Here is a 53,205-nt window from a genome sequence, read left to right as displayed (position 1 = left end):
CCACTATAAAAGTATTACAGCGTTAACCTCGCTTGAAGTATCACATATACATCTACACTCGGTTGCCTTGTACTACTTTTAAATTGAATCGACTATACCTCTATCTAAGTTCATTAGAGCTTCTACTTTAGACTCTCACTGATTTTTTGTTGGTTTTCAAGCCAAAAACATGGTTCGCTCTTTTTCCCGGCGATTGGCCAAACCTTGAGAAAACACTAATCTGCCGTTTTTCTTAATTTTATTCCAAGGTCTAAAAGCATTAGCCGCTGCCAACTTGTTACCTGCTTTCAAATGTCTTGCAACACTTGAGCCCGCAAGGCCGCGCACACCAATGTTATAGGACAGTAAAATAAGCGCATCAAACATATTCTGAGTCATCTTGCCAGCCGCAATCTGCTCAGCAAACATTAGGTTTACAGCTGGCGCAAAATCCATATTAATCAGATTATTTTTAAGCTCAGCAGCTCGTGCTTCAGTGATAGGTTTATCAGTCGGACTTACTGAACGACGGTTCTCGTAGTACGTGCTACCGTAGCCAATTGTCCATACTTTGGCACTATCGAGATAAGGAGTACCTACAAATTCCTCGTACTCTTTCAAAGCTTCATTGCCTTTTGTAGAAAAATTCATAGCAAGAGCCGATGTGGCTTGAGTTTCCCAGCCATTCACTTTGCCCAACGCAACTTTTAGCTCGTTGGTAGACATGAGCGCAAGCATTTGGTGTGCGCCATCCACCATATCCTGACTGAGTTTTTTGTTTTCTTGATGGCTACGCATCCAATCAAAAAACTGTGTTTCGTTCATTTCATTCATTGTATTTCATCCTTCTTGGTTGTTAACTGAGATTCCAATTTATAAATAACGGTCCGCAATTGCTTTTTTTCTAACTCTAATCGTGCATTGCGACTGCTTATTGAGCGGATTAATCGGGTGTAATGTTTGAGCTCATGGGCGACTAATATAGATATAATCAGTAGAAGCACCCTTGCCCACATAGTTTGATATGACGCGACGAAAACAGCACTACCCCAGTCTGCCCACGTCAGCATCAGCCAAAACATGATTGATAAAGAGATGGCGGTTGATACAGCCATACGCCTGGTGCATGTTTTACTGCTAAGTAGTAAAAAGGCGCATGAAACCAATCCCAAAAAGGGCGCGACTAAATTTATCCAGCGCCAATCTAGCCAATGATAAATATTCACTTGTTACGTCCTCCGAAGAACACGGCTGCAAGTAGTTTCAAGCGCTCAAGAACCACGTCTTTAAAAAACTCCAACAACTCTATAATGAGTTCCTTGAGCAAGGTTTTGATTGACTGCCACAATTCAGCGCTACGTAAGAGCTCTCCAATGTTTCGGACAATAACCGTACCCAAAAATGACATACACAGTGCGGTTAGTAGTAGCAGTGGCATCGGCGGGTTTGCCGTAAATGATGGAAGTACGACAAACGCACCCACAACCCCGCACAAGAAACCTAATATTAAGTTAACGGCTAAGCGCGCTGGCGAGAGCGGCGGCGTGGCCATCAAGTCAATGAATAGCGATACAAGCGAACCGATCATCGCTAAAGTCATTGCAGCTGCAAAAAATAGCCAAATCGGTAGATCTAAATATAAAAATGAATGCGTTTGATTCAGCTGCTGTGCCAAACCACTTGCTGCGCTAGCCACTGCAATATAGTTAGCGCCACCGCCAATAATGCTAGTAGAAGCCACTCTGACCGCTTCAATTCTGTGGTTCATGCGTTCCTTCTCCTTTAACGACGTGCTCGAGCTTGAGATACTGCTATCACGCCATCAAGTCGATTAATTACGTTGGCCTTATATCTGTTTTCGTTTTCAAGCTGCTTTGATGCCAGATCGAAACTTGGTGACTTTTGATACATTTTTACAAAAGACAATCCCATTTTAAGCGCTTCAGGCAGGCTCATTTTGCCGTGTTCCATCATGACCATCGCGTCTCTTAGTAACGCATTCTGCAATTCTTGCGGCTGTCCCTGATAGATAGCTAAGGGCGAGAAATCGTGCTGGCTCTACAATGCCAGCCCCTCCTTGCTTGATAAGTGTCAAGCCTTCGTTGTCGCATCCCATCTCAACAAAATGCATCAATTGCAGAGATCCTTTGTTATAAGCATTCGCAAGTTCATTGAATGCTGAAGACGAAGTTGCAGACAATTTCTTAATCACTTCATATCGATCGTTTACAATCTTGGTTATTTCATTGTCAGTTGATGTGCTAAGTACCTGGTCCCACATTAAGTTTTCATCTGAGCCGCCGACTATGCTTGTTAAGTCGCCATACAGCTGGCAAGCCATTTGTCCGCATAGCCATTCAAAGACGTTTTCGCATAACCCTTCTAGGACGCAAGCATGCGCGCCGCGTAGATGTTGAATGTACATGTCACCAACTTGATAGTTTTCAGGTACATCTGATTGCAAGGTGTCAATAAAGTAATCTTGACTGACGCTATCGTCTTTGTAGCCGTGGTCTGACACTGCTTGATGATTTAATAGCAAGTAATAGCGCTCTTCCACGGTAAGACTGGCAGCAAGCATTGGTTCATCAGTGATATGGCCAATTAATGCACTTATGCGACGCTCGTTGTATTCCTGCGGGATTTGCGCAATATCGATTGCTTGACCGATATTCAAATCAAGTAGCGTTAATTCACAGTTAAGCAATTGGACTGATAAAGTTGTTTTCATGGTTAGCGCCTCATGTCTCTAATGTTTTGCTGATCCCATGCTGTTCGGGATAGGAATACTATTTGTGCTCTAACGGCAATACGGCTACCGTCTTTATTCATTGGTGCTGTGATTGGCGCTGATACGCTCTCAATTACCATTGGGTTGTAGGTCTTACCGCCATATTGGAGTTGTACTAAGGTTGGAATTACGGACGGGAACATGGCATCTGAAAAACCATCGGTTAATCCGGCCACTAACAATGATTCTGATGACAAACTGACAGCTGACGCCCAGCACTGTAATTGCTCTAACGCGTCTTCAACCTCAGCTTTAGCATCTGCCCAGGCTTGGAAAATGAGGCTGCCAGTAATTCTGATAGAGCTTGATGATGTGAAAATCTGCTGGCTATTGATTTTGGTAAAATTAGACTTGCCAGCCAGCCCTTGCAGGCTGGTTTGGGCATCGCTTAATATGTCGCCCACTCCTAAAAAATCAGAGACAATAGCGCCTCCTTCAGCAATTAAAGAGGCCACACCTTTTGGGTCACTACTGGCCGCAAAGAAACTATAAAAGGCGGCGTTTGCTTGCCCAGACTGAATCATGCCCATAAGATTGGGCATCCGGCCTTCAGGATTTGATGATTCAAAAGGCGTGGTGTACTGCGAATCGATAGCAAAGTCAGCTTCTTCAAAGAGTGAGGCAACGACTGGTTGGCTCGTATCAACGTCATACGTCTGCTTTCCTTGCCCGCCCTCTATGTTGCCTTCCTTAACCGCACTGATTTTGACAACAAGGTTTTTGTTTAAGCCATGGGTGCCCCAATCGCTACCCAATGTTTTACCATTGGGCCGTTTGGTTTTATTGTTGGCTGGCGTATCAGCCATTATTGGTCACCCTTAAGATTGGTTAGTGCCTGCAAACTGACGGCGATTAACTTGTCTTGGTAGATATCAATAACTGCAGTGATTCGACCTGTTAAAACCTCGTCTCCTTCAGCTTGATCTAGTAGGTTGGCAAGCTCATCGCTATCAATAGTCGTAGGGTCGAAGTCATTAGCATTAACGACTGTTTCCATTTCACTGATACGATCACCAAGTTCATTGGCTGCCGGCTTTTCTTCAGAGACGGGTACTGGCGCTTCTGTGGCTGGTTCTTCTTCTGCTACAACGGGAGGTAACTGATCAGCGTCAGTGTTAAAATATTTTGGATCAGCATCTAAATTGGATTCAATCGTAAAACTGATTCTGTCCATTTTGGTATTGCGGATACGCACCAGCACCGGTTGCTGATAAGTCTCAACTTGCTCGGCTGTGAATCCAAACTTGCCAGCGTTGTTGACAAGCCAGGCACGATAATTATCAGCGTCTCCATTGTCATATGCAGATTTGATGACTATAGCTCTACCATTGCCACTCTCGACAATAAGGTCGTCACCAATGATAGGCGCGCCATTACCGGCACGATCGGTATCGCCTAATTTCTCAGGTACCAGGTTCTTTGAATTGGCTTTTATTGATTCGACTGATTTTTCATCACTGCGATCGCGCGGCTGCAGCTCTTGCGGAAACTTGGGATTGGCCACACCTGAAGCATCATGTGAAGTGATAAGGTTTTTAGCTTCGACCAGTGCAAACTTACTACTAATTTTAGTGCCTTTAATGGTTGTTGACTCATTAGCACGGCCTTCAGTTACTTTGCTATTAGCGCCTGACTTATTAGTAGTCTCTGTTTCAAATTCATCATCAAAAAAGAGATTCAAAACCATTGTTTCTGTATTAATTCTGTCAAACTGATTGACTTCATTATCGTCTGCTTGATAAGATTCATCACAGAAGTCTTGGTATTGGCTAGATCCGGTGACCCCATCAAACGTTTCGTTTGTGGCAGTATCCCCTAGAGCTACCAAGGCTTCTTTTTTGTTTATGCCTATGTCATATAAAACCTTACCTTCGTTGTTCTTCTCAAGCACTACTCTTGCTGCCTTTAAGTCATCACCTACGATCACGTCAACATTCAGCACGTAATACCCTTCGATATTAGAGCCTTTATCTTTGTTTAAAGCAGTGTAGTGTCCATATTTTCCCTGTTTGATCATTGCAGGAATAGCGGCCACCAGCTTCAGCTTTTCACGAAATGTATGATTCGCTTTAGCGATATGCTTACCACCGCGGCGTCTCAATAAAACATCACTATCGATAGCAGGACAGAAGACAACCTTATCTTTTAGATTTTGATCAAAATAAGCCATGGCATTGTTTTTGGCAGTTTTGAAATCTACATCATCACCGACTTCTATTTCTTGACCTGTGATAACAATAGGCTCAAGGTCAGTAGATTCAGATTCAAATTCAGGCAAAGCATCCTCTGAATCAGTTATAACCTCTACTTCATTAGCATCAACCTCATTTGCAGTAGCATCGTCAACTTTAGGCGCTTTCATTGCCTCATCAATCTTCGCGTTTAACTCTGCAATGTCAGCATCAAGCTGTGCAATGGTTGCGTCTGTATCATTCAATTCGTTCTGAGCATCAAGCAATTCTTGCTCTTCTTTGATTTTTCGCTCCTGAGTGGCTTTAAAGCGTTTAGAATTTTTGGAGGCAACCAGCAAAATACGTTTGGCCAAGATCGGCAGCCTTACGTTGTCACCTTGCTTGGGTGATAGAACAGCAGTCACATCGCGCTTGTTCAGCATCCACTTCCAACTGATCATGATATCGCTAGGCAACAGCTTGGTTGGCGTGCTGTCAGGATTATGAAACCATATAGAAACTGTTTGACCATCAGATAAATCAAAAACGATAGCGATATTAGCAACGCCTTGACGTTTAAACGGTTTGGTCTGCGTGACATATTCAACTGTTAGGCCGTCTGTACTGCTTGCGCGTTTCATAGCATCAAAGAGACGATTTTTAAGCAAATCTAAGCGGGCCTTTGTTTCCATTAGCGCATCAAAGCTATTTTCATCCAATGGGGTTGCGCCGATGCTGGCAAGCTCGCCTGCCAAATCAAACTTACTGGTAAGCTCCTGACGGCTATCAGCACGTGTTAAATCCAACTGCAGGGAAGATAGTTTGCCACCGTGACTGATTAGCCCTGCGTCGTGATCCCATTGCACACCATCAAAACATACGCGTTTGGCCTCATGATTTAACTCTGAAGCTGTAATAAGTGGTAGGTAAGGTTTGTCTTGCGACTCATTGTTCATAAGCTTGCTTATGGAGTCGATGGACCAGGTATCATGTGTGCCGTTTGACATAGCATCAAATTGTGTCTCGCTGCCAGTCACCATAACGCAACTGGTGCCGCCTAGATGGTCAAGCTGTGCTCGAGCAATCGCTAACGCATGGTCATTATCAAGTGCGCCGCCAATCACCAAACTGTCAACATATTGACCGCTATCGAATACACTAAAAACATGCCAGCTATCATCATTACTACCAACGCTTACATCAAAACCTAAGCCATCGAAACCCGCACTGTCTGCAACAATTGCCATCACGTCACGATGTGAGCCTGAGATCATGCCAATTTCATATGGTGAGTATCTTGTGGTTTGAGTACCGTCAGACTTACGCGTAGGATGATGACTGCGAGCTTTATGAATTTTTTTGTATGTCATGTGGCCGTACCTATATGTTAATAATCAGATAGGCTTATTTTGACAAGGTTTGAGGTATCGGCTTTAGGGGTGTTCCATGATTAGAAAAAGCATAAAAAAACCCGCTAAATAATTAGCGGGTTTTCATGCCTATAAAAACTTATCTAAAGAAATTTTTTGCCTCTTTCTTCTATTATCGCAAGCTGCTCTGATGTGAATCCATTCCATTTTTGCTCATTGAAACTATCAAAAATGGTGCTATGACTGTCTTTTATCTCAAGAACTTTTAAGCTAACTCGTGCAAGTAGCGAAGATAATTCTTGAGTCATCAAATACACCTGTTCTGTCTTGGTAAACCCAACGTCCTGCCACATGCGATTGTTCATGACCATATCGTCATCCATTACTCTTGCTGGTTTCTGACGAGATAAAATCATTTCATAAGTAAATACTATAGCATCAGGGAGTAAGGACACTGGTATGTCGACAATCCCGTCAGGATAACCAAAGTGACTACCTACATATTTATAAGCATCGCTTATCAACATATTACCACTGGCCAACCGTTCACAAGCTTGACGCAATGAGGTACGCTGTTCACTGTCTGACTTGTGTAGCATTTTTTCGCAATCAATGAAGTAACGACGAACCTTTCGACCTTCATCGTTATTCTCAACCATAGCAAGTTCTTTTGCTGTGTCTAAGGTTAGATGATATTCAATGGTTGGACGACCACCTTTAGGTTTTTCCCCATTCTGGGAGAAACTTATAAAATCAAGATTTTCAGAGAATTTGTACTCTGAAATTCGACCTTGAATCCAAGTAGTAAAACGCCTACCTACCTTTAAAAATTTATGCAAATCACGAGCGTTGACCACAAGCTGGCTTACGCCATCTATAACCGCCTTGAAAATAATAATAAGGTTTTGATCATCAAAAACCTTGTTTTGTGAAACAGAAACCGTGTTTTCAGTTTCATATACTGTTAAACTATTCATACTAATTCCTCTTTACGATTGGGTTAGTAGCCTCATACATAACTTTCGAAGGGAGTGTATGGGGCTTTTTTGTATCTGTTCTAATGACACTATATTTAATGTCATTGACAACATATTAACGTGACACTATAATTGATGTCAACCGATATTTTAAATTGTAGGATTTAGTTATGACTTATTTATTAGAATCAGAATTGTTACAATCACAAGATACATGGAAACGCAGCCAAATAAGACTCACACCCACTCTACATAAAGCTGTGCTTGATTATATTTCTGAACACGAGCTATCCTCTTTAAATACTGCATTTCTTGCACTAATAAACCAAGGTCTTACGACATCTAAAGGAAATACCAAACACAAAATCATATTTACTGAGTGGCACCCAACTCACCTTGAACTAGAAAATAGCGATAGCTTCATCAGTCATAATGAGAAAGTTCGCATGGCTTGCGCAGAGTACATGAACGAATTCTTCGATAAATATCCTAGCCACAATTTAATAAAATTTGAATTTAAAAGCCGAATCCAAAAAATACATAAAAAGGATCAAGAGGTGCTTTTTGGTATACGTATTTGGTATAGATATCCTGTTGGTAATTGATCAATAAAAAACCCACTCGTTAGAATGGGTTTTTTATTCAAAAACTAAAATCAGTTAAAAAAATGAATTATGTTAGATTAATCTCAAAACATAACTACTTATCTCTTATTCATCTACATGACCCTCTACTTCAAAATCTTGAGTTATGGTCTTTACCGCGGTAACATGATGCAACAATATAGATTTGTCAATAAATCTTAGGTACTCATCTTTTTTTATTGAAATATTATTTTCAATGCCTGTTTCTACACTATAAGAATAGAAATTAAATTCTTTGTTTACATATTCTTTACAGCCAGTAATCTCTTTATTGTTGTACGAAAAGGAACTTACCTTAGAATACTCTGGAAATAAAGCAATATTCATACCTTCCATACCATTCTGCACTGAATTAAATGCAATTCCATATATGCCTTCACTAAAATATGTACGGAAATATTCAAATATTACTTGAGTTTCAAGATAAACAGAGTTTTTCCTTTGAGATGCAGGCTTAGAGAGTAAGAATACCAATCTTTGAATAAAGTAAGACTTATGGGATTTATCTACAAAGTCCTTATCAAAAGGACAAACACTCATCTGACTTACTTCTTTTAATTTACTTAAATCTAAAAGTCTTAGTGTGTCGGTAGCTCTAAACTCAGCAGACATAACTATGTCTCCTGTAGTGGCGCGTACTTCACTGAAGCAGGTTTCTCGACTATCTGAAGCATAAAATGCTGAAATTCCTGTAGGTGTCATTCGCTGCTCGCCTGCCAGCATAGTTGGCACTGCACCAAGCTGGCTAGCAGGATCACTATAAATTGCGGTTCTTTCTTCTACTGTATTTGCAATTCTTGCCCTAAATATAGGAGTGTTCGGATTTAGCTCATAAATCACAGTATCAATGATTTTTCCATCTTCATGTATTAATGCAAACAATGAGTCTAAGAACGTTTTTGCATTATGATTAAAGAACCTATGTTTATGATGTATTGATCTAATAAAAGTATCCCATTTAGCCTCATATTCATTACCATCATCTAATGTACCATCATCGTAAACAAATAAATCTTCATACTCACTACCTAAAGATTTTTCAATCTCGCAGTACAAATCATCTCTAAGCTGTTCCGATCCAAGCTCTAACCAATCTATCATATTAAAAATGTCTGAAGGATTTAATGTTTCGTCATGAGCAAAAAAATACATTCCTTGCTCATGTTCACTGCATTCAGAAAATGGAACGACAGCCTCTAAAAATCTTGAACTTAGTAAGGCAATTACATCATTTCTATCGATTACCTCTACTTTATTTTTATTACAATAGAAACATATTTTTTCTTCTGAAGAGTAAACACCTTCTTTTTTTATAGACTCTATGTTGACACAATCTGAACATACATAACTCATTAAGACCCCTGAAGCAATAAAGTAAGCAAAACTTCACTATATCACTGTCTGACTACCTCTCAAACATTAATGGGCGCACTTTTTGAAATGTGATTTGCTCTTTAACAATCTCGCTTCGACCAGCGCTATTGGGTTCAGCACTACCGCTCTTAACAGCGACCAGCCACGACCTAGTTATTGGTGGCGGCTTATCAGGGTGCTTATGATTGATCATAGCAACAGTTAACTTGAATGCATACTTGCGCGGCTCATTAACCGTCCCATCTTTATTAAAAGCTAGCTCATGACACGCTCTGTAAGATTTGAAAATATCGCCATTGCCAGTTTCAATAAACGTCATATCTGTATCGTCACCCGTTTTTACCGTCAAGTATCCAGCTGGTAGCGCGCCAGCATGATAATTTTCCGCTTCTGAACTACCAAAAGAGATATTTGCGTCAGTTACCAGGTAACCTAATGACGGATCTTTAAACCAAGGTATGTTTGGACCGTTATTAAAGATATCTTCAATTTTAACGATATACATGCACTGTAATAGCACATCATGCGCTTTGACCTTACCGTATATCTTTTTGAGCGATTGCAATGGTGACGTGAAAGAGACGCCAGTATTAGAGTCAGGCTGAGCAAAACTTGGCATTAAGTTATACCTCATCATCAAACTCCATTTCAGGCAGCTCATCATCAGCTTCTACCATCGGTTGCCCACCCATTCCATTAGGCATACCCATGCCTTCAGGTATTACTGGCTGGCTTGTGATAGATATAGCAATCTGTTCAGCTATACCTATATCGTAACCCATCTCATCCTCTAAAATTAGCTGTGACGTTTCTTTCCCAAGGCCAAGCTCTTTAATTATCTGAACCGCACTCATCTGAATTGTCGTCGTATTAGCACGGCTTTGCTTGTTGTTCAATGCTTGAGTGGCTGCCGCATTCTGATCGCTGTAGAAATCAAACTGCCATGGATAGTCCTGTGGTTCGAAATATTCGCCATATTTAATACCCCAATGAATGCTCATAACATGATTGTACGCATCGATATTGGCTTGTCTGATAAATGTTGAACGACGCATAATCTGTGCAGACGTTTGAAAGGATGCACCATCTCCTAACCCACCCGCCAACATGTCAGCCCAACCCATCAGCGCTAAGTCAATACCAAGACCACCCGCTAACCGGCGTAGGTTCAGCATCAATAGGCCTTCATTGAGTGGTGCATTACGCTGTGATAAATCCCCGACCGATTGTAGTATCTGCTTTTCACCCCACTGTGGTAGAACGTGGTGTTTAGTGCCATAAAGCGCTTCCCCACCCTTGAATGCCTCTTCAATCTGGTCGCGGTATTTGGTTAGCATCTTGGTTAAACCTGCTGTGTATTTCTTTTGCTGATCAGCTGGCATGCTTTCCATATTTAACGTCAGAAAAGTTTGTCTTACGCTGTCTGCGATCTGCTGATTGTTTAAACCAGCACGGCTAATTGTGACATCCTTCCATGGATCCTCGATCGGATATAAGAAGGAGCCACCAACCTCTGAGGGCAGTAGCGGACTATCGCTACGTAAGTCATGAGTCAACACTTTTGCGTCTTGCCATACCTGCAGCGGGATTTGTGGCACGTTTTCGATACGCGGCATTTTTACCCGTAGTATCTGCATTGGCGTAAGTTTGGCAATGGATCGCTCTAAATTTTCTTCTTCTAACGCATGAAAGCCGATTGTGCGTCCAGCTTGCTCAAACGGCATAATGAGTGGCGAGGCGGTATGCCTATTGTTCATAATATCTACCACACCAGCTCTCTTATCTGTATAGATACGGGAATAGCTGTCCCCGTAGCCTACGGCCTGACGTGCCATAGCAAAAGCGATTCTATTAATGATAGGCGCAATATAACGCGCCTCACGCTCAACCCTGTCACGCAATTCTTTTGCACGTCGGCCCTTTCCTCTTACCCGGTCATGAGACGTTAAAAAGATCATATCTCCTGTTGTTTCATGCCCGCCAAGCGCTGCGGTCACATGCAAACTTAACGCTTCTGCAACTTGTGGGTCTTTTTGCATGATCTCCCATAGTGCGTAAATCTGCTGGCGTGTACGCGGTTTTTTATCGGGACCATTTGGCGTGCCAAGCTCAAATTGATTAAGCGCATCGTAGTTACGGTTTACATCGTGTATCGATGCTGATGTATGCGTTTGTTTAAATTCGCGGTCGCTAATCAGCATATTGGCCATTGTGTGTAAAAAGTTCATTATTACCGCCTATTAATTATTTTGGTGCGCCAGTATTACCGCCGCCAGTCTCTACGCCAGGATGTAAATGATATCTAACCGATACGCTGCCAGCCTTGACGTCAATAGTTGAGTAAATACTGCCGTTAATAGTCTGATTGCCGTAAGAGATACTATCGCCATTGATGGTTTGGCCACCATTAACCGTTTGATTGCCCGTCATAAAGAAGTTGCCAACCTGATTGATATCGCCTCTAAAATTTGTCTCAGCATTGACGTTGACCGTGCCAGCTGTAATATCAACCACATCAGCCTCGATACTGACTTTACTGGCCTTAACATTTATAAAATCTTTTGCTGTGAGCGTTATGCTTGACCTTGCCAGCACCTCAATATTTTTTTGTCTGATACGTCTGATATCGACCACGGCACGGCCTTGGCCATGACGGCGGTAGAACGTAATAACGGGCATGGTGGTATCACCCTGCTCAAAAAATACCCACACATCAGCGCCATCAATCAATTCACGCTCAGTGTCCATATCATCATCACCAATCGGATACGCCAGCATCGCGGTAATACCATCCGCTACGCCATCTGTTAGACCAGCGATAGCCACTTGCGCGGTACGATTTACCTTGTCATAGCTAATCAAAGTAGCTGGATGCATATAAGGGGATACTAAGCTCATTTGGTATTCTCGATTTGGGCAAGCCATGCTTTGGTTGCCATGACAGATCTGCCACCTAACGCGCCTGACTCGTAATTATTTGCACTGGTCAACACGACTAGGCGCTGGTTATCGACCGTGATCAACTTGCCAGCTGCCAATCGATCATCCAACTGACGTGTGATTTGTGCTTTGGTGATTAAAATCCTGCGTAGATTTTGTAGTTCGCGCGTGTCAGCACGTGGGTAGTATTGAATAGAGCGTTCAGCATTGGCTGTGCCTAAGATCTCTGATCCATTGTCATCGATTGACAGGTAGTTAGTATTGCCATGTTTGATGGCGTTAGGGCTCTCAATCCATTGCACAGCACTTTTATCAAAAAGGATAGACTCGCCAAGCATCAGCTCGTTTAGTCTGACAACTGATACGCCGTCATCGTCAAAACGAATAACAGCAGCTTCTTTTTGTAATGCTAGGGCAATTGGCGTGGTTGGCAGTTGACCTTTTAAACAAATGAAGCTGGCAAGTTTGATATCACGTTTGATTCTGATTTTTGCGCCTAATGCCCGGTAAACTTCGTTGAAACTTGTATTTTTCAAGCTCACCGCTTTATTTGTGACGCCTAACAGTGCTTCACAACCGGCTAAAACAGCGATGATATGAATAGCTGCAATGCGCTTGCCTGCCTTAATGGATTGCTCATTTATGACTTGCGACTTAACAATTACCAGTCCAACACCTTTAGGTGTGGTCATCTTGCGACCTATGGTAAATAACTCACGTAATCTATCATCCGCTTTTACCACCAATTCAAGCGATACCGGCACTGGTACCATATCAGTACGGTAGATCGCACTGATTAAGTTACCGCCGCCAATCTGGCTGCCATCTTCTAGCTGTACATTCATTGGGTCACAACCTTACTCCATCATATTGCTAGTAAAAAACACGTCTAAGCCTCTGTCATTTTGCGGCGTATCAACCGTAAATGGTTCGCACTGGAAGGACTCTTTTTGCATTTTTAGCACAGCATCACTGTATAAAGTGCGGGCCTCGCTACTGCTCATGCCAGTAGGGTTCACTCCCAAGCCTTGCGCACCTTCCATTCGCTTAGCTTGAACAAGATCGCAATGTGCCATGACGACCGGCTTTACAATGAGCCAGTCAGTAACGCTTAATACCGTATTTTCATTGATGACCAGCAATGGCTTTTTGACATCAGCTAACCCTTGTGGCGTCTGAGTTAACAAACGCCCTGACCAGCCTACGTATTCTTTAATAGCATTTTTGAAGACCTTAATTACATCTTCAAAAATTAACGAATAGCCGGTCGTTAAAAGCTCATCATATAGCTCTTGCGCGGCATCATTTACGCTGCCAACGACATGATCCACGTCTGTATCATAAATGCTCATATGAACGCCTTAGCCGTAAATGGTTACACCATCTGAGTTGCTTTGTGGCAATAGATTGCTGAATTTGTCTAACGCGCTAGTGAGAGTGTTGGCAAAGACGTCAGCATTGTTGCCAGTTGAACCCAGTTTGCCGCTTTGGCCAAAGTAGTTATAACTACATGACGCTTGTACTTGTAGGATTTGGCTACGGCTGGCTGAATCAATCTCACCGCCGCCATCTGCAAAAGTAATAGCCAAATCAATTAGTTCGTATTCGCGGTTGCCTTTAATCGTATCGCCATCACCTATATAGCCGTCATAGACGCGTGCCAGTGGTAATTCACCGCCAAATTTAATAACAATGTCTTCAGCAAATCTTGATATAGCACCACTTTCAGTTTCAATAAATGTCCATTGCGATTCAAACTTAGTTTTGACTACGCTAGTTGACTGACCTTGCAAGCCACCTGCGTAATCAACTTCAGCAGGATCATGCATAGTAGTGATAGGTCGTTGGAAATTCTGTAGAAGGATATGTAGGTTTTCATAGCCATCAATCACTAATACGGCGTTACACGCCAGCATGGCAGCGCCGAGTGACTTAGCAGTTTCATAGCGTTTGCGCATAGCTTGCGGGCTTGGTGTGCGTGTTCTCATAAGGTAGGCCTTATCAATTAGATTAATGATAGGCTTATTTTGACAAGGTTTGAGGTATTAGCTTTAGGGGTGTTCCATAGAATAATAGACGTAAAAAACCCGCTAATAGTGATTAGCGGGTTTTTGGTATAAAAGTGTCAATCGATAATATGGTCGTTAAGCAATCAGCTCTTTCTCAGCAAGTTTTGCTAAATACGCGCTTCTGCTCTTATAACGATCTTTATTACTTGATACTTTCTCATCGATCATATGGATTAAACGACTAGGCAAAGTAATATTGATTTTCTCACTCTTTCCCAAATAACGGTTAACATCGACCGGCACTAATGCCCAAGTCATACCTTCATATTCAGGATTATCTATATGGTTATTAATACTCGACGGCAGAGGGACTTCTTCACCATCTTCTACTAAGCCCTCAAGGTGTAATTCGATTGCTTCAATCGCATTATCAATCGCATCTTGATAATCGTCGGCAGCTGAAAAACAACCTTCTATATCAGGTACGAATATACCGTGGGCTGTGACATTATCCCCTCTTGCAATTGCAATAGGATATAACATATTTAAACTCCTCATTGAGTCATGTAAGTCGTGTGAATCGAATATCTAAAAAAGCCGCTGGGTTATGCCAACCCAGCTTGTTTCAAGATACTTTTAACAGTCTGCTGAGGTAAATCTTTCTTTGGATGGGGAATAGTCACTCTACCTTTTTTAACATCATGCTTAAATTGGTTGTGACTTCCTTTTGTTCCTACTAAATACCATCCATCAGCTTCGATTATTTTTATTAATTCACGACTTTGCATAACCTCCCTTATTTAGTTAATAAGACTTTTATGACTCCAATTGGTCAATAAAGTAATTATAACTCTGGAGTTATATTAATGCAAGATAATTATAACTCCAGAGTTATAATTACTTATTCTAGTTATCAATAAGGTGAAAAGTTAGCCACGTGGTACATATTAGCTGCAACCGCTAGCTTGATTCCCATATCCTCAGTCTTAATAGACACGGCCACTTCCGGCACAACCTGCCAAGGCACTAACCGTGACAAAGTTGGTGCCAATTCTGACAGCTCTCCAATATCAACACTTGAGTCAATTTTAATGCGCAAACGGCTTGTTAAAAAACTGTCAGCGGACTCCCTTTCACTAACATGTAGAGGGTAATTGCTGGCCTGTGCTTTTGAGTGCCACAGTCTCTTGATTTCGTTCTGTTCAGGATAAAGCATATTTAACACAAACTGCAGAAAACCAAGGCCGCGCTCACTTGCCATCGATTCCCAATTGGCATAAATCACACTCATAAGCTTGTCGGACAAATTTGCATCATCACGTCTTAAGACAGCAAGACCGTTGAGCTTTGTAAATCGCTCTACGACCGTTCGGCTGGCAAGCCAAGGCACACCATAGCTGTAAATATCATTCAATTGCTCAATTTGCATATCTTGAATGACACCAGCAAACACGCCAGCCATCGCGCGTTCGAGGTTATTGGCCTTATGGCTCTTTAAGATAGGCGCTAAAAAATCATTGGCTGTTAATGCTACATTGTCCATATCGCATTTCCGCTGTCTGCTGTACGAGTTAAGTTTATTTTAATACTGGTTTCACTCAGATACGCCCATTCATGCGGCTTGACGGGATTTGAGCTCACGTCCTCACCACTTACTGTAAAATCGCTAATTCTGTCCTGAAATGCAGATAGGCTATTACGCAGGCGTGTTGCAATCTCTTGTAAGTTAAATCCATCGGCATTGTGATGCACTGCAGCAAGTGAGCCTTTGCCATAATCCGCTAAAAGCAACTCTTTAATCTGCAGACGCACAGAATCAATATCGTGTACCGCGGCAAGCCTGCCAGTGATAGTGATTTTGTAAGGGCGTTCTACAACAAGCCTGGTTCTTACGCGTCCATCTAGCAAGCTATCAGCGCGCGCAACCAATTGCCTGATATCTTCAATAAGCTGTGCCGCTTCACTGGCGCTACCTGACTTGGGCACTACGGCCAAGTTAAGATAATTAATATTCTCTAACGCTGCCCCATAGTACTTCTCCTGAATCGTCTCATTCCATATGGCCATATAGTTAATGCGATTTAAAAAGTGCTGCATGACTAAAAACGTAAAATTGCCCATAAAAACAGCATTTCTGTCATACATAGCTGGGAAGCTGGCGAGCAACCGCATCTGATCAATCGTTAGTGGGTTCGCGCCAGCGCGTACCATATTGCCTGCTTTGAAATAAAGCGTTAAACGACTTTCATCGTTCGTTATGATTTCGCTAAGGGCTGCTTGCTGCAGACTGCCAAGATCAATCTCACCGTATGACTGAGTAATAGCAAACTCATACACCTCGCCTGCTTGTACCGTCTTGCCAGCACGGTCGGTCGCACCAAAGACAATATTGATGTTGGTCAAGTTGTCACTTTGTAAGGTATAAACAGCTTGACCTATGCCTGCATTCATAAATTTTGGTGTGTGCTGGTAAACTTCGCCCGTTGTCAGATTGGTAACACCAATTGACGAGAAATAAGCATCATCGGTCGTAGATAATTTTACGGTATAGAACGGCTCGTTGATGGGTATTGTTATGCTTACTCGAGTGATAATGCTTTGCTCAGCCAGTACCGTCTTAGACTCGCCAGCCTGTACAGTCACTGCTGCCAACAATCGCCATTGCCTACCTGTGCCATCCTCTATCAGTCGTCCTTGTGATAGCGTCACTGTTGCGCTGCCAGAGTTCTCAACTGTCAGTCTATGCTGGCATGGTGTGGCTACCGGTAGAATACCCTTGTTGATGGCGTCAGCAATGATCGTTCGGTTTTTTGATTTAATAAATGGCTCAATCGCATTGACATCATTGTCACGCTTTAAAAATACGACTGCTTCCACAATCGACGTTAACATTGCTCTGACAGTAGGATCACCCGCCCGCCATTGCTCAGCGACTTCCGGGTAATCGTTAATCTGACTGCTAATACTAGCAAGTATGTTACTGCGCTCTGACATTGTAATAGTCCTGGTCTGCATTCTGAGGTGTGGATTCGCCAAGCTTGATATCGATGTTTCCGATTGATAGATAAACATGCAATTCATCAAAACCAACTTGCTCAGTATTGACACTGATTTGACTGTCATCTAACTGGTTAACTAAGGGTATATCTCGGCGCAACTGTTTGATTAATTGATCAGCGTTGGTGCTGCTTAAATCACGTAGAAGCAAGTTACGGACATCGGCACCGTAAGCCTGACCAAAATAGCCATTTGGTGGCGTGGACAACCAATGATCAATCATCGCCTTAACTTTTTCACCATTGATCACTATTCTCTCCTGTTGCAATCTTCTCACGTATTTTTTCTGAAGAGCGTGCAATACGGCCGCGCCGCACACAGATCAATATGATTTGCAGCCATATCATCGGTATACCTATTAGCAAAAATATGGCCAACAAGCCCATGCCACCCGCGCCCCATGATTGACTTACTACCATCAGGCTATAAAAACGCCATAGCAAAAATATGTAGAACACACAGAATGGCGTAGCTATTACCGTTGCTACTTTAAATGCTTCACTCATAGCAATTGTTAGCGTGTGAGCCACCATGACTTTTTCAATATCCAAAATACGCGCTTTGATATCAAAGAAAAGGTAGGTAGTTATTACCCACAGTACACCGCTTAAAAATACATCGACGATATAGCTATTTTGCATAACGTGAGCCTTACTTGCTGTTTAGTTGTTCAAGCTGGGCCGTCAACTGGCTTTTTTCATCGGTTTTTCGTTTGATGATCTCATCACGCTCTTTTGACTGCTCGAGTATGGCGTTACGCTGCTGGGCAAGATTTTTGGGGATGTTGGTATTTCTAACAGGCGCGCCTTTAATTTTTTGCTTGGCCACTTTTGCTGAAAAGGCTTTTTGTCCACTTCTGATTGTGTTGGCAATCGCATCGACTGATAAGTTGAAAGCTGGCAAATAACTGTTATCAAAGTCGCCTGATATGGGTACCTGCTTACCATTTAGGTCAATGCGGAATATATCTAAGTGATCATCGTTACCAGCCAGCCTGATATAAAGCCTAATTGATTGGCCATTCTCTAACGACATAAGCACGGGTCTAACACTGGCGCCATTCACACGCTTGGTCTTCTCAATCTGTACAATCGGTATGCCTTGCTTGGTCGACTGAGTGAGACGCTTAACAAAGTCTCTAACAAGTGGTGTTTTGACAGTGATATCTGATAGTTTCATGGTTACCTTCGTTGACTAATGATTAAAATAATTATTAATCTATTGTAGAGTGCGCAGATAACACCGACCTGACCGTGTTCCAAAAAAACAGCCTCGCTATGAGACTGTTTTTTTATTTTCAAATTGCCTCTATTCTATGAGTTGAAGTATCTCGCAGAACCAGCGCGTTTTAGAGCTGCCAAGCGCTTAGGATTACCCTTATACAAATTCATTCGCATACCTTTGCCAAATGACTTGATTTGCTTACGCACTGAAGAGGCGGTACCCGCTTTTCTACGAGCTTTCTTAAGCGCCGCTTTTTGTGACGCTTTAAGCAACGGGTTACCGCTCATGCGTTTATTGATTGTGACTTTCTTACCGTTACGAATTGCTTTGACCGCTTTGTAAACGAGCGTCTTGCCGTTGACTTTCTTAACCGTTTTTTTACCAACCCGCAATTTCTTGCCAGCGGCATCAAACTGATATTCAGGCTCACTCATGCTATCAAAGCTTGTCGCATCTTCTTCTGAGTCTGCAGCGTCCATGTCATCGCTATAAGCAAAAGCGGCAACAAAATCTTCAAACGGCTGACCATCTTCGGGCATACCTTCTAACACCACTTCTGCAGCTACCAATACCGCTGCGTCTGCAACCTCTACATCATCATCAAAGACGTCTTGGATCACTGAGTCTTCGACGCCCATGGTTGATAGCGCATCTGATACGTGAGCTGAGAATGTAGCGCGCACGTATTGATCAATCGTACTGCCATCATCTGAATCGTCGTCGCGATCAACAAACGCTTCGGTCATCAAGCTATCTAAAGCCTCACTAGGCAATAGATCTTCGCCATCATACTCTTCATCAGATAGCATGGCGGCTAGCATAAAAATGACATATAAAGCTTTGATACGCATTTGACTGGTAACAGCAATAGCCTCACGCTCATTAATAGCGCTATCGCCGAGTTTGGTAGCAGCGTCTTGAGGTGCCAGTGAATCTAATTGAAGCTGGTCTTGTTCACGCTTAAATTGTCGATCAAGACGTTTTTGAGTCATATGACTATTCATAAGAGAATCCTTAACTTTTTAATGGTGTTGTGTGGTTTACATAATGGCTGGGCACTGCTGGCAAGCAGCGCCTAGTAATTTATTTAGTAACGGTTGTTTTAAAGAATACTTGGCGTGCACAACCTTGAGGACGGCGGCTTAATTCCACGTCGGCTTTTGTGAATGGGTCACTAGGGCGTCGCGTAATGCGTAATGCATAATACAGACCACCTAACTCTTCTGATTTTTCTAACAAGCCATTGCCTTCATCATCTACAGCACAAGCATTGAGAAAGCGCTCACATTCGCTGGTTGCATCTTTGATAAAGCTTGCCATTCCCTTCAGCAAATGCTTTTTAACAATACTAACAACGCCGTTATCAGTGAAAGTGACAGATTCTGAAGCATTGATTAGTTTTAAAGCACTGTTAGCACTATCGTATTGCGTCAGTGCATCGCCATAAATCCAACGATCACCACCTGCGAATCTTTCATTGATTACTACATTAACACCAGCATCGGCAAGCGCATTTTGCGCTTCTTCATCAAGCGTTAAGCCACCAAACTTTTCCATATCACGAAAAGATATAGGGAAGTCATAGCCAGCAATTGGGCGATTGAGGGGCGGTATGCCTGAAGCATCGACAGCGGCGTTACGGATTAAAATTTGACCTAAATAATCACCAACGCATGGACGCCATTTCTTGCGCGCTAAAACCGATGCAGCGTTATTTGGCCGTGATTTGTTTGGATTCCAAAACAAACTAATGCGGTGATCGTTAAAGTTGAACGCTTCACTAATCGCTACAGCTGATTGCCAATCCGAGATATCGCCAATATCAATAAAAATATGTCCGTTGAGCTTGTCTGCCACTTCAGCAAGCGCTTCAATATTCGGCAAACTATCAGTCTCACACGTAACAATGTAGCGTGGTAAGTCACGCATATTGAGTAAGTTATTTTTAATCTGTATAGGTGTTAAATCAACTGCTGGGCTGGCTGGTACCGCAAGCTCTTTTGACTTAACCCGGTATGCACCCATGTTATTCAAGACACTATTAGCAACCAATGCGGCTTTGATTTTTTCAGCATCACTAGCGCGATAACTTGTAACCACTGAATCAAAGAAATCGTATTCACTGTCCATGGCGCCATAAAAATCTAGTTTTTTACTGATATAGCCAAACTCAGTGGAATGATTTTCTTCTAACGCCTCAATACCGCCGCCAGTATACAAGTAGCCCTGCATTTGAGTAATTTCACTGCCATCGATTTTATCGGTGAATGTGATATTAAAAATAAGATTGTTTAGCGGATCTCTGGCGGGTGCTGCTTTTTTATCATCAACAACCATTACCGTAGCAATAACGTTTGAATCAAAATTGTAGTGGGTATCCATCGCAATGCTAGCCAGCGAACTGGAGTTAGGCGCATTGCTTAACGTCATGGATGACGCAAGAATACTAAGATATAGCGTCTGTTGGGTCATAATAAAATGCCTATACTGTGTTGGTATTTCATCAGTATAGGCAAGGTTTGATTGAGACGTTTAGGGGTGTTCCATAGCTTGTTTAGCTGCTTTTAAGTTAAGCTTGTTATTTTTTGCGTCATGCCGTAACCCGCCTTAAAGACTATAGTGTCATTAGACCCGTCACCGCCATTGTCGGTGTAAACGGCTGGCGCGTAACCAGTGCTGTTTAAAGACGACTCTTGGCGTGTCACTCGCTCTTTGACCAGATCAAACGCATCGAAAAATGGCATTTCTGGTGTACCGAACCATTGGTTTCGAACCGCGCTAAAATCTGATTGAGTAAGGCGGCTAATAGTCAGTTTAGGATCTTTGAGTATTTTTAGCTCAAATTCTGCATTACCCCCGCTTGAAGCAGTCAACGCCTCACTCAAAACGCGATCTAACTGATCAATGGGTGTGTCTCTTATTAAGTCCATAAGGGTTAATGCCTGTTGGTCTGGGACGCCACCGCCACTCCCCGAAAAACCATTCACAATGAAACGTCTTAATAAAACTTCATCGAAACACGCCAAACTAACCGTATTGCTATGACTAGGATCTGTAATTGAGCTTATGACTGCTCCTATTGCTAACTGTCCAGCGCTGTCAATTTCCACAACGTTTGATAACGGGATGCTGCGAATAAAAGGCTTTCCGTTATTCAGTGCGGCATAGGGGTTCTCTGCTGCAAAAAATCGAGACAAAAGCACACTAACAACGTAATCATCTAAATCTACAGGCTTCGACGGGCTGGGTATATACGGCTCGTATACGCTCTCCGAAAAAGCATGAAAAAACACGCCGCTACCATCGCTAACGCTTGTTTTTAATACTGGTGACATATCCATAAAACTATCCTTAATTAACTTATTGTCGGTAGGTCTGGCATGGGTGTCGGACTTGGGTATCTAAATGCCATTGCATACCCGCCATTAAAGACGATAGTGTCATTAGACCCGTCACCGCCATTGTCGGTGTAAACGGCTGGCGCGTAACCAGTGCTGTTTAAAGACGACTCTTGGCGTGTCACTCGCTCTTTGACCAGATCAAACGCATCGAAAAATGATGAGCCATCCCCATACTCACTAGACACCGCCGTAAAGTCATCGGGCTTTACTCTGGTAATCGTTAGTTTGGGATTTTTGATAAATTGAGGCATTGCCACTAAACCAATACCAAAACCCTCTAAAACGCTGGGTATTTCTTGTAGGTTCATTGCCTCTAATTGCGCTACCTGATCACCTGATAGGCCAGCGCCTCGTAAGCTTTCAATAAAGCTTTTCTTTAGTGTGCTTTCACTAAAACACACCATACTCACCGTGTCACTATGTCCAATATTAGTAGTTGAGCTTTGATAATCGCCCATAACCACTGAGCTGTAAGGCTCTACTTGTGAGGTGTTGCTTATTGAGCGTGTCAATGATTTTAGTCTCATAGCGCCATCTAAATATGTGTAATCCCCCAGACTACCATTGACGGGATTTGACATAAAAAATTCATAAAAAAGAATGGCTACCACAATGTCGCTCTCATTAATGACGGCATTATTTGGTAATAATGGCAAAAGTATATCTTGCGAGAAATGATGGATGAATGCGCCGCTACCATCGTTTAATTCCATTTGAAGCATTGCTGACGTGAACATGGTTTACTCCGCTACTGTCGATAGGATCTCTGGTGGCATATTCATGTTTAGGTAGCTGATTTCTGACATTGGCGTGACAAATTTACCACCGCCAGTACGCAAGATACTTACTTCGCTAATACCACGTCTAAACGCATCCTCAACAGCTAAGTAACTCGGATTAGAAGGATCGTGACCTAATAGCGCCTTATAATTCTTCGCTGTCACTTTGAACGGCCTGTCCATGCGACCGCGCTTAAAACGACCCGTTATTACACCATTGGTAAGTGATGGTAAAACGGTCGTCTCTGATTTATCGATTACATCTTGGCGCTGTATGCCAGGCGCACTGCCTAAAATTTTGCTCTCAATCATGACTTAATCCTACTCTGATTATTGTTGGAAAGTGATCACAAGCCAGCCGTGATCACTATTAGGCTAATAAGAATCATTAATTAGTGATATGCAATTTCTTGCCACGCGTACTATTAAGCTGCTCAATATTTCGAACAATTTTATCCTTGTCAGTATTCGGCTTTATGTATATATCTGTGATACGACCAGCTTTAATAAGGGTGCAGCTGGCAGGTTCATAAATATCAAAATCACCAGTGTTTTTGACGCTAATGTGTGGCGCTGACGCTCGCATGCGCTCTACCATCTCTTGAAATGACTCACGTGGCGTATTGTTTTGCTCTAAAACTTTTTCAGGTGGCGTTTCGTCAATGGGTGCTGAATCATCGGCGGGTAGCTGACCTGCCGTTTCTGCTGGCTTGTCAGCTTCGTCTGCGCGATCGTCATTGCTGTCACTAATATTCGACGGCGCATCATGGTCGGCAACGTCAACCACTTCGTCAGACTTTTCGATACTATCTGAGCCTGTTTTATCGGCGTCGGTACCAACTTCGACATTCGGCTGCTCGCTAGGCGCATCATGCTCATCGCTAGTATCATCTTGAACCGTCTGTACATTTTCATCAGTATTTGCCTCAGCTGTTTCTAAGTTTTCACCAGTGTTTAGTTCGTCTTCTACCGTTGAATCATCTTGCTCATCAATGCGGTCATTGGCTGCGTCATCAAAATCCATTCCCTTAGCATTCATGACACGCCAAACCAGCGCGGCTTTGTTGTCATCGCTACGGTAATTGACTTCAAGGTCAACCAGTATTTCTTGTAACGCCTCTACATTATGGCTCTTATAAAACTGTACAAAACGAGGTTTTTTTTCAATTTCTTTCAAATTACCTGGTAACACTTTGATATCGGTCATAATCAATCCTTAGAATATTGTATTTGTTAAAAAAACCTTGCTGCCACGACTGACAACAAGGTTTAGGTGGCTAACTATTTACGGTTTTACCGCTTACATTTGCGGGATATTGAGCATTTCGACTAAGATAAATTGATTCGCAAAACGTGGAATCGGGTTAACTTGAGCGCCTTGACGAGTATAAGTAGCAACATCTTGCTCAAACGCATCAGCGTTTGATGTTAAGACCATTGGTGGTACTGCAATAAGTCCTACAAACGGAGCTTTAGCACGCTGGAGAGTACGCGGTGACATTAATGCCTGTGCAGTAGTACCGTCATCTTTTTCGTTAAACACACCCATCGATTCGGGTACGTAATAAACGTTAGCACCACTACTCTTCAAACGGCCAATACGATAAACGCTAGTTTGGTCACCGTACGGCAAGTCAGTCGGTTCAAAATACTTTTCATCCATACCAGTAAAGACCGCGGCGCCATTGTCTGATACCCAAACATCATAGCCTGCGACTGGCATATTGATTACTCGAGACAGACGCGTACGACCTTTACTTAGCGTCATACGCAAATTAGACAATGCTGTCGACAAGCTATTATGTACCACGCCAGTTTTCGCAAAATCAAACGTCATTACGCGACCCGTTTTAGGATCTTGGTTAGAGAGACACATGTTGACAGCGGTGCGTAACAAGCGTCCATGTTGTTCGAAATAGTAACGTTGCGTAACAATCGTTTGTGCTGCTCCGAACCAGTTAATACCTAATTCGTTAGCCAACTGAGTTATTGCATCAATCGTGGCAGTAGAGCGTGAGCGGCTTGGATGAGCAAAGATAGAACGGTGTAAAAACTTCATGTCAGTTGACGGTTCACGCAAGATTTTATTGCCGTTTCTGTCTTTGCGTTCGTAATCAAAAATCAACTCAACCGTTACATCGTCCGCTTCAGGCAAATCACCATTAGTACCGTCAAACTTAGCGGTAATCTTATGAGTATCAAGATCGGCTATACCAGATGTGAAGATGTAATTTTTATCACCAATTTTAACTGGTTCAATTTGTACTAATGGGCTTGCGCCTTCAGTTGTTGGATGATTGCGACTTTTATCTTCAGCGATCGCAATACCTTTGACAAATACCGTAACGCGCCCGCCTAGAAACGGCGCTAATGAAGATTTATCATCAACAATAAATTTAGTCGTATTGTTATCGCGGGTTTCTGCCGTATAAGCAACATGAGACACGACACTAAACTCACCTTCGTCATCGTCGTCCATTGTGACTGTATGAATGTTCTCAAGATAAGGCATGCCCGATTTTGGACCATCCATTAAATCGCCACGACGCATAACGCCCATGTCAATCCCAGCAACAGCATTGCCATATACCAAGGGAAGCTCATTACTACCGGTTGGGTTGGGCAACATCGTTACGATTGGCAATGAATTTGAAATACCTATCGCAATCACAACTGACGTGGCTGCAGGCACGATACTTAATGCTTCGTGATGTCCTAACGTTAGGCTGTCAAAAGTACGTTCGTTAGGATCTTGCTTTTCAAGACCGAACATACATGCTGCAGTAGTTAGTGCAGCAGCAACAGCGTACTCATCAGGCATTTCACCGCCATTACGGCGTTGATACTCCGCGATACCATCAGCTAAACCATCGAAAATAGCCTGCTTGTCTTCTGCCATATATGGGCTAGATAGCATGCGCTGCATTGAAACTGGCAAGTCAGCCATCGCCGCTTCACGGCCACCTTTGTTGCTTGCCAGCATAGAGTCAAACGCCACTTCTTCATTACCAGCGGTGTTTTTGTCTTCTAAAAAGCGCATGACACGGCGTGTTGCCTGTACTTCTTTCTGCGCGGCCTTGTTTAAAATTGCTGCTTGCTTCTTATCCATGGGTATTAATCCTATGTGGTCCGGGTTGGATATGTAAAACATCTAAATTGATAGGATTAATGTTAATAGCCTTTCGGATAAGCGATTTAGGGGTGTTCCAAACGTAAAAAAGCCGCTTAGTTAGCGGCTTTTCTTTTTAAATCGATAAGTTTAATTCGTTGATTACTCATAAGGTACTGCCACATCGTCTATATCTTCTTCTCTGAACGCATCTAGATAATTGAGGTCAAAACGTTGCGCTAATGCGTAACGCTTACCGTGATTTGCCATCATTGATAAACCCATAACACCAGTACACTCATGATACTCTTTGTGTTCATTGAGCAGTAAGCAAAAGAGGTCCCCTTTCTTTGGCTCCCAATCAGGCGCATTTTTCAAACGATCATCACCTTGAAGCTCAATATCATAGGGCTCAATCAATGCCATTGATGACATCTCTTCAGGCAAAATGAACATGCCAGTGTCATGAGATGCGCCGCCAAGCATATCAAGCATCAAAACCATGGCATGACCTAATTGTTCGTAATCGATAGCATGATCCTCGCTGCTACTGACTACGCCAAGTCCTGCCCACGTATCAAATTTGCGCTCATTATCGCTATTTGTCACAGGCTTAACGACGCGGCGAAACACAAAAGCTGGAATCACAGACTGACTGCGTAACGTGATAATTCTATTTGTCAGACGTTGGCCACTCGCAACCAACTTATTTTCAATACGTAAGCTCATTGCTTGCCCCATTTTGCTTGATAGTTTTTAATTTCAGACTGATAGATGGCTTTGAAGTTGTCAGGCACGCCTTGCCTGGTAATTTGCTTTTTAGCGTACTGGTAACTACTACGTTCTGCCTGCGTCGGTTGATTAGGCTGGCGAGCTTGAGCCGCCTTTTGTTCTGCCTTGATTTGCTTTTGAGCATCTGTTGCCGCTTGTTCGATTCGCTTGCTCCAATGCAAACGACCGTTCCAATTATTCAGTGCTTGAGTCTGCTTCATCGCCTCACGCTCTAACTCGGTACCGGTGCGACGATGAGGCTTAACCTGATTGCTGGCTTTGGCAATATCGTCCCGTGCATAACCTTGTATCTTAGAAATCATATGCGCACTTGTGACGTACTTCATGACGCGTAGTGCATGCTTACAAGCCACACCAGTTAATTTAGGGTTGCGAGTTGAAGGATAGCGGTTTTCATCGAGGCCGTAATTATACTTGCCTACTGTGGCAACATAACGATACCAATACTGATGGCGACCGCAGTCACAATCAAACCTGACCTTGCCATCAATGACGGCTTTTCTTACGTCAACTATGCTTGGCGCTTTAGTCCGACTCAGCAATAGATTAGGGTAATCAAGCAGCTGTACCGTCACATAATGATGAGTGTCTTTACTACCGATACCGGCGTTCGTGAAAAAACTGATCACATTGCCTTTGCGCTTGAAGACGCTGGCAAGATGGATTTGGGTATTAGCGCGTTTGATGTCTTCTATACGTGACTGGTTAATTACCTGTTGAGGCGTAATACCGCCCAAGAATTTGTTTGAAGCTGCTTTGACGTTCGCCAGGTACGCTTCTAACACCGCAGCATTGAGCGTCTTTTTCAGCTCGCGGTTGCGCTTCGTATCGCCAAGGGTAAATTCAAGCAACTCGCCAGCACTAATGCCGGCCTTACTTTTGGCGCTCTTAACAAGTGATTCTAGCTTTTTCGTTGTCAGACGTTCGCCATGCTTGATGTCAGCCATCGCATCTTTAAGATATTGATTGTGACGGCTGGCATGCTTACGCTGTTGGCCAACGGTCTTACCAGTTTGCGTTCGCCACTGCCTAAGTTCTTCAAGTGTCATACTGTTAAGCTTGCGATCTTGATAACTTGTACTGTCTTCACGATCCGGGCTTAAGAAGTCTTCCATATCACTGAAGGGCATTTGCTGACTCCTTTACGATATGTGATCGCTTAAGCTCAGTTAAGCTTGCCAGCATCGGCAAGTATATACGGCGATTTGGTAATGCCTCGCCAATACGATTGGTGCCAGCGCAAACCATGACAACATCTGCGTCGTCACGGTTGCCATATACACGGTATGCGATAAGGGTTGGGTCATGCGTCTCATCTGTACCCACGTCCCATACGATCAGCTTATCTGTACGCCCTCGTCGATATAGAAGGTCAACATGAGTGCGAACAGCGTTTAGATAGATATTTCTCATAACGCTAGCGCCCTTTGGTTGTACCACTGCCAAAATTGGTAATAGTCACGTTACCCTCTTTTGCATACCCAGCTAACCCGCCACTGGCTGGTGGTATATACCAATTCATATCGGCAGGGGTTGCATCTGTTGCTTGATCACCCGTGTAAAGATAAAGCTTGTCAAAGTGTCCTGATTCACCAGACTCACCAAAATCACCACCGTTACCGCCACGGGTTAATGTTGCATCGTCTCCCTCTGGATAAGGTGAGCTAGTAGCGGAATCTGAATCCGTCACGGATGCCGCTAAGTTAGCCCCGCCCAATCCTTTATTGTTTAAATTTGCTGATTGAGACATTTTTAATTGAAGCGCGCCATTTAAAGCATAACCCGCTGAATGGAATATTCTGTATTTAGAAAAACCAGTTGAAGCTCTAGAGTTTGTTGATGTGGTTGATAACTCTAAGTTTATGGCGCGTGTTTCCTCTATATCTGAGGCGGTATATTCAGACGGGTAGTAGTAGTCCCCTTCTGACCCTGAAGTGTTAGCCAATGACCCCGCAACACGCTGAAAGAGTATTGCGTAAAATCCGCTTTCAGGTAAAGGTAATTTTAAATCCGTCACAGCGTCATCTTGCAGGTACATTGTGTATGTTGACTCGTTGGGTGACCTTTGACCGAATGGCGCACCGCCACCAGTACCACCACCACCAATAACATAACCAGCAGAGCCGCCAGTTTTGTAAGCACCAAGTCCACCACCACCACCACCACCAGCAGCAACTATGTTGTAATTCTCAACAACGATTGCCGTTGTTAGCGCTTTAACGGACGTACCGCCGTTACCGCCAGCCTCAGGGTTTCTCATTAGCGATTTGCTTGTGCTTAATATATCTCCATCACTACCCCAAGATTTACGCTTATACGCACTACGCCCACCATCACCACCGCGTCCTAAGATACGACCACGGTTTTCGATGATAATTTCTGAACCTAGCGGCCATTTACTGCCATCTACTATGGCTGGTGTTGTCGTATTAGGCGCTACAATGTCCACGCCAGCGTCAACAATAAAACGGACATTATCGGTTGCCGTTGGATATGATCCGCTTTGTTGTTTGTAATACTCATCAAGCTCAATACCATTGTTAGTGCTCTGCGTTATGTGAACGACCGTCTCATTGTACCCAGCATCCGTAATTGGTACATTGAGCGACAAATTAGCGGGTGCGCCAACGATCAAACGGACGTGTTTTTGCGCTTCTTCTTCGTGGTCATCGGGTGTGGTAGTAAAGTCGATAACAGCTTGGCCGTTTCTGAGTATAACCGTACTATTATCGCTTTTTTCGGGCGTGGTTATGTCGTTACTACTGGCGTTTAATACCCCTTCCTTGACCGACAAGTTAAGTATTTGACCGTCTGGCAAGTTATTGGCCGTTATAGTAAAGCGGACGGTACTACCCTCGTTAATGGCCGTTTTATTGGCAACCACTTTCCAGACCGTCTCAATATTATCTTCAGGGTCGTAACGCTCGAATGTATGTGTCGTTTGTAGTGGGTAGACGTGTGGACGTGCGCCACTTGCCGCTAGATCAGTTATACCGCGCTGACCTAGCACAATGCCATAGTCGTTAATAAATGGGTCGCTTGGATCAGATGATACAAAGATCTTGCCAGTAACACGTCTCCACGCCGTATCTAACCCTAAAATGTCGTCAAATAGCGGCTTAGGATTAACGGGTATGTGCGTATGGTGCTGGTAGCCGAACGGATAAAGGGCCTGCATAGCCATCTGAAAACGGGTTTTATTCAAGTATTGCGGATGGGGATCAGGCGCGGCCAAGTGGTTTTCCATAATCACAAGAGATAACGCACCATTTGGATCGGTGGTTACAGTGATATTTTCAGCGTCTACTTCTTTAAGTGATAATCCGTACGACATGACAAACGTAATATCAGGATGCACAGTAAATAGCGCATCATCTTCTGATGCTGCGACCGCGAATAAAATCCCTGTATCTGTAAACAAACCCACTTCATAAATAGATTTTGTTGTGGGCGATGTTATATCACTACTAAATCTAAGTGTATTGCTGGCACGTTCGATATCACCTGATACTATAGGTCCTTTCATAATCTCAGATTTTAATGATGTCTCATTACCAGTGGGCGTGTACTTGCCGATACCAATAGCAACTTGTGATAGGCTGATTTGTACCTTTGGAGTGCCAGCATTGGCAGATAGTGCGGCTTGCTTGCCAGCTTCAGTGACTTTAAAAATAATTGGCTTAGGATTTGTGGCCATGATTGTTATCCGTGATTGCTGTTTTGATGTTTATAATTCTAACGGCTAATCTCACGGCGCCGCTGGCGTGTTCCAACATAACAATACTGGCGTATAACTCTACATTGCATCGGCAAATTCATTGAGCTCGTCCCAGTCCTCTTGTTCTTTTTCGGTACCTTTAAATGTCACGTTATTACTTGGTGAATAGCTAATTCTCTCCATATAAATAAAAGCTAGCGTATCCGCGATGTCAGGCGAGGTAATACCTTCGCTTAACATGTCTTTCTTACTCATGATTCCCCAACGTCCCTTCTCATCGAAAAAGTAAGGCAACCGGCTCATCTGTGTCTCAAAATTCTGCATCAACTGATACATCCTGAGTACTTTTGACGAGATGCTAAAGATCCCGCGATCAACAGCTCTGGTCATGGTCACATAAGCATGAGCGCGCTTATTAAAGTAATCCAGTTTCAGTGAATTGTTAAAGCAAGGACCACCCCAATGCACAGACTCAAAATATAACCCTTCAGCTTTTAACGACTGGCAAAGTCCCATACCCGCGCCCATTGGATCGATAACCAGTGTCGCGCCTGGATACTCTGCAACTGCTGCGTAAATCTGAGCCTTAAGCTCGTTGATATCGGCACGGTTGCTAAACAATGGGATGTCGACAATGTGGGTGTGTCGCTCATCACGGCCCTTATAATCTTTATCAACAACTTTTGCGACGGTGATAACACTGTGATCGCGCCCAACGTTGCCGCCTACGTCGACTGTAATGATATAACCATATTCGTCTTGCTCAGTGACGACCGGCTTACGCTTAATCATCCGCGCAATTTCAGAGCGTGTTAATAGGAACTTCCCTTTCAATTCAGGGAACTTGCCACGAATACGAATGAGATAACCGGGGTGATTGCGGCTACCGTATTGATATAGGGCTTCGACTAACTTGGCTTTAGAAACCAGTGGTGATAATTCGCCATTAAACTCTAACGCAATCCATATCCCGCCTTTTTTGTAGCTTAGACTGTGATGCGTGTCGTAAAAGAAACCCGTATTGGTTGCTGGCTGGCTCGTTAATACTGCTCGGTTATTTTCATGAGTCAATGCACCGATCGCAACTTCCATGACAGCATCATCGATACCACATGCTTCGTCGGCCCAAACCATATAGTGGTCGCCATGCTGTCCGGCAATGTTTGTCGGCTGATGCTTAGGCGCCGTTTTGGCGAACACGAACCAGGTATCTTTAAAGCCTTTGATGTAAATTTTTTCTGATAGCACGACGATAAAATCGGCTAGCCAGCCTAGTATCGGGTTATTGCGCAAGCGCTGGATACAGATATTAATCTCTTTCCACACGACCGTGCGCAGCTGGCCAATTTGCGGTGCTGTGAACAACATGACGGATTCAGGATAGAAAAGAAGATGCCACAATGCGATGATGCCAGCACTACGGGATTTACCCGTGTTATGCAGCACCATGCCGTCAGCACCCAAAAACTGACCATTGCCATCAAGCGTAAATCCGTAATACCGACCTTCACCTAGCGGCTCAATGCTGACAACTGGCATATCAACCAGTACGCCGCCAACATTACTGAAGCAATAAAAGCCAGGACCAATGTCATGCTCGACATAATCTTTAACGGTTAGAGTTTTTTCGATACCGGCCCGGCGTACTACCAAGATATGGCTTTCGTTAAAAACGTAGTTGCTGCCATCGCTATAAGTGAAGCGATAGAGGTTTTCTGTGCCTCGAGCAAGGTCCATGACATTACGAACGCTTTTGCCGTCATCGCCCATAAGAAGGTCGTCCACGCAAATATCTTGCACATACTTAGACGATCCATCTGACAGCATGATTTTGGTGTTATAGCCAAAACAACCATGGCCTGAAGCAACCGATGTACGACTACCCGGTATTTGAATTGACTTAAAAAGCAGCTCTTGTTGATGCGTTACCGCTTGGCCCGCATCAAACGTCATGTTTAATGCTTCAACGGCGAAACGCGTGATGTCATACCGATACCGGTCGCAAACTTCAAGCCATTCAGGCAGCTCTAATAAACTCTCTATCATTGCTACTCACTTAGATGCTGAACGGCATCATGTCATAGCTGTCGTCTCCAGCGTCATTTTGCAGCTGCTCGCTTGGTCGTGTGATTACATAGCCACCGTGTGCCTTTCTAGCTGCCCAGACGGCAAGCAATACGGCAATGTGACCGTTATTAATACCCATGCTGTCAAAGTCTAGTGCACGCCCCTTGTCATCAACTTTGCGCGTCTGTATGACGTTGCGTGGGTCGTATTGTTTCAATGCAGGCTCAATCAACAATAAGTTGCTTGCTACTGCAGCTTTATAGGAAGCCATGACTTCACGCATCTGCTCTCGCTCATCAAAAGACATACCCCAATGGTTAAATACATTTGGCGTATCTGTGACGACAAGGGTGTTTGGCGTATTGACTAGCTGTTCTTTCCATTCTGCTGAGCGTTGTATTTTGATTTTCCCGCTGTCTACAAGCGTTGCTGCTAACACTCTTACCGCGTCGCCGTCGTAAGTTGCTGCTCGCGCGTCAATAACAACGACTTTTGAGTTGATTGGCTTTTTAGGCGTTTGTTCGCTCATAACTAATAACCCCCTATGTGGCTTTCAGTGATTTGGCCAGTGATAGGATCTATGGTGACGCGTGTATGAGTGTCTGTAGCCTCTTCGATCACATCAGCCTCAACGACGAAACTGTTTAGCTCATCATCAGGATCACGCCCGCCATCAATTGGCGGTAGACCTGGCGGTATGCTGCCGTCCGGTTCACCTGTGTCTGTAATGTCATCATCAAGCCCGCCAAGACCGACGACTGTGGGTTCAAGTCCTACAATCAAGCAATCTACGGTCGTGCCATAGATTGTTTTAACCCCAATATCAATTTTGTCAGGGAACAGCGTATTTTCGACAACTCGAAAATTCCAACTCTCTCTAATAATGGTCGTGCCAGCGTTGGCCAAATCGTAAGACACGTCAAAGCCACGCTTTGCTTCGTTTTTCCAAAAGCTGACAAACTGGTTGGCAATGGAGGATGCCGCGTGAGGGTCTGAGCAAAAGAAAGCAATCTGACAACGATAAGTGACTGGCGTAGTGCGTAGTTGCACCACACGCTGCAAAGGGTCAGTTGGTACGACAATGTTTTGCCAGTACGGTTGGCCAATTACTATATCCCTTTCAGGTGGTGACTCAACGCCACTGATGGCAGTAATCATGACTGGCAAACTGACAGATGTGCCTGAGTTTGTGGGGTCGTTACTGGCGGTAGCGTTATCGTTTTCTTGTACAGACCTAAGCAAGGCTTCTGCATCATCAATCATGCTGGTTTTGCCAACCACGATTGCACCTTCAACGCGGCGTGTTTTCCAGTCTCTGATTGATTGCTGGCCAGCTGGCGAGCACCATTGCCTGAAATCACGAAGCTTCTTACCCCACGCGATTTGGATGGACTCTTGAGGCGACATTAAATGATGTTCTTGACTCATAACATGCTCCAATTAACGACGTAGGCGACTGAAAATAGAGCGGCGGTCACGGCGTTCTGCGAGTTCTAAACGTTCCGCTTGTTCTTCTGCAGCACTCAAAGCTGTTTTGAGGTCTTGATCACTGGTACTGTCAAAAGCAAAGCTATCCCACTCGGCTTGCACCGAATCAAATGAAGTTGATTGGCAGATTAGGCCATCAAGTATTTCGTCTTCACGGTCGCCGCGGCGCGTTCTGAGTCTTTCAAGATTTTGCTGGCGGGTTAAATATGCGTCTTGAGCTTGCGCGGCTTCATTTTGATAATGCTCAATCATTGCCTGCGCGCTTATAGCCCCATTAATGTTGTCGTATTGATGCAAGATTGCCGTCTCAAGTGCTGACTTGATAGCGGCTTGCTGAGGCGTGACGTTAGTAATACTGTCGAAACAAAGCTCACCTTCCTCTCCTTCGATGAATAAGGAGTCAAATAAGGCATTGCCACGATTGGTGTTGTAGTTTGGCTGGCGTACGTAATCAAAACCGTGAAAACCTGTCACGTCATACATGCCAGCATTGCCACGCTTACGCGTGATGGCACTACTAAATCCGCCAGCTTTGCCAAGGTACAAGTTACGTGAATATTTGCCACTATCGGTATCTAGAAACTCGTGCTTCGCACTGACATTGCCGTCATTATCTGCTGACAATTTGATAGTGCGAATAGCGGGCTCAATACGGATTGTTTCGCCGTTAGGTCCAATCCAAGAATCAGGCGGATTCATACCAAATCGTGCGCGGATTTCGTGGCCGTAATAGCCGAATAGGTCGCCACTATTTACAAGCTCTTGGACACCGGGTGAATTGATATGATTGATTGCGGATCTAATGTCCATATCTGAGCGATCGATGCCGTTGTGCTTACGGTCCCGATTAGCTAGATTGTAAGTAATTAGCTCTGTTTTTTTTGGCATGAAAAAAGCCCCTTAAAGTAAACGTTGAATACGTCTAGTTTAAGGGGCGTTTTGAGGCTGGCTTGTGGGGTGTTCCTACTTGTTTATACAGCAGTGCTTGTACTTTTTATCATTACCGCATGGACAAGGCTCATTTCTTCCTATCTTTTCATGAGTTATCTGTGGCTTTTGGCCAAAGGAGAGTTTTTTTATATCTTTTATACGAACTGCTGATGAAGTAGGCTTGAGATTCGCTACCAACTTTTCCATCTCATCTGATTTGACCCACTTACTTTCATGGTAAGAAGCAAATCGGAATCTACCTTGGTTGGGACTAAAACAGCACCCTACCCAAGATTCTGCTTTGTAAGTGTATTTTCGTTTCTCGCAATGGGCAACAAGCTTCTTATATGCAGTATCACTTTCGTTTTCATTACAATGAATTGTTAAACCTGTTTTTTCCTCGGGAAAAGGAAGAGAAATATCATGGTGGCGATAGTCCTTTTTAAATTGAGCAACCATCTTTGAAATGAATTCATTAAGTTGGTCAATGGTATCACTACTCATTGATAGAAGTAGAAACCCTAGCTGCTGGAGACCATAATCAGTCGATAATTTAATGTCATCGATTATTCCTCCTATATGGGTATTTTTATGAGCAGTAAGTAAACCTTCAGGTGTCGTTTCGCCTTCATAACCGTCCCTTCTAGCCAGCATCGCTAACTCCAAATCTACCGAAATATCATCATCCAGCATAATTAGGTCAGGGTTTTCACTGAAATAAAGGTTTTGCTTTATGTATATTGAAAGTATTACTAGCTCATGGTTAGAAAGGACTGACTCACCATAGTCGCTTCGCTTAATGAGGTAGTCTAAAACCAATAATGGAGATGCCAGCATTTCTGTGATCATATCAATTAAAAAAACATCCATTACATAAGGGTGCTTTATTACATCGGTAGTTTGATACTTTAGAAAGTGTCTAGCTTGAGCAGAAAGAGCAGGAAAGTGATCGGACACAATACAAACAGGAAATATCGTCTTAAAACTAGATGGAATATTGATTTCGTTGCCAGATTCATCTCTATACACACATCCGTCTTTCTGTAACAGTTGGCTGCACAAGTGCGCTTGGTTATAAGCATCTTGAATTGCTTTTTTAAAATCACTTTCAAGTTGCTTACTATTTCCTTTACGAGCTTCAATAGTGAGCTTTTTGGATTTGGCTTGTACCACTATCGCGAATTCGCCAAATGTGACCAAGACATCGATTTCTCCCGCCTTGTCTTTACCATCGAAGATATCTATGTTGGTTAGAACATTTTCTTCACCAAACACTAGTGCTAAACGCTCAGCAGTAAAATCTTCTGTAAAAGCTCCTCTATGGTCACTTGCTATAACTTTATAAGCGTCATCTGCGTTAAACCAAAAGAACGGATTTTCATAGAGAGCTTCCCATAAGCTATATGCTTGAAAGCTTACAAAGTTATCTTCATCAACTTTGATTATAGGAAAAGCATTTTTGTAGTTAAAGTCATCTACGGATTTAAAGCATTTCATCCCTTCTTCAGCCTTAGCCGAAAATGCAGCAATCACAGCTCTGACAACTCCTTCATTCAAACCACTTTGAGTTACAACTTCGGAGACATTGAAACTAAATAAAGGTAGATGGTATGGTAATGGCCAACCTTCTACTGAAGAGACAGCTGTATTAACTTTCTCTAATTGAATTTGTTCTATTGCAGAAATAATATCAACTGCTTGCGAAATTCTAAAACCTTTATGTGCTTCAATCCAATCTTCATCAAGAGAATAACGACGTTTAGCTAAATCTCTATATTGATGTTTAAAAACTCCGTCCCCTCCGTAGAAAATAGCTTCACGCATAAAGTGATTCTTATCTATAGTTGGATTTATATCTCGTATGAATTCACCAAAGTCAGGTATATCATCACTATCTTTGTTATCAAATTTTGCAGACAAAGCTTCAATATCTAGTGAGGGATAAAAGCTATGGTGTAATTCGTCAAGAAGCCGCCAGACAAGCTCAGCTTTTTCTTTTAATTTATCTAATTCCAATTTTTTATCATTAAATCCACTTTTGCATGCAAGGCCAATGAGTGTCGAAAGTTCAGTTCTAGATAGCCGAGTCCTATCGTAAACTTGTGAGAAAGCTTCTCTATCTAACTTTTCACTAGAAAAGTAAATGAAAGTGTCTTTACAACAAAAAAAAGCGACAACTTCCCAAAAACCTTCTTGGGTACTAAGTAACTCTAGTTGATCAAAAATTTCTTGCTCAGTTCTCATAGAATTTTCCAAATGTAGGTTAATTTATACTTAATTTAGCATATAGGAAACTACAAGTTCATACCTAAAAAATATATTAACCATCCCCATAATAGTAAAAAACCCACCGATTATGCGGTGGGTTAATTCTTCTTAGACATTAATTCTTTCGCAATTCTCTAAAGAACGACTTATTCATGACTAACGTTTCTGTCTGTACTTTCTCTAACCCTATCTCATGTTCCAACATTAGATCTAGCAAGGCCATTTTATTAATTAAAGTCAAACTATGACTTTCTAATTTTTTAGCATAATCTTGGGCTGGCTTGGTAAATTCACTTGTAGTAATAAATATACCGTGATGGTACTTGATATCAGGTGTAAAACCACCAACAAAATTGCGCAGTTCTTTATTAGATATAGTGTTGCCTTCGCTGTACTGTTTAGCTTGAATATAATAAGTATGAATCTCGCCAGCGCCACAGTCTTGCTTAATAATACCATCTATTCCGCCATCATTACTCTGTCCTGTATGTCTTGAACTGAAAGTAGCATTTGGATCTTCGCGTTTTAACGAGGTTTCAACTACATTTAAACAAAGATGCTCAAACTGTAATGGAGTTAAATGGAAAATCTCATCTAATATCATTTTCGGAGTTACTTTTACATAGTCGTTCGCTGCAATTACATTGGCGTAGTTGTTCATGAATACAGAAGTACGACGCATCGTTTCGCTAATTAAATGATTGATTAAAGGATCACCTTTTTCCCCATAAGCAGATTTATTAACCTCACGTAATACTCGAAAACTCCTAGAATCAAATCTATCTAGTTTCGATTCATATGTATTAGAAGAAACATCAGAGTGTCGATGATTTACAAAATTATCACCTGCCAGCCAAAAATAAATTTTACCAAAAGGATCTATTTTTGTTAGATTCTCAGGAGTAATCCTACTATTGAAGGGGATGAGATGGACAGAAGAACGTCCTAGATTCGCTTCAATATTAAAAATTTCGCTCTTTATGGCGCCTATTGCAACAAGACAAGTTAGCATTACCCCAGTTAAATAGTCATAACAAGAATCAATCATGTCTTCATCTTCATGTATAGGAAACTCAGGATCTACAAAAGATACTTTTAAATGATCATCTGTAATTCCTGCAATTTCTCTCACCGTCTTATCAAAAGCTTTAGATGTAATTCCATTGGTTCGATTACACAACTGTTTGACTGACTGAATACCTGCATTAAGGATGTCACCAAAGGGTGGCATATCTGAAGAAATTTTCATTGAGCTCTCTTAATTTTAGTTGAAAAAATAGGGCTGCACTTTAAGCGCAAGCCCTTCTTCACACATTCATGTTTTCACGGTCTTACAAATAGTGAAAACTGATCAGCAAATCCACTACATATCTCTTTTTTATTGCTGGCATCTTCATACTCTGCTTGAAAATCAGCCAACCCTTCTTTTAAAGTTTCTTTCAATCGACCTGACTCACCATGTTCTTCTGCCAGCGCAATACATTGACTGGCTTTACTAATTACAGCTTCACTGTAACTTTCATATCCGCAATTCATCTGCGCTGACGTAGCTAATCCATGCTCATACATTAACTGCGTACAATCATAGTCATCACTTGCCAGCACAGACGTGAATAAGCCTAATGACAAACTAACCATAGTACCTATCCTTGCCAATCCCGCCCGTAATTGCATGTGCTAAACCTCTGTCTGATACATTTTGAGAAATTGTATCATTGCTGCTTTGGATAAACATAGGTTTATTATCGCTCCCACTATCCAAACGCTGGCTTATACGTGGCATTTTAGGAATCTCAAGCATTGGCTTGGTGGGTAATGATGGCGGCGTATAACCTCTACTACTACCACCAGCTGCAACACCCAGCGCCGATTTAAATACTAACGCATCATCGTTGCTGGCAGGTATAGTTGGTTGAATATTATCCCTAATCAACTTGTTGGTTTCAGGTCCCATCAAGCTGCCAGTGTAACCTTTAGCATTCGATGCGCTAGACTTAACAGCTTCTCTTACAGCAGTACCAGCCTTATGGGCTTTGTCTTTAGCTTCATCAATGATATTCGTATCTTCAATAGGCTTCAGCTGCTTATCAAGCGCTGCTTTGTATTGATCACGGTATTGATGATGCTTTGCGTATTTAGGGTCATCATGACGCCACCGGATATAGTTGCGGCCTAAAACCTCGGTTGCTTTGCCATAACTTACATTAGGATTTTCTAAAAACTCGCGTTTAGTCCGGCTATAATCTTTAGTGGTTTGCATCTCATTAACAGCAAATTTTGCTTGCTCATTAAGCGCTTCTTGTGACTCAATAATTTTACCGTTTTTTATTAAACCTTTACCGTTTAAGTGCTTGTATAGCTTCTTACCCCTATCTTTCTGCCACGAAAACATACCAAGATTGTATTCGTTGTTTGCAGGATCACTATGACCACCGAACAAGTATTTATCTTGATATCCATTTTCACGTCCTACTTCCGCTGTCATAGCGCGTGACTGTGCATCTGACAAGCCAGCGTTTCTGAATGAATCATAAACCATCATTTGTCGCTGATTTTGTTGCTTGGTTAATTGTGCTGGTGACGCGCCATTAGCACCAGCGTTTGCAGAAGTTATACCGTCTACACCGCCTTCAATAAAATTGCCTACATTATCAATAGCAGCAGAGACTTTGGATAAGGAGGCTTCGTAAAAGTTACTAGCGGCACTTATCATAGTCGCAAAGAACGGCTTGATACCTTCGTCCCAAACACTACTCATCTTATCAGGTAGATTGTATCTGATCATGCTTTGTGTCCAGCTGTCGATGTGAGGTGAAGCGACGGTACCAAGCCACTCACCGCCTTCACTGCCCAGCCAGCCACCGATTGCTGCGCCTGCCGCTATTCCCATTGGGCCACCGACTGCGCCAAGTGTGCCTCCAATTAGGCCACCCACGCCCATGCCAGCAAGACCACCGACACCAGCCGACTTACCCTTATGATCAAGATTGTCCCAGTCCATTGCCAGGGCAGCTGATCCTGCCAGCCCTGCTAAGACGCTTAACCCTTTAAAGCCACCTACTTTCTTTAGCAGCTTCTTAAGACCACCGCCAACGCCGCCTCGCCCCCCACGACGACGATTACGACCACCACCAAGCAAGCCGCCTAGTAAACCACCCCCACTACCGCCCCCTCGATCTGATCGAAGAACAGCCTTCCATATTTTATCGAGCAGTTTTTCGTTCTCGTTGTTATGGCGAGACTGATCCGCTGGCAAGGGTTCGCGTCGCTTGAGCGATCTTAGCTTAGATATGCTGAGCTTGGCCCCACGTCCAATCATACCAGCGCCTCGAGTAAGTGGCGACAGCAGATCCTTAGCTTCATTGAAACTATCAATTAATGGGTCTACGCCACTGGTATTAGTACTGCCAATACCTCTACCGAAACCACTCCTAGAGCTGGTTGATCCTTCAGTGATGGTGCTACCGCCAGTGAACCGGCCATTAGCGTCACGCTGACGATTAGCAGCGCTATTCCTGCGCCCTTGAGTGCTGTCGGTGTCACTTTGAGGTGGTTGCTCACTACCAATATCGCTAGTGATCCTTGAGCGCCTATTAATTGCTCGGTTGTCCGCTTCAGCATTACTTCCAGCGCTTGAGCTTCTGTCAGATGCTCGTTGACGATGTATGGGCGCGCTATTTGATATGCGATCATTGCTGCTAGTATCGTTAGAAGGAGGTAGAACGCGACGTGTCCCACCACTCTCGCTCGATCTTTTACGATTATTGTTGATGCTGATTTGATGTTCAATCGCTCTGACAGCGCGGGCAAGTTCGATCATGCGCGTGTCACTTACTTGCCGCTGCGCCTTCAGTATTTGGATGATTTCATCAGTATTATCACTGACGTTATCGATCCCCTTGCTCATACGATCGATACCAACGATGAAGCCGCTGGCATCGTAGTCTAAGATGGTCCTATCTGAGATATTCATAATGTAAGTCCTTATGTGCTTAATAATCCTTAAATTATCTCACTCAAAACAGATGTGACCGCTTTGCTGTTCCTATAGGTATCACTACCCACAAAAAAGCCCGTCGTATTGACAGGCTTGATATTTACACCCCTAAATTACCCGATGCCAGCTTCATTATAAGCATGACAGTGACTAGCCATAGGCACATCATAAACACCATACCGCAAGCAAACATTATGGCAAAGGGTTTATAGTTGATTTCAATAACGTGATGGCCCGTTGCTGGCATGTCATGATTATAATTATCTATAGAAGCGCTTGGTGTATTCCAATCAGGCTCAAGCGGTTCTTTAGAAGGTCTGCAATCGTCAAGATTAATATTTGATTGTGGTCTAGTGCTTTTTGAAGCCCTTTTGGGACAGTTAATACAATAGTCCATACCAGGGGGAATAGGGTTACACTTTGTCATATGGTCATCCTTTAATCGATAGTGGTGTAATCAACATCGTCAATCTCTTCATCGTCTTGCCAGTCTCCACGTCCAAAGTCTGCGCTAGCCTCAATCTCTTCAATCGCTCTTAGTTGATCATGTAGCTCAGGTACCAACCTATCCCGCGCCTCTTTCTCTTTTTTGTCAATGTCACCCAAGAGGGCAAGTGCACCAAGGCGACGGTCTTGAGCCGATTCTTTAAAGTCCTCTGCCGTAATACCGCACATAGGCATATCAACTTCAGACAACATTTTTAAGCCAGTGGCCAAACTTAGTGCCGTATCAGTCAAAGCCTTACTCAGTACCATAGACTTTTGGACTTTTTCCATAGCTAGTTGAGTTTTCTTTTCAAGCTCTTCAGTAATCTTTCCATTCTCGCCTATTTCAAAGTCACTAGCGTGCGAATCAGCCTCTTCTAATAATGCATCTCGCAATTGATCTACTTCATCCGCTTGTTCTTTTATGCTTAGAGTGACTTCTAACGCTTGATCAAACAACTCGCCAGCTTTGACATACCGCCGCCGGTATTTGTGAATGATAGAAGCGCGGCCCTTAGCATCAAGTACAACCTCATTCATTATTCCATCAATTATTCCTTTTCTTTCTTCCTGATCACCTGATTTTTCCACTTTTTGTGCTTTATTAGTTTTCGGTGGAATATTTTTCCTTTTTCCGCCAAAATTATTCCCGACCGGAGCGGTAATTGACTGCTCTGCCACTCGCTTACCAGCTTCGGCTAGTGTGTTCTTAGCCCACTCCTCCTTTTTACGACGCTTACTGATTGTGCCAGTTGATTTAGGCACATCATCTTTAAACTTGACTTCTAGTTGTTCAATAAGTTCAGCATCAGTAATCTTGATTGTGTTTTCCCATATGAGCCGTGCCGCAGCCCACATGTCATCAGGTAGTGGGCTATTATTCATACTTGCCTCCAGTCACTACTGCATCCGCTACCGGGTTAATCTGATTAGGAGAAGGTATTGGCAAGCTATATTGATATGCTTTGCTACGATCGCTTAGCAATTTATGTTTGTCCTGTGCATCCATACGTTCCGCCACTTGTATCATCTGAGTATTAACAGCTTGAGCCTGGCGCGCTTGTTTTGCTTCGATATAGTTGATGACACTCAATAAGCTACTTGTAGTTTTAACGATGTCTGGTGAGGCGCGGTTTAACTTATGCTCGGCTTTGACAACATCGCTTAATTCTTTCGCTATGCCCAATAGCGCTTCATAGTCGTTTTGGCATATCGATTTCAAGTGATTGACCATCGCACCAGCCAGCTCACCAGTTAACATGTCTATCATCGACCGCGATTGTGTCACCATATGATTCACAGTGCCTGCCATCATGTCGATTTCAGGTTCGACTGATAGCCCGCATATGTAATCTAATGACTGACCATACAATTCTTGGAATTGTAGAAGATCAATAAGAGTAAGATCCTTCTTGCCAGTCTCAATTTCGCTAATACGATTGCGACTGGTCGACACATCCCATATCGCCTTCATGACGTCAGTTTGGGACATGCCAGCATTGCGGCGCGCTGCTGCTAGATTCATGCCTACTATGACATTGATTTCTTTAACGTCACGCTTTGAATATTTAACCTTCTTAGCCATATCTTCCCCTGAGCGTCATACATTGCAAGCCACTAACAATGTTTATATAATTAAAATGCTTAGCTGCTCAGTAAAAACTATGTATTCCAAAAGCGTCGATGCTTCCAACATCGGCGCTTTTTATTTATCTCTCATAAACCATACCGTACTCAGCATCCATATCGTCTACATTGCAGTCTGCTACAGCATACTTGCCGCGCTCCATCTTCTGCGAACACCACACAGGGATTTCGCCACTAGGTAACATGTACTGCTTTTGAATAGCTCTCACCTCGTCATCCATGGCCCAAGGACTAACGATTAATACCAATGCTTGCTTAGGTCCTTCGTAAAATAATTCCATCACTTACTCACCTCATCCATTTTTCCAGTGAAGTCCTTTATCCACAAATTACTGTGGATAGGCGCATGCCACTTTTCGCCTGCTAAATCGATTAACGCTACATCTTTAACCTTATGGTCAAGTAATATGTAGTTAATGGTACTGCGATAAAAATAGAGACGATCTCCACGCTTATTGACACCCTTAATCAGCTTATCTCGCTCGCACTTGCCAGTTTTATAAGCAAGAACAGCAACGCAAGAACCGTACATCAACATGAACACAAAGCTGAATAAAAAATAGGTCACTCGCTCACCTCGCTTGCTGGCATGCAATCCACAACCCTATAAGCTGCTTTAACTAAGCTAACAATATTGTCGTTATCGATGGCTTGTCGGAGCTCATGAATAGTTTTTGCCAATTGGTCATCAAGCTTCATCAGGACACTATCAGCAGGTACAGTTCTTGCGCATTCAGAGCAAGCAGTCACTATAATGCTCTCGCATCTCTCGTCGTTGCCCATATCCCATTCAATATCACCAAGCGTCTGTGCTGGCGTGTCGTCATCTAATGTTTCCTCTTTTAATTTTTCTTTAGCCAACAGCAGTGTTTGAATTTGCTCCTTACTTTTTCCAAAAACACAGCGGAAGCAAGCACCGTCATTTTCAATAAAACCACTATCAGTCGAGCCAGCCTGACACCGACTTTCACATAGCGGGCAAACAGTTTTTGTACAATCTTTTTTAGGAATCATTTACTGACCTCTACATTCTCGCGCCATTTGGCGACGGTGGCTTTCATCTGCTTCAGATCGACTAGCTTTTCCTGTCCTGATAAAGCCTTTGGGCAATCAGTCACGGTGTAACCCTTGCCTATGCAATAATCCTCAATGGCCTTAGCGTCACTATCATTGGTAAGTGCTCCAATACGGCACTCATAGCGAGACAATTTGGATACTTGCCAGCCAAGCGCATCGCTCATAGTTAGTAAGGTGCCATCAGTGGCCATGCGCATCATGCGTATCTCATGGCCAAGTAAGCAATCTATTCGTATATCGGTCATATCTACGTCTCGCTATCAATTAATGATTGGCCAACAAGTCTTTGTTCGCGCTGAGTGTTGTGCTCGTTTTCGTCAACCTCAAAGACAGATATAGTTAACGAAGCTTTTCCAACGATTTGGCCGTTAATGTAAAGCGTCCCCTCTTTAATGCAATGCTCCTTTGCTGTTAATGTGATGGGTCGTTTATCACTCATAGCCTATATTCCTTCAGGTGGGTTCGATTAGTTTCGTATATTTCGATACCGTGTACTTGTTTCATCTGCTTACTTTTATTGATGTAATCCTGTGTGCGCTTACCTTTAAAATCTTCTACCACTTCACAATTGGTTTTAGTATCGATATAAACAAAGTCGGCTTTGTAGGTTAATGCTCTAATCGCCTTGCCAGCCTCATTCCTACTCTTTGGGACGAGCTCATAAGGTACCTGTAAGCGTAAATCTTTGATCCTACCAAGCGCCTGCATGTGCTTTAAAAACGTATAGCGCTGCGACTCGCCTTTACTGTCAAATTTGATACCATCAATAATGGTTTTAACGTTCCCATACTTGCTCTTTTTAGCAGACTGTTTAGAGGGCCATAACTCAGCAACTTTATTAGCGTTCATCCGGCCAACGCTTGTAGAAGCTATATCTGTCCAACTGATACCTCTTTTTTTGGCCAAACCAATACTCTCCCTTCTTTGTCCCAACAACACGGATCGTTATACCGAACCCCCTCACAAAACTGCCTGCCTCAGTCACTTATCATTCTTTAAATGAATATCACCATATTCATGATCTCTAGCGGTACCGTCTTCTGACCACTTAGCATAGTCATCGTAGTAAGGGTTGCCCTCAACCACTCTCACTCGACCAGACCAATTTTGATAAGCGTAGTTTTTCGTATCAAATGACTTTTGCAGCCCTGAAACACTAAAATCCTTCGTAGTTTTCATAAGCTAGCCATAGGAATAATCAAAATCTCACTTTCTTTACGTCTGTCAAAGTAAGCCCATGCTTCGCTCTTATTAATCTTCCTAGTTAGAACGATGCGGCTCTCTATTTTGGCGTATCGCTCTACAAAGACTTTATCTGTCGACCAGCTCATAGCTGTCTGTAGTTCGCTATCATCAGTAGCAGCGCGATATACAGTGATGGTTTTAGGTAGTTGACGCCAAACTCGACGTTCACGAGTTTTCATTATTTTGTGTTGATTGCGTCGCTTTGCTCTAAACAACAATAACCATTTTTCACGTTCTTTATGACTACCTGCAGCTTTCCAACAAGTCCCTAAAACGTTCCAGTAATTGTTGTCACATTCAAATCTACTAGCATTTCCCAGTAAGAAAGGCAGTAATAAATGATTGGGTAAAACTACTAGCTTTCTGACAAGCTCATTATCTACGTCACTCATACCGCCTCCTGCATATCGTTCAATAACCGGTCATAAGCGGCTACTCGAGCTTCACCAGGTTGAACATATCTGTCTACATAAGCTTCAGTCTCAGGATTGGTCATACCGGGCAAAGGCATACGCTTACAACCGTTCAAAAATAATGGCATGTTGTCATCGGCCTTAGCATTCTCATGGCTTGGATGGTAGATAGGAGGTAAGTCACTATCGAAATGTGATGAGTTTTTGGCAGTGGTACCGCTCCAATTTTCGTTATCCGTGGTAAAGCGGCCTTTCGCCTTTTCCTGACGCGCTTCAGTGATTTTCTGTTTATCTATCTCACCTGCCAGCCACTTACGAAGTTTGGCCTTACGATTTGAATCAGTTAATAGCGGTTTACCAAGTAGGGCTTGTTCAGCGTAATGAGCTTTAAATTCCTTAACATGCAACTCGTACTGGTCTTCAGTTAACTGCATCAGCTTGCCAGCACGGAATAATTCACCACGCATCTCGTCAATCGTTGGCGCTACCCAGTTTTCGATATCACTAGAATGCTGACTGCGGATCTGATCAGCCTTGGTTGTGACTGGTTGAGTAACTGTTGGCTGATTGGCAGTGGGGGTAACAAAAGAATCATGAACAATCACCTCGCCAGCGTTTGTGTGGGCGTTCTCACTAACTGGTTGATGGTTATTGGTTACTGGTTCATAGTTACTGGTTATAGCAGTGTTTTTTGCGTTAGTTTGATTACCAGTTTCATTACCCGCTATTACCACGTGTTTCTCATGCAACGTTCTAAGGTTAGCAATAGATGATTTTTTATCGAAAGCAATCCCAGTATTAATGAGGTCAGCTATGATAGCCTTACGTTCTTTCTTGTGTTTGGCTACTCTCTCAGCGTTACTTAATACGTTACTATCATGATTACCAGCGTTACCGCCTTCGTTACCAGCGTTACCAATGTCATTACCGATTGCGTTACCTTTGGTACGTTTACCCCACTTATAGTCTTTTAGTATCTTGTCCCAAGCGGCACGCTTGTAGTACTTGCCAGCCTTTTTGAATTTGTCTTTTAGGACGAATGCCAATGCCTGCTTTTCATCTTCTGAATGGCAAGATAAGCGACGCTCGAGCAATGCTATATCGCCCCCATCAATAGGCTTCTCACTCAGCAAGTACATTGAGTACAAATCAAAAAATACCGTCTTCTCAGTACGGCTCATATAATTGGTTTCATTGTTCCAGTCGGTAAGATTGTGAAATACACTATGCATTAGGCTACCTCGTGGACAATGGCAAAAGTCTTAGCAAGATGTGTAAGGCCTTTTGGTGTAAATAGTGGCTGAGTTGTCGCACGTGTTTCGTAAAAAGTAGCACCGTTGTGATTAACTTTAACCTTATAGGTTACTGGGCGCTGTTCCATAAAACCCTGCTTCATGCGTAGGCTGTCCATCTGCAGCTTGTCTTTGCCGTCACGGTACATCCAGTTATGAGCAATACACCATGCATTGAATTTTTGCGGTTGAATGCCAAGTGATTTAGCGGTGTCACGCGCATTAAGGCTACCCATAGCGCTATCGATAACATCTAATGCAGCTGCTTTGGGTTCTACCAATGCTAGTCGCTCATTTTGTTGGTCTATTAAATCGGCTTGATCAGCAGCAAGGCGTAATGCCTGTGATAAGGTTTGTGGAATGACTGGCGCACTAGTTTGTGCTTCTAATGCTTGCCAGCGATCAACCAATGCAGCGGTAAATTCAGGAGAAAGCTGTGCAACGACCACAATGCTGTCACGCTTGCCCTGCTCGCCTGTGAAAATATAAACGTCTGTATCGTAGAAGCGGTTATTGGTCATTATTTGCACAACCCCCATTGGGGGAAGTGCTATAACAGCTGGTTTTAACTCTCTGTCCGTTGCTAGGCGTTCAATGCTTTGTTTCACTTTGTCATGACGACTACCAACCAATTCAGCGATCTGCTGGCTAGTCATAGACTGTTGATTGTTTTGCGTTAGAATATTCATTCTGATACACTCCAATTTCTATATTTGGTTTTACCGCCCTAATGATTCGCAGTCATTAGGGTTTTTTATTGCCCGTCTTTTATAGCCAAAACTTCTGCAATCGTTGTATCGGTATCCTGAGCTACCTTTTTAAAATACTCAAAGGCAACCATCAGCTTCAGACCTTGACGCTCTTTAACTGCATCAAACGTCTTATCTGTACTTTCAATCAATACCCACCCTATTAAGACGTTGCTAGACAATACGGTATGGATATCAAAGTCGTACTTACGTGCGAGAGTGGCCATGGCACGTGAACCATCTTTGTTTAACTCTGCGATATCACTTGCCTGCAGTAATTGACGACTACACACTGCTTTTAATAAGTCATGACCGCTGTTCTTAACCAATCGGCTGCTTATTTTCTTGTCTGCTTGATAACGTTCAAAGTCATCTATGACAAAATAGGACTGATCTGTTTTGATGCTGGATATACGGACAATCTTAATGTCTGTATTTTTGATGATTGATCGTATGTCTGATTGCTGCTGCTGATATTCAGACGAATACCCTGTGGTCGGCTGCTTTAACATGACGAGACGGCCACCAGCTTTAAGTTTTTCAACGATAGCCTCACGCCTTGCTTGTGCAATCTCATTCCTAGTCGGTATGTCTCTAACGAATTTTCTAATCTTAGGCTTTTTGCTTTTACGGTTGGCTTCTCTACTTTGAGTAGATGGCTCATGGGCTTTTTTTGCTGTCTTTTTGGCTGGCTTAGTGCGTTCATGTTTGACACGATGGACAGCGGTACCGTCTTTGATGTTATAAAGCGCTTTCTTATAGTTTTCTTGCGCTTCTGCTTCTAAACGATCAAGTTCTTTTTTGGCCTTATATCTCGCAAGCTCAAAATTGCTCAGATCACTAATGACGGTTTTCTTTTTGACTTCAGGATTGTCTAAATCGATGATGCCTTTGGCTTTGGCAAATGCTTCTACTTCGTCGATTGTTGATGAGGTGGCACTTGGCACTTTGCGATGTCGGCTTAATTCGGTGTACTGGTCGGATAACGGTTGTGAATTCATCCTTACCTATCCCCATTCTTTTCTGTGATTTGCAATCTCAGTTTTTGCAACGTCGACATTGCATTTTGTATGGTTATTAATATACCTTCGGCTTGCTTTGGACTGATATGACCGTCTGCCAATGCCTCATACATTTTCGCCATTACGTCACCTTGGCATGCGGAAGTAGATAGCGCTGTCATGAGTATGTCCATTTCATCAATACCGTCGACATAATCCACTTTGCAGTAAACACCACCTAAGCGACTGGCCATTGCGTGCATGATGTTGTGATTGCCTGTGAACTCCATAAGAGTTAACGACTCGTCTAGGCGCAGGTGATGAGTATTACAATTCGCATTTACTTTGCTATTTAAGACAGTCGGCGTCATACCTAATCGCAGGGCCAGCGCTGGCGAGCCACCATGTTTGGGGTCGTGTACTGTTCTGTGAGCTACATCTATGACGTTCATCGTGTTTCACCCATTTCTAAAAACGTTTTGTTAGAACCTGTACTTCTGTATCTTTTATTGCAGGGGTTAGGCATCTTCTGGTTCAAGCTGCTGCTGTGGTTGTGGTTTAAACCTATCTTTAATCTCATCTGCTGAAATTCCTGAAAGATCAGAAAGGTTTTTCGAGTAATTTGTTTCACTGGTAAACTCGGTACGCGGTAAAGAGCCTTTCTTTGCCCATTTATAAATAGCTCGGACACTTAAGCTTGTTTTTTCTGCCACTGCGGGTACACCACCACAATTATTATCAATAAATAGTTTTAACGGGGTCTGTTGCATGTTCATGATTCCTATATTAAGAACAATTGGTTCATATTAACAGGTACTGACTTTTCATTCAATAGGAAATACAATTGAACAAACGGTTCATAAGGAATAAAACATGAATAGTTCAGATGACGCAAAAGTAGCGTTTGCAAAAAGGCTGAACGACACTTTGACTGAGAAAGGTTATACGCAAAGAGGTAGTGCTCAACGTCTAAAGCGAGAGGCGAAATTCGGAATTTCTGACAGAGCTATCAACAAATGGTTAAAGGCTGAAACACTTCCTGATCACCACAATATAGAAGCGTTAGCTAAATTTCTTGGCGTTAACTTCAACTGGTTAGCTGCTGGACAAGGTGAAAAAACAACCAAGCCAAGCCGTGACGATTTGATACAAAAAATAAAAGCTATAGAAAAAAGCGATAAAGATGGAATCGCGCCCAATTCAAGCGATCCGGAAGGCACACAGAGAGTTCCAGTTGATTATGGAATGGTCGGTTATATCCCTGTAATTAGCTGGGTGGCGGCTGGTAGTTTTTCGGATGTAATGCCTGTAACGGTAGATGATGCAATCGATTGGATACCACGACCACAAAATCTATCTAAGCGCGCATTTGGATTGATTATTCAAGGACGCAGCATGTGGCCTGAATTTAAACCCGATGAGATTATCTATGTAGAGCCTGAGATATCGCCATGGGATTTGAAAGATGGCGACTTAGTAGTTATTCACTGCACCGATGATAAGCAGGCCACGTTTAAGCAGTTGATCATGGGTAATGGTCCTGAAGATATGTACTTAAAGCCACTTAATCCAGACTGGCCTGATCAGAAGATAGTTCCTATGGGCGAATGCATGCTTGTTGGTATCGTTGACAGCAAAGTAACCAGATACAGATAGGGTCATTTTATGAAACCATATGAATATTACTGGATATGCCACTTTCTGAAACATGCCAAGCCAGTCGACACGCTGCCATTCGGATGGTGCGTCTACTGTGAGGCTATAGACTTTGAATAACACAAGGATGTGATTATGAAAAGAAGGTTGATATTGATCGTTATTTCCATATTGCCTATCTTGGCATGTAGTAATAACACTAATAGTGAGCCTAAATACGGCGATTCAGGCTTGCCTAGCAACTGTCGCTCATACATTCAGGTTAGTGTGGATGCTTGGCGTGCTGGTGAGTATGAAACAGAAGAGACTATGAATGCCTTAGAAAGAAATTGTGGCGCATATGGGCAACTATGGGATGAATAAAAAGAGCAATTTACTAATATTCATAACCCCATTGCTAATTGCTGCATGCACCTCTGCACAAGATGACAGTTATGGCTCTGGGTATGTTGTAGTACATGAAGCTTTTTGGGGAGCGGATCATAATACACCCTACCCATTTACCGTATCGGGTGAGATTGTATGTGGGGTTCATGCATATTATGGGCCTGAAATATATTTCCATCCTGTCGAATTCACTAATGAATCTTATATCGGTACACCCCTTAATAAAACTGCGGCTAAATCTCTGAAGCAAGCGGGCATGACCCCAAACGTCCCTTATAGCATTAAGAAAGGTGCTGATTTGAGTGATGCTATAGAGGTTGGTCTGAAGGTGTGTGATGAGATGTATGGATAGGATTAAAGAAAGAATACTTGAGATAGTTTCCTGTAATTTAACTTCTCATAACAATCCTTGTTAATTAGTCATACAAAACTGCCTCGATACCTTATTCCAAAAATAATGACTGGAGAAAAATATGCCCGATAAAATAGTTAGATTTCTAGATATAAGTTGTTATCGTAACTTCAAAGGATGGATTACAGACAAGAATAATATTAACCCAGTATTTGTTGCTAGCTTTAAGCATCCCAATGAAAACAAGGCTATTGATATGTATGGGAAGATATATCCCTTAGACTTTACTGATAGATCTTTGTTTAACGAAATTGTTGGTTATTTAATAGCTAACGCTCTAGAAATTCCTCAGCCTAAATATGCATGTATTGCTTTGATTCCAACTCAAGATATTGCTGAAAACGATAACATTGGGTTTTCTGATTCCGTGCTAGGAAAGAAATTCTTTGATAACGAATTCTATCCTATTTTCTGTACCTCAAAAATTGACAAGAGTGAAACCGCATTTGAGTATCATACACGTAGCAAAAAGTTAATAGATGAGCTTGCAAAATGGTCACATATAGGTGATACCATAGCAATGGATAATACAATAGCGCACGTCGATAGGCATATGGGAAATTTGCTTAGAACGGGCAAGGCTAAATATCATGTTATTGATAATGATATGCTAGTATGCAAATATGACACATATGGATATGGCTGGTTAACTAGTGATTTAGATGTAGATAAGAAGTATAAGAATCAACTTTTTGATATCGCGAAGGACTTAATGCCACAAAAAGAATTTGTCAAGATTCGTAGTAGCATGATCCACGAGTGTCACAAGCATTCCAATGCTATTGCGTCAATAAACAATGAAGTGAATAATTGGATGAATTCTATATATAGCTCAAACTCATCAGATTATATTGAATTTCTAGATTTCTTAAATAAGAGAGCAGATAACGCATTTGAACAAGTAACATCTAGAGTGGAACTATTAATATGAATACGTCATGGCTGAGTTTACTCAACAGCAACGAAAACAGTGATTTGATATCAGGAAACTGGTTTACTGTACGATTTATGCCCGATAGAATTTCAGGAGAGATATTCAATGTTGGTGTAGTTTTCGTAGATAAAAATAGCAAATGCCATTATAGAATTCTAGAAAATACAGACGCCTTTCAGTGTTTGTTTGGTATAAGTGGAGCTGCAAATATTAAGTTTTTGCTTGATGTAGTTGACGAGATGTTTGCAAATAATAATTATACAATTACGCCTTCTCCTCACATTATCTATTCAAACTATCAAACAGCACGAGGTGAAAGCGTTGACGAAATATTAGACGATCTATACGGGTCAATGATATCTCTTATATGTAGAAATGAAAAAAAGTCAAAGAAAAGTCAGGCTCTGGGCACAACTGATTTACGCAAAAAAGTATTTAATCAAATTGAAAGTAGAAGAAAAGGAATGAAGGATAAAATTTATAATCCAGAGCCTTTTCTAATTACCAATAATAGCAATGAAAAAGGGATGTTAGTAGATATGCCTATTTCTAAGTATAGTTTAGGGGATTCCAATACGAGGGCAGAATACTATGGTACGATTATCTCGGCCGCTTACTTAGATGATATTCATCGTCGATATAATATTGATTATGTTGGTTGCACTAATGTCACAAACTGCTGTGAAATTTTAGGAAAAGCTATCAAGGCTAGTATAGTTATTTATGTGCCACCTGTAGATGAGATCGTATTTACTGAAGCAGTTCAAATAAATATTCGAAACGAATTAGATAAATGCCTGTATTCGTTGGAAAAAATGAAT

62 protein-coding genes (1 of these 62 cut by a window edge) are annotated in these 53,205 nt (G+C 42.6%); 6 read left to right on the top strand and 56 right to left on the bottom strand.

Features of this window, described 5'->3' with window-relative positions; translation table 11 throughout:
• Positions 1 to 156: 156 nt before the first annotated feature.
• From RH96_RS02960 to RH96_RS14510, 7 genes are all read right to left on the bottom strand, one after another.
• Complete coding sequence (locus RH96_RS02960) at positions 157 to 813, bottom strand: lysozyme (protein WP_010197128.1); 657 nt, start codon at positions 811 to 813, stop codon at positions 157 to 159.
• Between the two features lie 388 nt (positions 814 to 1,201).
• Positions 1,202 to 1,747 (bottom strand): hypothetical protein, encoded by a 546-nt coding sequence (locus RH96_RS02950; RefSeq protein ID WP_010197126.1) that lies wholly within the window; start codon positions 1,745 to 1,747, stop codon positions 1,202 to 1,204.
• Positions 1,748 to 1,761: 14 nt separating this feature from the next.
• Positions 1,762 to 1,935, bottom strand: a complete 174-nt coding sequence (locus RH96_RS15025; protein WP_157999877.1) for a hypothetical protein — start codon at positions 1,933 to 1,935, stop codon at positions 1,762 to 1,764.
• Positions 1,922 to 2,710, bottom strand: coding sequence for a hypothetical protein (locus RH96_RS02945; protein WP_010197124.1), 789 nt, complete (start codon positions 2,708 to 2,710; stop codon positions 1,922 to 1,924). The genes RH96_RS15025 and RH96_RS02945 overlap by 14 nt, the downstream gene beginning before the upstream one ends.
• A gap of 2 nt (positions 2,711 to 2,712) precedes the next feature.
• Positions 2,713 to 3,576: a hypothetical protein gene (locus tag RH96_RS02940; RefSeq protein WP_010197122.1), complete on the bottom strand. Its 864-nt coding sequence runs from the start codon at positions 3,574 to 3,576 to the stop codon at positions 2,713 to 2,715.
• The gene (locus RH96_RS14515; RefSeq protein ID WP_010197121.1) at positions 3,576 to 6,311 is read right to left on the bottom strand and encodes a hypothetical protein; all 2,736 of its coding nucleotides are present in this window, start codon (positions 6,309 to 6,311) and stop codon (positions 3,576 to 3,578) included. The genes RH96_RS02940 and RH96_RS14515 overlap by 1 nt, the downstream gene beginning before the upstream one ends.
• A gap of 143 nt (positions 6,312 to 6,454) precedes the next feature.
• Positions 6,455 to 7,288 carry an antA/AntB antirepressor family protein gene (locus tag RH96_RS14510; protein WP_010197119.1) on the bottom strand — a complete coding sequence of 278 codons (834 nt, stop codon included), beginning with the start codon at positions 7,286 to 7,288 and terminating at the stop codon, positions 6,455 to 6,457.
• Positions 7,289 to 7,458: 170 nt separating this feature from the next.
• Between RH96_RS14510 and RH96_RS14505 the strand changes: the two genes are divergently transcribed.
• Entirely contained in the window at positions 7,459 to 7,893 is a 435-nt protein-coding gene (locus RH96_RS14505; protein WP_010197118.1) for a hypothetical protein, read from the top strand.
• Positions 7,894 to 7,998: 105 nt separating this feature from the next.
• On the opposite strand, the gene RH96_RS02920 is transcribed toward RH96_RS14505, so the two are convergent.
• From RH96_RS02920 to RH96_RS02680, 49 genes are all read right to left on the bottom strand, one after another.
• Positions 7,999 to 9,285, bottom strand: a complete 1,287-nt coding sequence (locus tag RH96_RS02920) for an RES domain-containing protein (protein WP_010197117.1) — start codon at positions 9,283 to 9,285, stop codon at positions 7,999 to 8,001.
• Between the two features lie 52 nt (positions 9,286 to 9,337).
• Positions 9,338 to 9,940: a hypothetical protein gene (locus RH96_RS02915; RefSeq protein WP_010197116.1), complete on the bottom strand. Its 603-nt coding sequence runs from the start codon at positions 9,938 to 9,940 to the stop codon at positions 9,338 to 9,340.
• Entirely contained in the window at positions 9,930 to 11,534 is a 1,605-nt protein-coding gene (locus RH96_RS02910; RefSeq protein ID WP_010197114.1) for a hypothetical protein, read from the bottom strand. The genes RH96_RS02915 and RH96_RS02910 overlap by 11 nt, the downstream gene beginning before the upstream one ends.
• Before the next feature lie 16 nt (positions 11,535 to 11,550).
• Positions 11,551 to 12,204: a hypothetical protein gene (locus RH96_RS02905; RefSeq protein ID WP_010197112.1), complete on the bottom strand. Its 654-nt coding sequence runs from the start codon at positions 12,202 to 12,204 to the stop codon at positions 11,551 to 11,553.
• Positions 12,201 to 13,091 carry a hypothetical protein gene (locus tag RH96_RS02900; protein WP_010197110.1) on the bottom strand — a complete coding sequence of 297 codons (891 nt, stop codon included), beginning with the start codon at positions 13,089 to 13,091 and terminating at the stop codon, positions 12,201 to 12,203. Before RH96_RS02900 ends, RH96_RS02905 begins: the two co-directional genes overlap by 4 nt.
• Positions 13,092 to 13,103: 12 nt before the next feature.
• On the bottom strand, positions 13,104 to 13,598 hold the full coding sequence (locus tag RH96_RS02895) for a hypothetical protein (protein ID WP_010197108.1): 495 nt from the start codon (positions 13,596 to 13,598) through the stop codon (positions 13,104 to 13,106).
• 9 nt (positions 13,599 to 13,607) lie between these two features.
• Positions 13,608 to 14,234, bottom strand: coding sequence for a hypothetical protein (locus RH96_RS02890; RefSeq protein WP_010197106.1), 627 nt, complete (start codon positions 14,232 to 14,234; stop codon positions 13,608 to 13,610).
• 156 nt (positions 14,235 to 14,390) lie between these two features.
• On the bottom strand, positions 14,391 to 14,798 hold the full coding sequence (locus RH96_RS02885) for a type II toxin-antitoxin system HicB family antitoxin (protein ID WP_010197103.1): 408 nt from the start codon (positions 14,796 to 14,798) through the stop codon (positions 14,391 to 14,393).
• Positions 14,799 to 14,860: 62 nt separating this feature from the next.
• A complete protein-coding gene (locus RH96_RS02880) occupies positions 14,861 to 15,043 on the bottom strand; it encodes a type II toxin-antitoxin system HicA family toxin (RefSeq protein WP_010197102.1) in 183 nt (60 codons plus the stop codon).
• A 125-nt stretch (positions 15,044 to 15,168) separates the two neighbouring features.
• A complete protein-coding gene (locus RH96_RS02875; protein ID WP_010197100.1) occupies positions 15,169 to 15,798 on the bottom strand; it encodes a hypothetical protein in 630 nt (209 codons plus the stop codon).
• Entirely contained in the window at positions 15,786 to 17,249 is a 1,464-nt protein-coding gene (locus RH96_RS02870; protein ID WP_010197098.1) for a hypothetical protein, read from the bottom strand. Before RH96_RS02870 ends, RH96_RS02875 begins: the two co-directional genes overlap by 13 nt.
• Complete coding sequence (locus tag RH96_RS02865) at positions 17,233 to 17,562, bottom strand: hypothetical protein (RefSeq protein ID WP_010197097.1); 330 nt, start codon at positions 17,560 to 17,562, stop codon at positions 17,233 to 17,235. Before RH96_RS02865 ends, RH96_RS02870 begins: the two co-directional genes overlap by 17 nt.
• Positions 17,549 to 17,953 carry a hypothetical protein gene (locus RH96_RS02860; protein WP_010197095.1) on the bottom strand — a complete coding sequence of 135 codons (405 nt, stop codon included), beginning with the start codon at positions 17,951 to 17,953 and terminating at the stop codon, positions 17,549 to 17,551. Before RH96_RS02860 ends, RH96_RS02865 begins: the two co-directional genes overlap by 14 nt.
• A 10-nt stretch (positions 17,954 to 17,963) precedes the next feature.
• Positions 17,964 to 18,491 carry a hypothetical protein gene (locus RH96_RS02855; RefSeq protein WP_010197093.1) on the bottom strand — a complete coding sequence of 176 codons (528 nt, stop codon included), beginning with the start codon at positions 18,489 to 18,491 and terminating at the stop codon, positions 17,964 to 17,966.
• A 134-nt stretch (positions 18,492 to 18,625) separates the two neighbouring features.
• Positions 18,626 to 19,540, bottom strand: coding sequence for a hypothetical protein (locus RH96_RS02850; RefSeq protein ID WP_010197092.1), 915 nt, complete (start codon positions 19,538 to 19,540; stop codon positions 18,626 to 18,628).
• Between the two features lie 79 nt (positions 19,541 to 19,619).
• Positions 19,620 to 21,008 (bottom strand): hypothetical protein, encoded by a 1,389-nt coding sequence (locus tag RH96_RS02845; RefSeq protein ID WP_010197090.1) that lies wholly within the window; start codon positions 21,006 to 21,008, stop codon positions 19,620 to 19,622.
• 92 nt (positions 21,009 to 21,100) lie between these two features.
• Entirely contained in the window at positions 21,101 to 21,877 is a 777-nt protein-coding gene (locus tag RH96_RS02840; RefSeq protein ID WP_010197089.1) for a hypothetical protein, read from the bottom strand.
• 14 nt (positions 21,878 to 21,891) lie between these two features.
• Entirely contained in the window at positions 21,892 to 22,674 is a 783-nt protein-coding gene (locus RH96_RS02835) for a hypothetical protein (RefSeq protein ID WP_010197088.1), read from the bottom strand.
• 3 nt (positions 22,675 to 22,677) lie between these two features.
• Positions 22,678 to 23,028 carry a hypothetical protein gene (locus tag RH96_RS02830; protein ID WP_010197086.1) on the bottom strand — a complete coding sequence of 117 codons (351 nt, stop codon included), beginning with the start codon at positions 23,026 to 23,028 and terminating at the stop codon, positions 22,678 to 22,680.
• A gap of 76 nt (positions 23,029 to 23,104) precedes the next feature.
• On the bottom strand, positions 23,105 to 23,923 hold the full coding sequence (locus tag RH96_RS02825) for a hypothetical protein (RefSeq protein WP_010197084.1): 819 nt from the start codon (positions 23,921 to 23,923) through the stop codon (positions 23,105 to 23,107).
• A 93-nt stretch (positions 23,924 to 24,016) separates the two neighbouring features.
• Positions 24,017 to 25,825 (bottom strand): hypothetical protein, encoded by a 1,809-nt coding sequence (locus tag RH96_RS02820; protein ID WP_010197082.1) that lies wholly within the window; start codon positions 25,823 to 25,825, stop codon positions 24,017 to 24,019.
• A 162-nt stretch (positions 25,826 to 25,987) separates the two neighbouring features.
• Positions 25,988 to 26,554 carry a hypothetical protein gene (locus RH96_RS02815; protein ID WP_010197081.1) on the bottom strand — a complete coding sequence of 189 codons (567 nt, stop codon included), beginning with the start codon at positions 26,552 to 26,554 and terminating at the stop codon, positions 25,988 to 25,990.
• Entirely contained in the window at positions 26,551 to 27,747 is a 1,197-nt protein-coding gene (locus tag RH96_RS02810; protein ID WP_010197080.1) for a hypothetical protein, read from the bottom strand. Before RH96_RS02810 ends, RH96_RS02815 begins: the two co-directional genes overlap by 4 nt.
• A complete protein-coding gene (locus tag RH96_RS02805) occupies positions 27,734 to 28,030 on the bottom strand; it encodes a hypothetical protein (RefSeq protein WP_010197079.1) in 297 nt (98 codons plus the stop codon). The genes RH96_RS02810 and RH96_RS02805 overlap by 14 nt, the downstream gene beginning before the upstream one ends.
• 4 nt (positions 28,031 to 28,034) lie before the next feature.
• Positions 28,035 to 30,314: a phage tail protein gene (locus RH96_RS14500; RefSeq protein WP_010197078.1), complete on the bottom strand. Its 2,280-nt coding sequence runs from the start codon at positions 30,312 to 30,314 to the stop codon at positions 28,035 to 28,037.
• A 99-nt stretch (positions 30,315 to 30,413) separates the two neighbouring features.
• Positions 30,414 to 32,381, bottom strand: coding sequence for a Hint domain-containing homing endonuclease (locus RH96_RS02795; RefSeq protein ID WP_010197077.1), 1,968 nt, complete (start codon positions 32,379 to 32,381; stop codon positions 30,414 to 30,416).
• A 10-nt stretch (positions 32,382 to 32,391) separates the two neighbouring features.
• On the bottom strand, positions 32,392 to 32,931 hold the full coding sequence (locus RH96_RS02790; protein ID WP_010197075.1) for a hypothetical protein: 540 nt from the start codon (positions 32,929 to 32,931) through the stop codon (positions 32,392 to 32,394).
• Between the two features lie 2 nt (positions 32,932 to 32,933).
• The gene (locus tag RH96_RS02785) at positions 32,934 to 33,830 is read right to left on the bottom strand and encodes a hypothetical protein (RefSeq protein WP_010197074.1); all 897 of its coding nucleotides are present in this window, start codon (positions 33,828 to 33,830) and stop codon (positions 32,934 to 32,936) included.
• Positions 33,831 to 33,842: 12 nt separating this feature from the next.
• Positions 33,843 to 34,778 (bottom strand): hypothetical protein, encoded by a 936-nt coding sequence (locus RH96_RS02780; RefSeq protein ID WP_010197073.1) that lies wholly within the window; start codon positions 34,776 to 34,778, stop codon positions 33,843 to 33,845.
• Between the two features lie 75 nt (positions 34,779 to 34,853).
• The gene (locus tag RH96_RS02775) at positions 34,854 to 37,064 is read right to left on the bottom strand and encodes an NERD domain-containing protein (protein WP_010197072.1); all 2,211 of its coding nucleotides are present in this window, start codon (positions 37,062 to 37,064) and stop codon (positions 34,854 to 34,856) included.
• A gap of 139 nt (positions 37,065 to 37,203) precedes the next feature.
• Positions 37,204 to 38,337, bottom strand: coding sequence for a restriction endonuclease (locus RH96_RS02770; RefSeq protein WP_010197071.1), 1,134 nt, complete (start codon positions 38,335 to 38,337; stop codon positions 37,204 to 37,206).
• A 74-nt stretch (positions 38,338 to 38,411) separates the two neighbouring features.
• Complete coding sequence (locus tag RH96_RS02765) at positions 38,412 to 38,726, bottom strand: hypothetical protein (protein ID WP_010197070.1); 315 nt, start codon at positions 38,724 to 38,726, stop codon at positions 38,412 to 38,414.
• A complete protein-coding gene (locus RH96_RS02760) occupies positions 38,719 to 41,061 on the bottom strand; it encodes a hypothetical protein (RefSeq protein ID WP_010197069.1) in 2,343 nt (780 codons plus the stop codon). Before RH96_RS02760 ends, RH96_RS02765 begins: the two co-directional genes overlap by 8 nt.
• 124 nt (positions 41,062 to 41,185) lie before the next feature.
• Complete coding sequence (locus tag RH96_RS02755; RefSeq protein ID WP_010197068.1) at positions 41,186 to 41,512, bottom strand: hypothetical protein; 327 nt, start codon at positions 41,510 to 41,512, stop codon at positions 41,186 to 41,188.
• Between the two features lie 11 nt (positions 41,513 to 41,523).
• Positions 41,524 to 42,456, bottom strand: coding sequence for a hypothetical protein (locus RH96_RS02750; protein WP_010197067.1), 933 nt, complete (start codon positions 42,454 to 42,456; stop codon positions 41,524 to 41,526).
• A complete protein-coding gene (locus RH96_RS02745; RefSeq protein ID WP_010197066.1) occupies positions 42,449 to 43,156 on the bottom strand; it encodes a helix-turn-helix domain-containing protein in 708 nt (235 codons plus the stop codon). Before RH96_RS02745 ends, RH96_RS02750 begins: the two co-directional genes overlap by 8 nt.
• Positions 43,157 to 43,280: 124 nt before the next feature.
• Complete coding sequence (locus RH96_RS02740) at positions 43,281 to 43,499, bottom strand: hypothetical protein (RefSeq protein WP_010197065.1); 219 nt, start codon at positions 43,497 to 43,499, stop codon at positions 43,281 to 43,283.
• On the bottom strand, positions 43,499 to 43,786 hold the full coding sequence (locus RH96_RS02735) for a hypothetical protein (protein WP_010197062.1): 288 nt from the start codon (positions 43,784 to 43,786) through the stop codon (positions 43,499 to 43,501). The genes RH96_RS02740 and RH96_RS02735 overlap by 1 nt, the downstream gene beginning before the upstream one ends.
• A complete protein-coding gene (locus RH96_RS02730) occupies positions 43,783 to 44,232 on the bottom strand; it encodes a hypothetical protein (protein WP_010197059.1) in 450 nt (149 codons plus the stop codon). The genes RH96_RS02735 and RH96_RS02730 overlap by 4 nt, the downstream gene beginning before the upstream one ends.
• On the bottom strand, positions 44,229 to 44,540 hold the full coding sequence (locus tag RH96_RS02725) for a transcriptional regulator (protein WP_037032996.1): 312 nt from the start codon (positions 44,538 to 44,540) through the stop codon (positions 44,229 to 44,231). Before RH96_RS02725 ends, RH96_RS02730 begins: the two co-directional genes overlap by 4 nt.
• A 2-nt stretch (positions 44,541 to 44,542) precedes the next feature.
• Entirely contained in the window at positions 44,543 to 44,734 is a 192-nt protein-coding gene (locus tag RH96_RS02720) for a hypothetical protein (protein ID WP_010197055.1), read from the bottom strand.
• Complete coding sequence (locus RH96_RS02715; protein ID WP_202801447.1) at positions 44,731 to 45,201, bottom strand: DUF1064 domain-containing protein; 471 nt, start codon at positions 45,199 to 45,201, stop codon at positions 44,731 to 44,733. The genes RH96_RS02720 and RH96_RS02715 overlap by 4 nt, the downstream gene beginning before the upstream one ends.
• A 75-nt stretch (positions 45,202 to 45,276) precedes the next feature.
• Entirely contained in the window at positions 45,277 to 45,474 is a 198-nt protein-coding gene (locus tag RH96_RS02710; protein ID WP_010197053.1) for a hypothetical protein, read from the bottom strand.
• Entirely contained in the window at positions 45,471 to 45,932 is a 462-nt protein-coding gene (locus tag RH96_RS02705; protein ID WP_010197052.1) for a hypothetical protein, read from the bottom strand. The genes RH96_RS02710 and RH96_RS02705 overlap by 4 nt, the downstream gene beginning before the upstream one ends.
• A complete protein-coding gene (locus RH96_RS02700; protein WP_010197050.1) occupies positions 45,929 to 47,185 on the bottom strand; it encodes a DUF1376 domain-containing protein in 1,257 nt (418 codons plus the stop codon). Before RH96_RS02700 ends, RH96_RS02705 begins: the two co-directional genes overlap by 4 nt.
• Entirely contained in the window at positions 47,185 to 47,934 is a 750-nt protein-coding gene (locus RH96_RS15020; protein WP_010197048.1) for a phage antirepressor KilAC domain-containing protein, read from the bottom strand. The genes RH96_RS02700 and RH96_RS15020 overlap by 1 nt, the downstream gene beginning before the upstream one ends.
• A gap of 65 nt (positions 47,935 to 47,999) precedes the next feature.
• Complete coding sequence (locus RH96_RS02690; protein ID WP_010197045.1) at positions 48,000 to 48,995, bottom strand: hypothetical protein; 996 nt, start codon at positions 48,993 to 48,995, stop codon at positions 48,000 to 48,002.
• Positions 48,996 to 48,997: 2 nt separating this feature from the next.
• Positions 48,998 to 49,447 (bottom strand): phage regulatory CII family protein, encoded by a 450-nt coding sequence (locus RH96_RS02685; RefSeq protein WP_010197043.1) that lies wholly within the window; start codon positions 49,445 to 49,447, stop codon positions 48,998 to 49,000.
• 66 nt (positions 49,448 to 49,513) lie between these two features.
• Positions 49,514 to 49,765 carry a helix-turn-helix transcriptional regulator gene (locus tag RH96_RS02680; RefSeq protein ID WP_010197041.1) on the bottom strand — a complete coding sequence of 84 codons (252 nt, stop codon included), beginning with the start codon at positions 49,763 to 49,765 and terminating at the stop codon, positions 49,514 to 49,516.
• 103 nt (positions 49,766 to 49,868) lie between these two features.
• Here RH96_RS02680 and RH96_RS02675 point away from each other — a divergent pair, with 103 nt between their 5' ends.
• From RH96_RS02675 to RH96_RS02655, 5 genes are all read left to right on the top strand, one after another.
• Positions 49,869 to 50,651 carry a helix-turn-helix domain-containing protein gene (locus RH96_RS02675; RefSeq protein WP_010197039.1) on the top strand — a complete coding sequence of 261 codons (783 nt, stop codon included), beginning with the start codon at positions 49,869 to 49,871 and terminating at the stop codon, positions 50,649 to 50,651.
• 135 nt (positions 50,652 to 50,786) lie between these two features.
• The gene (locus RH96_RS02670; protein WP_010197036.1) at positions 50,787 to 51,014 is read left to right on the top strand and encodes a hypothetical protein; all 228 of its coding nucleotides are present in this window, start codon (positions 50,787 to 50,789) and stop codon (positions 51,012 to 51,014) included.
• Positions 50,992 to 51,390 carry a hypothetical protein gene (locus tag RH96_RS02665; protein ID WP_227500932.1) on the top strand — a complete coding sequence of 133 codons (399 nt, stop codon included), beginning with the start codon at positions 50,992 to 50,994 and terminating at the stop codon, positions 51,388 to 51,390. The genes RH96_RS02670 and RH96_RS02665 overlap by 23 nt, the downstream gene beginning before the upstream one ends.
• A 121-nt stretch (positions 51,391 to 51,511) precedes the next feature.
• A complete protein-coding gene (locus RH96_RS02660) occupies positions 51,512 to 52,381 on the top strand; it encodes a hypothetical protein (RefSeq protein WP_010197033.1) in 870 nt (289 codons plus the stop codon).
• Positions 52,378 to 53,205: the 5' portion of a DUF3037 domain-containing protein gene (locus RH96_RS02655; RefSeq protein ID WP_010197031.1), read on the top strand. Its footprint extends 81 nt past the window's final position; only the first 828 of its 909 coding nucleotides appear in the window; its start codon is at positions 52,378 to 52,380; its stop codon lies beyond the right edge, outside the window. The genes RH96_RS02660 and RH96_RS02655 overlap by 4 nt, the downstream gene beginning before the upstream one ends.

It is taken from the genome of Psychrobacter sp. PAMC 21119, assembly GCF_000247495.1.
GTDB classification, from domain to species: Bacteria; Pseudomonadota; Gammaproteobacteria; order Pseudomonadales; family Moraxellaceae; genus Psychrobacter; species Psychrobacter glaciei.
Note: the sequence above shows the minus strand (reverse complement) of the source record. Positions and strands in the feature narration are given on the sequence as shown.

Coding starts and splice junctions, on each gene's coding strand:
- RH96_RS02960 (WP_010197128.1), bottom strand. CDS start 813: ATGAATGAAATGAACGAAACACAGTTTTTTGATTGGATGCGTAGCCAT.
- RH96_RS02950 (WP_010197126.1), bottom strand. CDS start 1,747: ATGAACCACAGAATTGAAGCGGTCAGAGTGGCTTCTACTAGCATTATT.
- RH96_RS15025 (WP_157999877.1), bottom strand. CDS start 1,935: ATGAGCCTGCCTGAAGCGCTTAAAATGGGATTGTCTTTTGTAAAAATG.
- RH96_RS02945 (WP_010197124.1), bottom strand. CDS start 2,710: ATGAAAACAACTTTATCAGTCCAATTGCTTAACTGTGAATTAACGCTA.
- RH96_RS02940 (WP_010197122.1), bottom strand. CDS start 3,576: ATGGCTGATACGCCAGCCAACAATAAAACCAAACGGCCCAATGGTAAA.
- RH96_RS14515 (WP_010197121.1), bottom strand. CDS start 6,311: ATGACATACAAAAAAATTCATAAAGCTCGCAGTCATCATCCTACGCGT.
- RH96_RS14510 (WP_010197119.1), bottom strand. CDS start 7,288: ATGAATAGTTTAACAGTATATGAAACTGAAAACACGGTTTCTGTTTCA.
- RH96_RS14505 (WP_010197118.1), top strand. CDS start 7,459: ATGACTTATTTATTAGAATCAGAATTGTTACAATCACAAGATACATGG.
- RH96_RS02920 (WP_010197117.1), bottom strand. CDS start 9,285: ATGAGTTATGTATGTTCAGATTGTGTCAACATAGAGTCTATAAAAAAA.
- RH96_RS02915 (WP_010197116.1), bottom strand. CDS start 9,940: ATGAGGTATAACTTAATGCCAAGTTTTGCTCAGCCTGACTCTAATACT.
- RH96_RS02910 (WP_010197114.1), bottom strand. CDS start 11,534: ATGAACTTTTTACACACAATGGCCAATATGCTGATTAGCGACCGCGAA.
- RH96_RS02905 (WP_010197112.1), bottom strand. CDS start 12,204: ATGAGCTTAGTATCCCCTTATATGCATCCAGCTACTTTGATTAGCTAT.
- RH96_RS02900 (WP_010197110.1), bottom strand. CDS start 13,091: ATGAATGTACAGCTAGAAGATGGCAGCCAGATTGGCGGCGGTAACTTA.
- RH96_RS02895 (WP_010197108.1), bottom strand. CDS start 13,598: ATGAGCATTTATGATACAGACGTGGATCATGTCGTTGGCAGCGTAAAT.
- RH96_RS02890 (WP_010197106.1), bottom strand. CDS start 14,234: ATGAGAACACGCACACCAAGCCCGCAAGCTATGCGCAAACGCTATGAA.
- RH96_RS02885 (WP_010197103.1), bottom strand. CDS start 14,798: ATGTTATATCCTATTGCAATTGCAAGAGGGGATAATGTCACAGCCCAC.
- RH96_RS02880 (WP_010197102.1), bottom strand. CDS start 15,043: ATGCAAAGTCGTGAATTAATAAAAATAATCGAAGCTGATGGATGGTAT.
- RH96_RS02875 (WP_010197100.1), bottom strand. CDS start 15,798: ATGGACAATGTAGCATTAACAGCCAATGATTTTTTAGCGCCTATCTTA.
- RH96_RS02870 (WP_010197098.1), bottom strand. CDS start 17,249: ATGTCAGAGCGCAGTAACATACTTGCTAGTATTAGCAGTCAGATTAAC.
- RH96_RS02860 (WP_010197095.1), bottom strand. CDS start 17,953: ATGCAAAATAGCTATATCGTCGATGTATTTTTAAGCGGTGTACTGTGG.
- RH96_RS02855 (WP_010197093.1), bottom strand. CDS start 18,491: ATGAAACTATCAGATATCACTGTCAAAACACCACTTGTTAGAGACTTT.
- RH96_RS02850 (WP_010197092.1), bottom strand. CDS start 19,540: ATGAATAGTCATATGACTCAAAAACGTCTTGATCGACAATTTAAGCGT.
- RH96_RS02845 (WP_010197090.1), bottom strand. CDS start 21,008: ATGACCCAACAGACGCTATATCTTAGTATTCTTGCGTCATCCATGACG.
- RH96_RS02840 (WP_010197089.1), bottom strand. CDS start 21,877: ATGGATATGTCACCAGTATTAAAAACAAGCGTTAGCGATGGTAGCGGC.
- RH96_RS02835 (WP_010197088.1), bottom strand. CDS start 22,674: ATGTTCACGTCAGCAATGCTTCAAATGGAATTAAACGATGGTAGCGGC.
- RH96_RS02830 (WP_010197086.1), bottom strand. CDS start 23,028: ATGATTGAGAGCAAAATTTTAGGCAGTGCGCCTGGCATACAGCGCCAA.
- RH96_RS02825 (WP_010197084.1), bottom strand. CDS start 23,923: ATGACCGATATCAAAGTGTTACCAGGTAATTTGAAAGAAATTGAAAAA.
- RH96_RS02820 (WP_010197082.1), bottom strand. CDS start 25,825: ATGGATAAGAAGCAAGCAGCAATTTTAAACAAGGCCGCGCAGAAAGAA.
- RH96_RS02815 (WP_010197081.1), bottom strand. CDS start 26,554: ATGAGCTTACGTATTGAAAATAAGTTGGTTGCGAGTGGCCAACGTCTG.
- RH96_RS02810 (WP_010197080.1), bottom strand. CDS start 27,747: ATGCCCTTCAGTGATATGGAAGACTTCTTAAGCCCGGATCGTGAAGAC.
- RH96_RS02805 (WP_010197079.1), bottom strand. CDS start 28,030: ATGAGAAATATCTATCTAAACGCTGTTCGCACTCATGTTGACCTTCTA.
- RH96_RS14500 (WP_010197078.1), bottom strand. CDS start 30,314: ATGGCCACAAATCCTAAGCCAATTATTTTTAAAGTCACTGAAGCTGGC.
- RH96_RS02795 (WP_010197077.1), bottom strand. CDS start 32,381: ATGATAGAGAGTTTATTAGAGCTGCCTGAATGGCTTGAAGTTTGCGAC.
- RH96_RS02790 (WP_010197075.1), bottom strand. CDS start 32,931: ATGAGCGAACAAACGCCTAAAAAGCCAATCAACTCAAAAGTCGTTGTT.
- RH96_RS02785 (WP_010197074.1), bottom strand. CDS start 33,830: ATGAGTCAAGAACATCATTTAATGTCGCCTCAAGAGTCCATCCAAATC.
- RH96_RS02780 (WP_010197073.1), bottom strand. CDS start 34,778: ATGCCAAAAAAAACAGAGCTAATTACTTACAATCTAGCTAATCGGGAC.
- RH96_RS02775 (WP_010197072.1), bottom strand. CDS start 37,064: ATGAGAACTGAGCAAGAAATTTTTGATCAACTAGAGTTACTTAGTACC.
- RH96_RS02770 (WP_010197071.1), bottom strand. CDS start 38,337: ATGAAAATTTCTTCAGATATGCCACCCTTTGGTGACATCCTTAATGCA.
- RH96_RS02765 (WP_010197070.1), bottom strand. CDS start 38,726: ATGGTTAGTTTGTCATTAGGCTTATTCACGTCTGTGCTGGCAAGTGAT.
- RH96_RS02760 (WP_010197069.1), bottom strand. CDS start 41,061: ATGAATATCTCAGATAGGACCATCTTAGACTACGATGCCAGCGGCTTC.
- RH96_RS02755 (WP_010197068.1), bottom strand. CDS start 41,512: ATGACAAAGTGTAACCCTATTCCCCCTGGTATGGACTATTGTATTAAC.
- RH96_RS02750 (WP_010197067.1), bottom strand. CDS start 42,456: ATGAATAATAGCCCACTACCTGATGACATGTGGGCTGCGGCACGGCTC.
- RH96_RS02745 (WP_010197066.1), bottom strand. CDS start 43,156: ATGGCTAAGAAGGTTAAATATTCAAAGCGTGACGTTAAAGAAATCAAT.
- RH96_RS02740 (WP_010197065.1), bottom strand. CDS start 43,499: ATGGAATTATTTTACGAAGGACCTAAGCAAGCATTGGTATTAATCGTT.
- RH96_RS02730 (WP_010197059.1), bottom strand. CDS start 44,232: ATGATTCCTAAAAAAGATTGTACAAAAACTGTTTGCCCGCTATGTGAA.
- RH96_RS02725 (WP_037032996.1), bottom strand. CDS start 44,540: ATGACCGATATACGAATAGATTGCTTACTTGGCCATGAGATACGCATG.
- RH96_RS02720 (WP_010197055.1), bottom strand. CDS start 44,734: ATGAGTGATAAACGACCCATCACATTAACAGCAAAGGAGCATTGCATT.
- RH96_RS02710 (WP_010197053.1), bottom strand. CDS start 45,474: ATGAAAACTACGAAGGATTTTAGTGTTTCAGGGCTGCAAAAGTCATTT.
- RH96_RS02705 (WP_010197052.1), bottom strand. CDS start 45,932: ATGAGTGACGTAGATAATGAGCTTGTCAGAAAGCTAGTAGTTTTACCC.
- RH96_RS02700 (WP_010197050.1), bottom strand. CDS start 47,185: ATGCATAGTGTATTTCACAATCTTACCGACTGGAACAATGAAACCAAT.
- RH96_RS15020 (WP_010197048.1), bottom strand. CDS start 47,934: ATGAATATTCTAACGCAAAACAATCAACAGTCTATGACTAGCCAGCAG.
- RH96_RS02690 (WP_010197045.1), bottom strand. CDS start 48,995: ATGAATTCACAACCGTTATCCGACCAGTACACCGAATTAAGCCGACAT.
- RH96_RS02685 (WP_010197043.1), bottom strand. CDS start 49,447: ATGAACGTCATAGATGTAGCTCACAGAACAGTACACGACCCCAAACAT.
- RH96_RS02680 (WP_010197041.1), bottom strand. CDS start 49,765: ATGCAACAGACCCCGTTAAAACTATTTATTGATAATAATTGTGGTGGT.
- RH96_RS02675 (WP_010197039.1), top strand. CDS start 49,869: ATGAATAGTTCAGATGACGCAAAAGTAGCGTTTGCAAAAAGGCTGAAC.
- RH96_RS02670 (WP_010197036.1), top strand. CDS start 50,787: ATGAAAAGAAGGTTGATATTGATCGTTATTTCCATATTGCCTATCTTG.
- RH96_RS02665 (WP_227500932.1), top strand. CDS start 50,992: ATGGGCAACTATGGGATGAATAAAAAGAGCAATTTACTAATATTCATA.
- RH96_RS02660 (WP_010197033.1), top strand. CDS start 51,512: ATGCCCGATAAAATAGTTAGATTTCTAGATATAAGTTGTTATCGTAAC.